Consider the following 55,320-nt stretch of genomic DNA (forward strand, 5'->3'; position numbering starts at 1 on the left):
AGCAGGCCTCGTCGGCGGGCGGACAGGGCGCTCTCAGCCCGCCGGGACGAAGGTCGCGACGCACTCGACGTGGTGCGTCATCGGGAAGGCGTCGAGCGAGCGCAGCGCGTCGAGCTCGTACCCGCCTGCCCGCAGGGTGGCGGTGTCGCGCCCCAGCGCGGCGGGGTCGCAGGCGACGTAGACGAGGCGCCGAGGGCGCATCGCGAGCAGCGCCTCGACGATCCCGCGACCGGCGCCGGTGCGGGGCGGGTCGAGGACGACGACGTCGGCGCTCGGCGGCAGCAGCTGGGAGCGGGCAGGAGCGCGTCCCCCGCGCTGTCCGCGGCGACGCCCCTGCCGGGGCACCCCCAGCAGGTCGTCGACCCGACCGGGCACGACAACGGAGTGCCGCTGCTCGGCAAGGTTCTCGGCGAGGTGGTCCAGGGCGAGCGGGTCCGACTCGACGGCGAGCAGCTGGCCATCCGGCCCGCTCGCCTCGGCCAGCGGCAGCGAGAGCAGGCCGACCCCGCTGTAGAGGTCGAGCACCCGCTCCCCCGGCTGCACCTGCGCCGCCTCGAGGACGGCCTCGACGAAGGCGCGCGGCGCGTCGGCGTGGACCTGCCAGAAGCCGCGCGCGTCGACGCTCATCTCGCGCTCCCCCGTGGGCGTGGCCACCCGCTCGGTGAGGGTGATGCGCTGCGCCCGGCCCTGCGGGCCGACCTCGACGAGCGCGACGTCCTCCTCGCCGGAGGCGGCGGCGATGTCGACGGCCACCGCGTCCTCGAGGCCGCCCTCGGCGGCCTCCTGCGCGGCCGCGGCGATGCCCTCGTCGACCCTCGGGTGCGCGATGGGGCACCCGGTGATCGGCACGAGGTCGTGCGAGCGGTGCTTGCGCAGCCCGACGAAGGGGGTCCCCCCGCCCTCTCGACCGACCGCCACCTCGACCCGGGTGCGGTAGCCCAGCCCGTCGGCGTCGGCCAGCGCCTCGACGACCACCTCGCGCTCGACACCGCCGAGGCGCTGGAGCTGCTCGACGACGACCTGCGCCTTGAGGGTGCGCTGGTGCTCGGTGCTCACGTGCTGGAGGTCGCAGCCGCCGCAGCCCCCGGGCCCGGAGACGGGGCAGCGCCGCGGCACGCGGTGCTCGGAGGCCTCGAGCACCTCGACGGCGTCACCGCGCACGAAGCGGTCGCCGGGTCCCCCTTCGGTGATCCTCACGACCACCCGCTCCCCCGGGATGGTGTGGCGCACGAAGACCACGCGCCCGTCGTGGCGGGCCACGCAGTGCCCGCCGTGCGCGACCGGGCCGACGACGACCTCGATCTCGTCGCCGACGGCCAGCTCGTCTCCTGCAGGTGTCGTCATGCTCACTTCTCTCCTCGTCGCACGTCGCCCGCGACGGGTCCGTCGAAGCGCTCCTCGGCCCCCTGCGAGCTCGCGAGCTGCCACGGCACCGAGCTCACCATGACCCCTGGTGTGAAGAGCAGGCGCGACCTCAGCCGCAGCGCGCTCTGGTTGTGCAGCAGCTGCTCCCACCAGTGCCCGAGGACGTACTGGGGGATGTAGACGACGACGAGGTCACGCGGGTTGCCCGAGCGGATCGACTTCACGTAGTCGACGACCGGCCGCGTGATCTCGCGGTAGGGCGAGTCGAGCGACTTCAGCGGCACGGGGATCCCCCGGCGCAGCCACTCGGCCTGGATCTGGGCCGTCTCGTCCGGGTCGACGTCGACGGTGACCGCCTCGAGGCGCGAGGGCCTGGTCGCGGCGGCGTAGGCGACGGCTCGCAGCGTCGGCTTGTGGATCTTGCTGACGAGGACGATGGCGTGGACCCGCGAGGGCAGCAGCTGCTGCTGCGTGTCGTCCTCGCGGACCGCGAGCTCCTCGCGCACGTGGTCGTAGTGCCGCCGGATCGCGATCATCAGGGCGAAGAGCACGCCCATCGCCGCGAGCGCGTAGCCCGCCCCGTGGGTGAACTTCGTCAGCAAGACGACGACGAGCACCGTGCCCGACATCGCCGCGCCGACGGCGTTGATCGCCCGTGAGCGGCGCATCCGGCGGCGGGCCCGCTCGTCCTTCTCGACCGCGAGGTGGCGGTTCCAGTGGCGCACCATGCCGGTCTGGCTCAGCGTGAAGGAGATGAAGACCCCGACGATGTAGAGCTGGATGAGGGCCGTGACCTCGGCGTCGTAGGCGACGATGAGCGCCGCTGCGGCGGCCGCGAGGATGACGATGCCGTTGCTGAAGGCGAGGCGGTCGCCGCGGGTGTGCAGCTGGCGCGGCAGGTAGCCGTCCTTGGCGAGGATCGAGCCCAGGACGGGGAAGCCGTTGAAGGCGGTGTTCGCCGCGAGCACGAGGATGAGCCCGGTGACGACCGAGACGAGGACGACGCCGGGGTGGAATCCGGAGAAGACCGACTTCGCGACCTGGCCCATGACGGTGTCCTGGACGTAGGAGTCGCCGACGGGCACCCCGTCGCGCAGCAGCTGGCGCTGCGGGTCGTCGGCGAAGTGGACCCCGGTCCACGTCGCGAGGCTCATCATCGACAGGAGCATCGTCGTCGAGACCGCCCCCATGAGGAGCAGCGTCGTCGCGGCGTTGGTCGACTTGGGCTTCTTGAAGGCCGGCACGCCGTTGCTGATCGCCTCGACACCCGTGAGCGCCGCGCACCCGGACGAGAAGGCGCGCAGGAGCAGGAAGGCCATCGCCAGCGTGCCGAGCTGCTCGTACCCGGCCTCGGGGGCGAGCGTGAGGTCGGCCGACTCGGCCTGCGGCAGCTCGCCGAAGGTGCGCCGGGCGAAGCCGACGAGCGCCATGCCGAGCACGGCGGCCATGAAGAGGTAGGTGGGGATCGCGAAGGCGGAGCCCGACTCGCGCACCCCGCGCAGGTTCATCGCGGTGAGGGCGACGACGATGCCGACGGCGACGAGGGCCTCGTGCCCGCGCAGGAAGGAGAAGGCGGACGCGGCGTTCTGCACCCCCGAGCTCACCGACACGGCCACCGTGAGGACGTAGTCGACGAGCAGCGCGCTCGCGACGGTCAGCCCGGCGCGCGGCCCGAGGTTGACGCTCGCGACCTCGTAGTCACCGCCGCCGGAGGGGTAGGCGTGGACGTTCTGGCGATAGCTGAGGACGACGACGACCATGACGACGACGACAGCCAGCGCGATCTCCCACGAGTGGGTGAGGGCGAGCGCGCCGCCGGCCAGACCGAGGGTCAGCAGGATCTCGTCCGGGGCGTAGGCCACGGAGGACAGCGCGTCGCTGGCGAAGACCGGCAGCGCGATCTTCTTGGGCAGCAGCGTCTCGCCGAGACGGTCGCTGCGCATCGCTCGGCCGACGAGCACCCGCTTGAGCAGACGACCCCTGGACACGAGGCAGAACTGTACGCGGGCACCGGGCCCGCCGCTGCGCGACGACGAGGTGCCGCGTCACCCCTTCGCCCCCCCCGGCCGCCGCACGTGCCGGCGTGTACCGTCGCACCGTGCATTTCGTCATCATGGGGTGCGGTCGCGTGGGGGCCTCGCTCTCCCGGTCGCTGGAGCGCGGCGGCCACGACGTCGCCGTCGTCGACCAGGACCCGGCGGCCTTCCGCCGGCTCGGCCCGGAGTTCGCCGGGCGACGTGTCGAAGGGGTCGGCTTCGACCGGGACACCCTGCTGCAGGCCGGCATCGAGCAGGCCTACGCCTTCGCCGCCGTCTCCAGCGGTGACAACTCCAACATCCTCGCGGCCCGGGTGGCGCGCGAGACCTTCGGCGTCGAGCACGTCGTCGCCCGCATCTACGACCCGGACCGCGCCGAGATCTACCAGCGCCTGGGCATCCCCACGGTCGCGACGGTGCGGTGGACCGCCGACCAGGTGATCCGCCGGCTCCTGCCGCAGGGCCACGCCCCCGAGCACACCGACGCCTCCGGCGCCGTCATCATCGCCGAGGTGCAGGTCGACCCGTCGTGGGTCGGTCGTCGTCTCTCGCAGATCGAGTCGGCGACGGGCACCCGCGTCGCCTACCTCACCCGGCTCGGCGAGGGCACGATCCCCGGGCCGGACACGGTCTACCAGGAGGGCGACCTCGTCCACCTGACCATCCCGCGCACGCGCGTCGGAGACGTCGAGCGCGTCCTCGACAAGGCCCCTCCGGCGCAGGACTGAGAGGACACCATGCGAGTCGTCATCGCCGGGGCCGGCAGCGTGGGCCGCTCCATCGCCCGTGAGCTGCTCGACAACGAGCACGAGATCCTCCTCGTCGACAAGCACGCCGACGAGGCCCGGGTGGCCAAGCTGCCCGAGGCCAGCTGGCTGGCCGGCGACGCGTGCGAGATCTCCACCCTGCTCGAGGCGGGCCTGGCCGACTGCGACGTCGTCGTCGCCGCCACCGGCGACGACAAGGTCAACCTCGTCGTCTCGCTGCTCGCCAAGACCGAGTTCGGCGTGCCGCGCACCGTCGGTCGGGTCAACAACCCCAAGAACGAGTGGATGTTCGACGAGTCGTGGGGCGTCGACGTCGCCGTGTCGACCCCACGCATCATGACCGCGCTCGTCGAGGAGGCGGTGAGCGTCGGCGACCTCGTGCGGATCTTCGAGTTCCAGCAGGGCAGCGCGACGATGGTCGAGATCACCCTGCCCGCGGACAACCCCTACGTCGGGCGTCGGGTCGGCGACATCACCTTCCCCGTGGACACCGTCCTCACCGGGATCATCCGCGACGCCCGCCCGATCCACCCCTCGGTCGACGACGCCCTCGAGGCGCTCGACGAGCTGCTCTTCCTCACCACGGCCGAGGCCGAGCCCCAGCTGGCGCACATGATGAGCCCGCGGCGCGGCGCGACCGCCTGACCGACCGGGGCGTCCGCGAGCCCCGAGCTCAGCGCGGCGGGTACGGGCCGGCCGGCTCCTGGAGGAGCTCGTCGCCGGGGTCGATCGGGGTCTGGCCACGCAGGAGCATCGCGCCCATGAGGGCGACGGCGGCCGCCCACAGCGGCCAGCCGAGGACGACCTTGCTCACGGTCAGGCCCGCGACGTTCTCGGCGAGGTAGAGCGGACCCATGATCGCCACCCGGATCGCGTAGACCGCGACGAGCACGAGGGTGAGCCGGCTGCACACCCGCACGGCGGCGGGGTTACGGCGCCAGCGGGTGAAGTCGCCCTCGCGAGCCGCCGGGTCGGTGGCGCCGATCATCAGGCCGACGAGGGGCCAGCGCAGCACGACCGACAGGGCCGCCGCGACGCCGTAGGCCAGGCTCGTGAGGATCCCGGGCAGGAAGGCGTCCTCGGCGTTGCCGGAGCGCAGCGCGAAGAAGGCGGCGATCGCCGCGGCGAAGACGCCGGAGACGACGAACTGCACGCTCGAGCGCGAGGCCAGACGGGCGAGGAGCAGGACGACGACGAGCACCCCGGCGGCGCCGAGGGAGATCGTGCGGTCCTGCGTGATCGACCACGAGATGACGAAGGCGAGCATCGGCAGCGTCGTCTCGAGCGAGCCCCGTATCCCGCCGAGGGCGTCCGACAGCCGCTGCCGGATGAGCCCCTCGACCGTCGTCGGCACCGGGCGCAGGGCCTCGGGCGTACCGGCCGGCGCGTCCGCGTCGCGGCTCATGAGGGCGGGGGGACGATGTCGTAGGACGGGTTGTAGATCGTGCGGTTGCGCGTCCCCTGGCACAGCCGGCCGTGGGCACGCACGTAGGTGCCGGGGCGGATGCCGCCGATCTCTCGCCGGCCCAGCCAGACGAGGTCGACGGGGCACGTGCCGTCGTAGAGCTCGGCGACGAGCGCGGGCACCGTGACCCGCGGGCGCAGGGTGACGCTGCGGATCGTGCCGGCGACGGTGACGACCTCGCGGTCGGGTGCCTCGTCGAGCGCGGTGCAGCCGAGGTCCTTCGCACCCGTGCGCAGCTCGTCGTCGACGAGGTCGTCGTCGGAGCGCACGATGTCGCGCAGGCGGCGCAGGACGGTGCTCATGACTGCTCGGTCGCCGGCATCTTCAGCTCGAGCATCTCGCGCGGCGCCATCGGGTCGGCGCCACGGACGACGACGAGGTCGCGCACGACGTCGTCGAGGCGGGCGCGGGCCGCGTCGTCGACCGCGGCGCGGCCGGAGTACACGGCACGCAGGAACCACCGGGGGCCGTCGACCCCGGCGAAGATCGCAGGGGCGAAGACCGTGCGGCCGTCGCCGCCGGGCTGGGGCAGCCGGGTGCGCAGCTCGGTGCCGAAGGGACCGGTGCCCTCCTCGACGGTGCCGCGGTTCTTCTCGATCATCTCGGCGATCTCGCCGCGGATCTCGTCCCAGATGCCGCTGGAGCGGGGCGCGGCGAAGGCCTGGAGCTGGACGGTGGCGTCGTCGACGCCGACCTGCACGGCGGAGACAGCGTCGGACGTCGGGTCGACCTCGAGGCGCAGCTCCATGCCGGGGCCGGGGCGCAGCCACAGCCCGCCGAAGTCGACGCGGCCGTCGGCCTCGCCGACCTGGGACTGGTCGAAGGGACCGCTCTCGCCCGCCGCGACGGCGGTGCCGTCCGACGTCTCGTCGGCCGTCGTCGAGCCGTCGGCGTCCTGGGTCTGCGGGGCGTCGCCCTGCTCCGACGCCTTCTTCTTACGACCGAACATCGTGTCCTGGACCTTCCTCGATGGTGAAGCCCCCGCTGGAGCCGTGACCAGTCTCGCCCCGGAGCGACCCGGGGAGCGAATCGACCTCGACGAAGTCGCCGGTGCCGACCTCCTGGAGCACGAGCTGCGCGATGCGGTCGCCGGCGGCGAGGGTCACCGCGCGCTCACGGTCGAGGTTGACGAGGTTGACGAGGATCTCTCCCCGGTACCCCGAGTCGACCGTGCCGGGGGCGTTGACGACCGAGACCCCGTGCCGGGCGGCGAGCCCGGAGCGGGGGTGCACCAGACCCACCCAGCCCGGCGGCAGCGCGATCGCGACCCCGGTGGGGACGAGCGCACGCTCGCCGGGCGCGAGGGTGACCTCGGCGACGCTGGTGAGGTCCGCGCCGGCGTCGCCGTCCTTGGCGTACGTCGGCAGCACCGCGTCGGCGTGGAGCCGAAGGACGAGGACCTCGGGTCGGGCAGCCATGCTCAGGCGGCGCACTCCCGGCAGATCGGGCCGGACGTGCCCTCGCTGGCGAGCTGGCTGCGGTGGTGGACGAGGAAGCAGCTGGTGCAGGTGAACTCGTCGGCCTGACGAGGCAGGACCCGCACCGACATCTCCTCACCGGAGAGGTCGGCCCCGGGCAGCTCGAAGCCCTCGGCCGCCTCGGTCTCGTCGACGTCGACGTTGCTCGACTGCTGGTCGGCTCGTCGAGACTTCAGCTCCTCGATGGAGTCCTCGGAGATGTCGTCGTCGGTCTTGCGTGGAGCGTCGTAGTCGGTTGCCATTGTGGTGGTCATTCCCCTCAGCGCGCGTGGTAGATCGTGGTCGGGTCGTGCAACGCACGACCCCGCAGTTTTGTGCCCGGCGGGGCGGATTGTGCCTGAGCGGGGGGCACGAGCGCCACCTGGGTTCGCAGGGGGAGACCGTGAGCCCTCACAGGAGGGAGAAACCTGGAGCAAGGACAGTACGCCCGGTGAGGGCGAGCAGCACCTGCGGGGCCTGCCCCGGCGCGATCCGCGCGCAGAGCGCGACAGCGGGCACGCACGCCTCGACGAGCTCGGCGGGCGGCTCCTGCCCGGTCGCCCGGGCGAGGTCGAGCCCGTGGACCGTGAGCTCGAGGGCCCGCGTCGGCAGGTAGTCGGCGAGCACGAGGGTGCCGAAGGGGGTGACCGCCGGGGTGTCGTCCGCGCTCTCGTGCACGACGCGCAGGGCGCGGTCCGCGGCTGCGTGCACGGCCGACCAGGGGTCGTCCCCGAGGGCCCGGCCGGCCGCACGGCCGCGCTCGGCGACGGCCGCGTCACCGGAGGGCAGCGCGCGCGCCGCGGCGTAGTAGCCCGCGGTGCCGAGGAGCTCGAGGTCCCGCCCGGGCTCGCGGCCCACGTAGTCGACGAGCGTGACGAAGGCCCGCGACGTGTGGCCGAGCAGGGAGCGCACGTCCCACTCCCCCAGCCCCGGCCGGTCGAGCTGCTCGGACGAGATCGCGTCGACGACCGCGAGCACGCCCGTGCTCGCGAGCTCGAACCAGGCGCGGGGGCCGACCTCGTTCATGACCGGTCGTGCTCCTCGCCCACGGCGTCGACCGCCTCGAGGACGGCCTCTCGCAGGGCCGCCTGGGTCCGCGGGGCGCCCGCGAGCGTCATCGCGCTGCTCGGGTCGCCGCCGTCGAGATCGGTGACCGCCGCCCCGGCCTCGGTGGCGACGAGCCAGCCTGCGGCGAGGTCCCACGGGTTGAGCCCGCGCTCGTAGTACACGTCGACGGTGCCGTCGGCGACCCGGCACAGGTCGAGCGCGGCGCTGCCCAGGCGGCGGATGTCGCGCACCTGCGGGAGCAGACGGGCGAGCACCTGCCCCTGCCAGGCGCGTCGGTCGGCCTCGTACCCGAAGCCCGTGGCGCACAGGGCCAGACCCAGCCCCTCCGCCTCGGCGACGCGAAGGGGGCGCGGCGCGCCTCCCCCTTCGCTCACGGTCGCGCCCTCGCCGAGGGCGGCGACGTAGGTGCGGCCGGCGACCGGGTCGACGACGGCGCCCGCGACGGGTCGCCACGCACCCGGCCGGGAGGGGTCGCCGACGACGACCGCGACGGAGACCGCGTAGGCGGCGAGGCCGTAGAGGTAGTTGACGGTGCCGTCGATGGGGTCGACGACCCAGGTGAGCCCGGAGGTGCCGGCGCTCCCGCCCTCCTCCTCACCGGCGAAGGCGTCCTGCGGCCGACGCTCGCCGAGGAGCGAGCGCAGGAGGTCCTGGCTGGCCTGGTCCATCACCGTGACGACGTCGGTGAGCGAGGACTTGGTCGTCGCGACACCGAGATCGGCCGGCCGGCGCTGGACGATCATCGTCGCGGCCTCCTCGGCGACCTCGCGGGCCACCTCGGCGAGGGCGCGGACATCGGTGCCCTCGGGCAGCGCGGGCGCGGTGCTCATGCGTGCTCGCCCACGGCGGGCAGCGCCTCGCGCAGGTTCGGGCAGCAGCCCGGCCGGCACGGCGTGGCCGCCGCCACGAGGCCCGCCCACGCCCGCGGCTCGACGTCCTCGCCGCGGCGCATCGCCGCCCGCTCCTGCGCGAGGTCGGCCAGACCCTCGACGAAGGCGGGGTGGGTGCCCACGGTCGGCACCCGCACGAGGCGCACGCCGTGCTCCTTCGCCGTCGCGGCGGCCTCGGTGTCGAGGTCGTAGATGACCTCCATGTGGTCGCTGACGAAGCCGATCGGCACGACGACGACGGTCCGCACGCCCTCAGCAGCGAGCTCCTCGATGCGGTCTCCGACGTCGGGCTCGAGCCAGGGCATGCTCGGCGGGCCCGAGCGGGAGCAGAAGGTCAGCTCGCCGGTGATCTCTCGGCCGAGCTGCTCGCTCGCGTGATCGCAGATCGCGGCGCCGAGGTCGGCGTGACCGCGCGAGTAGGCCCGCTCCTCGGCGTCGCCGGGGCCGGAGGTGATGTCCATCGTCTCGGGGATCGAGTGGGTGACGAAGAGCAGGGCGGGCGCCTCGTCGTCCTCGAGCACCTCGCGCAGGGCGGCCGTGACGAGCTCGGCGTTGGTCTGAGCGAAGCCGGGGTGCTGGCCGTAGGGGCGGACGAACTCGAGGTCGACGTCGAGCCCGTCGACGCGCACGTCGGCGAGGGCCGCGGCGAGGTCCTCGCGGTAGGAGCGGCACGAGGAGTAGGACTGCCAGGCGCTCGTGCGGATCGCGAGCACGTGTCGGGCGCCCTCGTCGGCGAGCTCGGCGAGGACGTCGGCGGTGAAGGGCGGGCTGTGCCGGTTGCCGAGGCGGACCGGCACGTCGATCTCGCGGCGGCGCAGCTCCTCGGTGAGCTCGGCGACGAGACGGCGACCGTGGTCGTTGATCGGCGATCGGCCGCCGAAGAGGTCGTAGTGCGCGCCGACCTCCCGGAGGCGCTCGTCGGGGATGCCCTTGCCCCCGGTGACACGGCGCAGGAAGGGCAGGACCTCGTCGGGCCCCTCGGGCCCGCCGAAGGAGTGGAGGATGATCGCGTCGTACGGGGCGATGGCGTCGTGCGGCATGGAGCCAACCGTAGTCGCGCGGCGTGGTGGCCCCGCCGCACGGGACGGGGGTGGCAGAGTCGCACCCGACCCCCGAAGAGCTGAGAGGACAGTCATGCGAGACCTTCGACTGATCGGCGTGCACGGCGACGGTGAGCACCTCGTCGTCGCCGACGGCGACGGCCAGGAGTACCGCGTCCGCATCGACGACCAGCTGCGCGCCGCCGTGCGCCGCGATCGTCCGCGCCTCGGGCAGCTGCAGATCGAGATGGACAGCACCGTGCGCCCGCGCGAGGTGCAGGCGATGATCCGCGCCGGGGCCTCCAGCGAGGAGGTCGCGGCCCGCACGGGCTGGAGCATGGAGAAGATCGCCCGCTTCGAGGGCCCGGTGCTCGACGAGCGCCAGCACGTCGCGAGCGCCGCCCAGCGGGTGCGCGTGCGCGGCCAGGGCTCGGGGTCCGACGAGACCCTCGGCGGCCGGGCTGCCTCGCGGCTGGCGTCGCGCGGCGTGCCGGAGGAGGCCGTCCTGTGGGACTCCTCGCGTGACGCCGAGGGGCAGTGGAGCGTCACCGTGACCTTCGCGGCAGGGGGCAAGGAGCGCACCGCGCGCTGGTGGTTCGACCGGGCCGGCATGAGCGTCGTCGCCGCCAACGACGAGGCGCGCTGGCTCTCCGAGGCCGACGCCGCCGAGAGCGCCGTGCCGACCCCCCACCGGCCGACCGCCGTCTTCGACGTCGAGGCCCAGGAGCGACGCGAGCCCGACGAGCTCATGGCCTCGATGCGCGAGGCGGCCCGTGGCCGCCGTCGTGGCCGTCGCCGCCCGAACCACGTCGAGCCCCCGCTCCCCCTCGAGGGCGACGAGGCCGGCACCCCGCTGCCGACCGAGCTCCCGCCCGGGGCGAAGGGGGTCCACCCCCGTGACGAGGATCGCGCGGCTGCGGCCGCCGAGCCGGTCGAGGCCGTGGAGCCGCAGGACGCCACCGGCCCCCAGCAGAGCGAGCAGCTGCTCGAGGTCGAGCCGGTCGTCGAGCCGGCCGAGCCGGTCGAGCCGGTCGTCGAGGACGGCGGGGCACCTCACGCCGACGCGACGGCGCAGGCCGGCGTTCTCGAGGACACGACGCCCGAGCCGGTCGGCGAGGACGCCGACGAGGAGCCCGAGACCCCGGAGGCCGAGACATCTCGACCCGAGACCCCGGAGGCCGAGACATCTCGACCCGAGACCCCGGAGGCCGAGACCCCTCGGCCCGAGGCGCCGGAGGCCGAGGCACCGCAGCCCGAGGCCCCGGCGGCCGCCGGTCCGGACGAGGCCGACGCCGCGGTGGGCGCCTCGGAGGATGCCGAGACGACCCCCCAGCCCGACCCCGAGCCCGAGCCCGAGCCGGCCCCCGAGGCCCCTGCTCCCGGGCCCAAGAGCTCCGGCGGTCGCCGCAAGGGTCGCGCCAGCGTCCCGAGCTGGGACGACGTGATGTTCGGCGCCAAGCGCGGCGAGTGACCCGGTGACCGCCGCAGCCACGACGGCTGCGCTCGTCCTCGAGACCGATCTCACCGCGCTCGTCTGGGGCGTGCGCATCATGCTCGTCGTCGTCAGCCTGGGCCTCGCGCTCGTGCTCGTCGGCATGCCCGTCGTCTTCTCCCGCCCGGTCCTCACCGAGCTGCTGCGCGCACGCGCCCTCGGCGACCCGTGGGCCCCCTTCGCCCCCGACGGGGCGGGCCGCTACGGGCCGCTCGCGCAGAACCGCCACTGGGCGGTCAGGCGCGCCCCGGCCCGCCGCACGACCGCCGGGCTCGCCTGGCGGTGGGGCTGGTGGGTCGTCTCCGCCGTCGTCCTCGTCGGCGGGGGCCTCGTCGGCTTCGTCAGCTTCATGAGGCTCGTCGTCACCTTCTGGATCTGATCGACCCCGCCCCGGGCCGGCACCGCCTCTGCGGCGACCTCGGGGGCCCTCAGGCGCGCGGCGGCACCGGGCAGGCGTCGAGGTCGAAGGGGAGGACGTCGGCCGAGAGCGCGGCGGCGTGGGCCGCGTGCGAGCTCATCCGGCGCATGTGGTGACGACGGCAGAGCACCTCGTACTCGACCTCCTGGGTCCCGTCGGTCGTGTCACCGACGACGACCTGCTCGCCCTCGACGACCATCGAGCCGTCGACGACGCGGGCGTTGTGGGTGGCCCGGGCACCGCACCAGCACAGCGCGGCGACCTGGAGGACCTGGGTGCGGTCGGCGAGCTCGACGAGCCGTTGCGACCCCGGGAAGAGCTGGGTGCGGAAGTCGGCCATGATGCCGAAGGCGTAGACCTCGATGTCGAGCTCGTCGACGACGCGCGCGAGCTGCTCGACCTGGGCCGGTGAGTAGAACTGCGCCTCGTCGCAGATGAGGTAGTCGACCTTGCCCCCGCTCGTCAGCTGGGCGACGACGACCTCCCAGAAGTCGAGCTCCTCGTGGACCTCGACGGCGCCCGTCGACAGGCCGAGGCGCGAGGACAGCACCGAGTCGCCGGCCCGGTCGAGCCGGGTGAAGATCAGACCCTCGCGGCCGCGGGCGCGGTGGTTGTGGTCCATCTGGAGGGCGAGGGTGGACTTGCCGCAGTCCATGGTGCCGGAGAAGAAGACGAGCTCAGCCACGGTCGGACAGCCTAGGCCCGTCGCGCCGGCGCGCAGAGCCACGGCACGGCGACCTCGTCGAGGGTGACCGACCCGTGCAGGCCGACGAGCGCCAGCAGCTCGGGACGGTGACGGCGCGAGTCCCCCACGGCGAGCTCGCCGGTCATCGTCGCGACCACCTCGCCGATCCGGGGCCGCACGCGGTCCTCGACGGGACCGAACCACCCGGCCGAGACGGCCTCGTCGCGGGTGACGACGACGGCGTCCTCGCCCAGCCGCTCCCGCCACGCGGCGAGCACGTCGTCGACGGCGCCGGGCAGGCAGTGCAGCTGCACCGAGCGCGGCTCGCCGGACACCTCGGCCACCCCGGCCGCGAGATCGGGCTCGTGGGCGACGTCGAGACGGCGGTCCATCGCGACGTCGACCATGCCGTGGTCGGCGGTGACGTGCAGCGCGCAGTCGGGCGGCAGCGAGGCGGCGAGCCGCCGCAGCTCGGCGTCGACCGCCTCGAGCTCCTCGCCCCACTGCCACGAGCCGCAGCCGTGCACGTGCCCGACCTTGTCGAGGTCGCCCCAGTAGAGGTAGACGAGGGCTCGCGAGCTGGTGCGCAGCGCGGCGAGGGTCGCGTCGACCCGCTGCGCGAGGCTGGAGGCGGCGACGAAGCGGCCGCCGCGCAGGGCGGCCTCGGTGAGGCCGGAGCCGTCGAAGAAGCCCGGGCCGACGCGGACCGTCTCGACCCCGGCCGCCGACGCGGCCTCGAAGACGGTCGGGTGCGGCTGCCAGTCACGAGGGGCCGGGCCGTCCTCCCAGGACAGCTCGTTGAAGGCGCGCCCCGTCGCCGGGTCGTACGCCTCGTAGCCGACGAGGCCGTGCTCGCCGGAGAGCCGGCCGGTGCCGAAGGTCGCCATCGACGTCGCGGTCGTCGAGGGGAAGCCGCAGGCCACCGAGCGCGACCCGGGCGCCGCGGCGAGCCCGCGCAGGTAGGGGGCATGACCGCCCCGCCGGGCGAGGAGCTCGGCGCCGAGCCCGTCGACGAGCACCACGACGGCGCGCCGGGCGGGCTCGAGCACCCGGTCACCAGGGCGGGCGAGACCGGCGACCCCGAGGCTCGTCGCGACGCTGGGCAGCAGACGGTCGAGCAGACCGTCGCCGACGACCGGCAGGGCCGGGGCGGGGGGCACGCTCAGACGCCGACGCGGGCCGAGAGGTCCCGGGCGAAGGTCACCGCAGCGTCGAGCGCGCCACTGCCCTCGGCCTCGGCGCTGATGCGCAGCGAGATGTCGTCGGCGGCGATCGTGCCCTCGTAGCCGTGGTCGGCGTCGCACGAGGGGTCTGCGCACACGGCGGGGAGCAGGTCGACCCGGCTCACGGTGCCCCAGCCGACGGTAAGGGTGAGCTCGCGCCCGAGGGACCCGGGCACGTACTCGCTCGGCTTGGGCACGACGTGGGTGAGCATGACCCCGCGCACGGCGCGAAGGGGGATGCACTCGGTCGTCGCGGTCGCGACGTCCTCGCGGGTGGTCTCGTCGTCGGGGAAGTCGTCGGCGTGGGCGATGACGAGGCGGGTGCTCGTCGTCACCAGCGCGGTGATGTGCCGGCGCACCGACTCCTGGTCGAAGGTCGTCTCCTGGTGCACGAGGTGGGAGATGACCTCCTCCTCGCCGACGGCGGCGCGGATGATGTCGGCGACGAGGTCGGGGTAGTACCCGGCCCGCGCGATCGCGTCGAGGAGGGGGGACGGCAGGACGATCCTGGTGAGATCGGTGGGCACCTGGGACATGACCCCCATTCTGCCGCAGGGCGAGGACACCCCGGACCACCCGCAGGGCTCAGGTCATCGCCCGGCGACCGGGGTCCTTGCGGCGCAGCGGCGGGGCGAGGTGGATCTGGGCCCCGAGGACGCTCGCCCCCTTGCCGTGGGCCATCACCGGGTCGAGGACGACGGAGGCGATCTCGACGAAGTCCTCGGACATGAGCGACAGCCGCCCGAGGACGTCCTCGAGCGCGCCCCGGTCGACCGGGGTCGCGCCCTTGTGACCGTGCAGGAGGGGCGCGAGCTTGATGTCGTCGACGATCTCGCGCACGTCGACGTCGGTGAGCGGCGGGATGCGGTAGGCGATGTCGTCGAGCAGCTCGGTCGGCGCACCGGCGAGGCTGAAGGAGATGACCGGGCCGAAGAGCGGGTCCTCTACGGTCCCGAGGACGCACGACGTGCCCTGCGGCGCCATCCGCTGGACGACGAAGTAGTTCGCGTCGAGCGGGGCGAGCCGGGCGTCCATCGCCTCGAAGGCCGCCCGCACGTGCTCCGGCTCGGTGAGGTCGACGCGCACGGCGTCGAGCAGCGAGTGCCCGCGCACCAGGGGCGAGAGCGACTTGAGGACGACCGGGTAGCCGACCTCCTCCGCCGCGGCGACCGCCTCGTCGGCGCTCGCGACCTCGATGCGACGCCACAGGTCGATGCCGTAGGCGGCGAGCAGGTCATGCGACTCGTCGTCGGTGAGGGCGCGCCCCTCCGGGTACTCGGCGAGCACCGAGTCGACGAGCTCTCGGGCGGCGGTGCGGCGCACCCCGTCGCGCACGACGGGCTCGCCCTTGTCCTTCGTGCGCCACCGGCCGTACTGCGTGGCCAGGCCGAGCGCGCGGATGGCGTCCTCGGGCATCGCGTAGAGCGGCACCGCCTCGCGCGGCACGTCCCCCGAGCTCGCGCCGGGGTCCTCGGCGACGAGCGACCCGGTGTCGACGCCCCGCATGCCGAGGAGGTTGCCGACGCAGGGCTTGCTCGAGCGCTTCGCCGCGTAGCGCACGGCCTCGACGACGTCGTGCTCGACGGCGCCGATCGGAGGGATGAAGGACACGACGACGCTGTCGACCTGCTCGTCGGCGAAGGCGGCGTCGACCGCGGCCCGGAACTCCGAGGGCGTGGCCTCCGTGCGCACCGACACCGGCCCGTGGGTGACCTCGAGCCCCCACGCCGCGGCGCTGCCGGCGCTGATCGTGCCGAGCTGGTGGGAGTTGGAGACGATGGCCACGCGGTTGCCCTCGGGCAGCGGCTGGTGCAGGAGCAGCTGGGCCGCGTCGAACATCTGGTGGACGTTCTCGACGTGGATGACACCGGCCTGCGCCATGATCGCGCGGAAGGCGTGGGGGCGCACGGTCGTCGAGCGCACCCGGTGGCCCGGCACCTCCTCCATCGGGGACTTCACGACGATGACCGGCTTGGTCATCGCGAGCGCCCGGGCGATCCGGGAGAACTTGCGCGGGTTGCCCATCGACTCGAGGTAGAGACCGACGGCGTGCGTGCTGTCGTCGTCGACCCAGTACTGCATGACGTCGTTGCCGGAGACGTCGACGCGGTTGCCCGCGGAGAGGAAGACCGAGACCCCGAGGTTGCGTCGGGCAGCGGAGTCGAGGTTCGCGACCGCGAGGGCCCCGCTCTGGGAGTACAGCCCGAGGTGGCCGGCGGGCGGGGTCGTCGGGCTGAGACTGGCGTTGAGCCGGACGCCCTCGTCGTTGTTGAGGATCCCGAAGGAGTTCGGCCCGATGACCCGCATGCCGTTGTCGCGCGCGACGCGCAGCACCCGCTGCTGCAGCGCCGTGCCCTCCTCGCCCTCCTCCGCGAAGCCCGAGGAGATGACGAGGAGGCCGCGGACCCCCTTCGCCGCGCACTCCTCGACGACCCCGGGCACGGCGCTCGCCGGCACGGCGACGACGGCGAGGTCGACGGCCTCGGGCAGGTCGGTGATGCTCGGGTAGGCGGGCACCCCGAGCAGACGGTCAGCCTCGGGGTTGACGGGGTAGACCTCGCCGGTGAAGCCGCCGTCGAGGACATGACGCATCACCTGGTGGCCGATCGCGCGCTCGCGCCGGCTCACGCCGACGACGGCGATGCTGCGCGGGTGGAGCAGGGCCGACACGCTCTCGGCCTCGGCGCGGTGCTCGCGGGCGAAGCGCACCGACAAGGACTGCGCGGTCGGCTCGATGTCGAAGTGGAGCATGACGACGCCGTCCTCGAAGCGTCGGCTCACCTCGTAGCCGGCGTCGGAGAAGACGGAGAGCATCTTGCGGTTCTGCGGGAGCACCTCCGCCTCGAAGCGGGTGATGTCGTGCTCCTGGGCGATCGCCGCGAGGTGCTCGAGGAGCACCGAGCCGATGCCCTTGCCCTGGTAGTGGTCGCTGATGTTGAAGGCGACCTCGGCGCTCGTCGGCGCGATCCGGTCGTAGCGGCCGATCCCGATGATCTCGTCGCGGATGAGCGCGACGAGCGCCATCCGGTCGACGTAGTCGACATTCGTGAAGCGCTCGACGTCGCGCTCGCTCAGCCGCCGGATCGGCGCGAAGAAGCGCAGGTAGATCGACTCCTCGGACTGCCCCGCGTGGAAGCGGTGGATGCCCTCGGCGTCGCTCGGACGGATGGGTCGCAGCCGGGCGACGGTGCCGTCGCGCAGCACGACGTCAGCCTCGGCCAGATGGGGGTACCCCGGTGGGAGCGCCTCGCTCATGCGTCCGATCCTGCCATGCCCCTCGCCCGTCGAGCGCGACGCTCAGGGCGCGAGGACCTCGACCCGCCAGGACTGGCCGCCGTCGGTGCTCTCGAGGAAGCCCTCGGAGTCGTCGGCCAGGCCGTAGACGCGGTCGTCCCCGCCCGCGGCCACCCACGACCACTGGACGGAGTCGGCCTTCGCCACCCGCCAGCTCGCACCGCCGTCGGTCGTGCGCAGGGCACGGCCTCCGGCCTCGCCCCGGGTGACGGCGACCGCCGTCCCGGGCTGGGTCTGCGCGTACCCGGCGACCGTGCCGCCGACGGCGACCGAGGGGCTCGCCGGCGACCAGTTGACCCCGTCGTCGGTGGAGGTGCGCACCCGGATCGAGGTGCCGCCGTCGTCCCCGGGCGTGCCGCACAGCGCGCTCAGCGGGCCCTCGCCGTCGGCCGGGGTGCCGAAGAAGACGGTGTCGCCCTCGTCGCACGGCTCGAGGTGCTCGGCCTGCTCACCGATCCGGTAGGTGCGGCTGCCGTCAGCGGTGCCGACGGAGAGGTAGGCGCGAGGTCCGCGCACGACGAGCTGCGCCCCGGTGATGCCCGAGACGTCCTCGTCGAGGACGACGACGTCGGCGCTGCTGTCACCGGTGCCGGCCCGGTAGACGCGAAGGGGGCCGGCGCACCCCTGCTCGGTGCACTCCCCCGCGCTCACGAGGTGCACGACGCCGTCGTCGACCTCGGTGGCGACGATCGTGCCGCCCGGGTAGGGCATGTCGGCCCACGTCGTGCCGCCGTCGGTCGTGCGTCGCAGCACCGACCCGGCGAGGTAGCCGGTGTCGGCGCTCGCCCAGCGCAGGATGCCCACCTGGTCGGGCTCGACGGCGATCCCGCCGGGCGGGGCGACGGAGAGGTCGGGCAGGGCGGCGGTGTTGATCCAGCTCTGGCCGTCGTCGGTCGTGCGCAGCAGCAGCGGGCAGGTGGTCTCGGCGCTGCACCGCGCCTCGCCCAGCACCGCGCGGGTGCGGTCGTCGCCGGCGCTCACCGAGCGGGCGAGGAGCTGGCCGTCGGCCGGCTCGGCGCGTGAGGCGGTCGGGGCCGGGGTCGTCGCCTCGCTCGGCTCGGGCAGGCTCACCGTCGTCGGGTCACCGGCCGGTCGCAGCTCCCCCTGACCGGTCCCGAGCACCCCCACGCCGACGGCCGTCGCCACGGCGGCGACGGCGGCGGCCCCGGCGACGAGCCAGCCGGTGGAGCGACGCCGACCGGTCCGACCGGCGCGCAGCACCCCCTGGAGGTGCACGTCGTGCCCGGGGAGCTCCTCGACGAGCTCGCGCTCACGGGCGAAGAAGGCGTCGACGGGGTCGTCGCGCCGGGTGGGGTCGTCCATCAGCCTGCCGAACGTCTCGAGGTCGTCGTGCTCGTCACGGGGGATCATCGGGCGCCCTCCAGCATGGCAGCCAGGGACGTGCGGGCCTCGAAGAGGTCGCGCTTGACCGCGCCCTCGGACTTGCCGAGCTGGGTGGCGACGGAGCCGACGGAGAGGTCGGCGAAGTAGTAGAGCAGCACCGCCACGCGCAGCCGGTCGGGCAGCGACTGGACGGCGGTGCGCACGGAGACCTGGGTCGCGACGTCGGGGTCGTCCCGCCCCTCGGCCGGGGCTCCCCCTTCGTGACGCAGGTAGGCGGAGTGCTCCCGCCCGCGCTTGCGCCAGTGGTCGCGCACGAGGTTGGCGGTCACCGCGTAGAGCCACGCCTTGGGCTCGTCGACCCGGCCCCACTCGCGCACGAGCTTGACGAAGGCCTCCGTCGCGAGGTCGTGGGCGAGATCGGGGTCGCCGACGAGACGGTTGGTCCAGCCCGCCAGACGCCCGTAGTGCGCGTCGTAGACCTCCCGCAGCTCCGCATCGACGTCCGTGCGGGCTCGCGCCATCGTCACCCCTTCGCTCCTCGGGAGGACGATGCTCATGGCGGTCATGCCTGTGAGACGCCGCAGCCCCCTGCGTGGTTCGGGGTGATCTTGGCAGAGTCCCCCCGGCGGCGCAGGCGGGCACCCCGCGACCCGCCGTCGGGGTGTCATCACGGGGCTGACGGTGCGATCGGCGAAGATGGGGTCCTCCCCTGCCCGACGAAGGAGCACCCGCACGCATGGCCCGCCGCACCACCACCCCCGCGCCGCCCCCCGTCCCGGAGCGGATCGTCGACATCGACGTCGCGGACGAGATGCGCGGCGCGTTCCTCGAGTACGCGGTCTCGGTCATCCACGCACGCGCGCTGCCGGACGCCCGCGACGGGCTCAAGCCGGTGCACCGCCGGATCCTGTACTCGATGAGCGAGATGGGGCTGCGTCCCGAGCGCGGCCACGTGAAGTCCAGCCGCGTCGTCGGCGAGGTCATGGGCAAGTACCACCCGCACGGCGACACCGCGATCTACGACGCCCTCGTGCGCCTCGCCCAGCCCTTCGCCATGCGGCTGCCGCTCGTCGACGGGCACGGCAACTTCGGCTCGCTCGACGACGGCCCCGCGGCCTCGCGCTACACCGAGGCGCGGATGGCGCCCGCGGCGCTGCTCATGGTCGCCAGCCTCGACGAGTCCACCGTCCCCTTCGTCCCCAACTACGACGACCAGCTCACCCAGCCCGAGGTGCTGCCGGCGGCCTACCCGAACCTCCTCGTCAACGGCACGACCGGCATCGCCGTCGGCATGGCCACCCAGATGCCGCCGCACAACCTCGTCGAGGTCATCGGCGCGGCCCGGCACCTGCTCACCCACCCGCAGTGCTCGCTCGACGACCTCATGCGCTTCGTGCCCGGCCCCGACCTGCCCGGCGGCGGGCGCATCGTCGGTCTCGACGGCATCCGCGACGCCTACCTGCGCGGTCGCGGCAGCTTCCGCACCCGGGCCACCGTGCGGGTCGAGAAGGTCTCGCCGCGCCGGCAGGGCATCGTCGTCACCGAGCTGCCCTACCTCGTCGGCCCCGAGAAGGTCATCGAGAAGATCAAGGACGGCGTCCAGGGCAAGAAGCTCGAGGGCATCGCCGACGTCAAGGACCTCTCGGACCGCACGAAGGGCCTCGGCCTCGTCATCGAGATCAAGAACGGCTTCAACCCCGAGGCCGTCCTCGAGAAGCTGTACAAGCTGACGCCGATGGAGGAGAGCTTCTCCATCAACAACGTCGCCCTCGTCGACGGCACGCCCCGCACGATGGGCCTCAAGGAGCTGCTCACCGTCTACGTCGACTTCCGGGTCGACGTCGTGCGCCGCCGCACCGAGCACCGGCTGGGCAAGAAGCGCGACCGCCTGCACCTCGTCGACGGCCTGCTCGTCGCGATCCTCGACATCGACGAGGTCATCCAGCTCATCCGCAGCAGCGACGACGCGGGCACGGCCCGCCAGCGCCTCCAGGAGGTCTTCGACCTCAGCGAGGTCCAGGCGAGCTACATCCTCGACCTCCAGCTGCGCCGCCTGACGAAGTTCTCCCGGATCGAGCTCGAGCAGGAGCAGGAGGACCTGCGCCGCCAGATCGCCGAGCTCGAGGAGATCCTCGGCGACGAGCGCGTGCTCACCCGCCTCGTGTCCTCCGAGCTCGCCGAGGTCGCCAAGCAGCACGGCACCCCGCGCCGCACGGTGCTCCTTGAGTCCGCGGGTGCGCCCGCGGCGACGAGCACCCCGCTCGAGGTGAGCGACGACCCGTGCTGGGTGCTCCTGTCGAGCACCGGTCTGCTCGCCCGCACGACGAGCGAGCAGGAGCCGTCGCGCGAGGGCTCGCGCTCGCGCCACGACGCCGTCGTCTCCGCGGTGCGCAGCACCGCCCGCGGTGAGATCGGGGTCGTGACGAGCGCGGGTCGCGTCGCCCGGGTGAGCGCCCTGGAGCTGCCGACGCTGCCCCCGACGAACGACGCCCCCTCCCTCTCCGGCGGCGCGCCGGTCGGCGCCTATGTCGACCTCGGCGCCGACGAGCGGGTGCTCGCGCTGCTCTCCCTCGCCGAGGACTCGCCCGGCCTGGCGCTGGGCACCGCGAGCGGTGTCGTCAAGCGGGTCTCCCCGGAGGTGCCGAAGGGGGCGCTGTGGGAGGTCGTCTCGCTCAAGGACGGCGACGAGGTCGTCGGGGCCGTCGAGCTGCGCACCGGCGAGGAGGAGCTCGTCTTCGTGACGAGCGACGCCCAGCTGCTCCACTTCTCCGCCTCGACCGTCCGCCCGCAGGGCCGCGGCGCCGGAGGCATGGCCGGCATCCGCCTCTCGTCCGGCGCTCGGGTGATCTACTTCGGGGCGGTCGACCCCGCGCGTGATAACGTCGTCGTCACCGTGAGCGGGTCCTCCGACGCGCTGCCCGGGACCGACCCGGGCGCGATCAAGGTCACCCCCTTCGCCGAGTACCCGGGCAAGGGCCGCGCGACCGCCGGCGTGCGGGCGCACCGCTTCCGCGGCGGCGAGGACACGCTGCTCCTCGCGTGGGCCGGGCGGGCGGACGCCCGCGCGAGCGCGTCGAACGGCGTGGCCGTCGACCTGCCGGTGGCCGACGGCCGCCGCGACGGGTCGGGCACGCCTGCCCAGCGCGCCATCGGGGGCATCGGGGGTTGGTGAGCGCCGGGGGCTGGTGACGGCCGCGTCCGACGGGCGGACATGACGACGGGCCGGGGCAGATGCCCCGGCCCGTCGTCGTGCGATCGGTGGATCACTCGTGGTCGATGTGCTCCGGGTCGCGCATGAAGGTGCGCTTGCCGTAGACCGCCCGGTTGACCACCCAGGTGATCGCCCAGAGGACGACACCGACGGCGAGCAGGCCGCCGGCGATCTCGTACTGCTGCTGCTGCTCCTCGCTACGGGCCCACGGACCGGCGAGGAAGGCGCAGAGCACGGCGCCGATGACGGGCAGGACCGTCGGCGCGTTGAAGTGCGCGCGGCCGACGTGGTCGCGCCGCAGCACGAGGACGGCGATGTTGACGACGGTGAAGACGCACAGCAGGAGCAGCGCGGTGGTGCCGCCGAGCAGCGAGACCGTGCTGGCGCCCTCCTCGCTGCCGTTGGCCCGCACGACGTAGGTGATGAGGCCGAAGGCGAGGACGGTCGTGAAGACGATCGCGAGCCACGGGGTCTGGCGGCCGCGGTGGACCATGCCGAGCGGACGCGGCAGCACCTCCTGGCGCGCCATGCCGTAGACGAGCCGGCTGGCCATGAGCATGTTGATGAGCGCCGAGTTCGCCACGGCGAACATGCCGATCCACGGGAAGATCTTGTCGAAGGGGATGCCCGGGGCTCCCGCGGCGACGACCTGGGTGAGCGCCGAGGGCTTCTCCGGGTCGATGAGCGAGCCGACCGGCACGAGCGCGACCGCGGTGATCGCGACGAGCACGTAGATCAGACCGGTGATGCCCAGGCCGGTGAGCATGACCTTCGGGAAGATCCGCACGGGGTCCTGGGTCTCCTCGGCCATGTTGACAGAGTCCTCGAAGCCGACCATCGCGAAGAAGGCCAGCGAGGTGGCCGCCGTGACGGCGAAGAAGGTGGACTTGTCGCTCGGGCTCTCGAAGACGACGACCCGGCTGAAGTCGGCCTTGCCCTGGGTGACGGCGTAGAGACCGATGAAGATGATGAGGAGCAGACCGGAGAGCTCGACGAGCGTGAGCACGACGTTGGCCTTGACGCTCTCGCCGACGCCGCGGAAGTTGATCGCCGCGACGAGGGCCATGAAGCCGAGCGCGATGAGCAGCAGCGGCGTCGAGCCGGCCGCCCAGTCGGCACCGATCCCGTCGCGCAGGAAGCTGGCGAAGGCGTTCGACGCGGTGGAGGCCGAGGTGATGCCCGAGCACATGACGGCGAAGGCGACGATGAAGGTGACGAAGTGGATGCCGAAGGCCTTGTGGATGAAGGTGGCGGCTCCACCGGCCTGCGGGTACTTCGTCACGAGCTCGAGGTAGGAGAAGGCGGTGATCGTCGCGACGACGAAGGCCGCGAGGAAGGGCGCCCAGGCGGCGCCGCCGACCTCGGCCGCGACCTGTCCGGTCAGCGCGTAGACGCCGGTGCCGAGGATGTCGCCGACGATGAAGAGCAGGAGGAGCTTGGGCCCCATCACCCGGCGCAGCTCGGTGCGCTCCTCCCCGGTACCGGGGTCCGATGTGGCGGTCTCGGACATGTGGCCTCCCAGGTGTGCGTGCTCGCAGACGGACGTCCGGAGTGTGGCTAACCGTGGCCCAGATCACCGGTCGGGGCAACAACGTCGCGCCCGGCGTGTCGCACTCGTGACCCCCACGGTGGCCGAGCCCTTCGCTGGTCGAGGTGCGAAGGGCGCGCAGCGCCCGAGCCCTTGATGGTCGAGGTGCGAAGGGCGCGCAGCGCCCGAGCCTCGAGACCACTGGCCCCGACGAAGGGGTGGTCTCGAGGCTCCTTCGTCGCACCTCGACCACCAGGGTCCCGTCGCGGGGGGCTCAGCGGGACACGACGCGCAGGGTGGCGAGGGTGGGGTCGGCGGCGTAGGCGATGCGGACCCCTGCCCGCCGCGCCTGGTCGAGCGCGTCGAGGCTGTCCTGGGTCACGAGCTCGCCGGGGGCGAGCACCGGGATGCCGGGCGGGTAGGGCGCGACGAGCTCGGCGCACACTCGGCCCACGGCCGCGGCTAGCGGCACCGCCTCGTGCGGGGCGAACCACGCCGCCCGAGGAGACATCGCGACGACCGGCTCGACGCGGTACATCGCCGGCCCGGTGACGGCGCGTGGCGCGCCCCGGTGCCGGTCCACCGACGCGACGAGCGCGTCGCCCAGCGGCTCGAGGGTCGAGCCGTCGTCGGCGAGAGAGACGACCGCGACGAGCACGTCGCGGTCGGCGGACTCGACCGGCATGCCCTGGGCGATGAGGTCGGCCTCGACGGCGTTGCCGTCGACCCCGGCGCCCGACAGGACGAGGGTGAGCTTGAGCGGGTCGACGCCGGGCCCGTCGAGCACGACGAGCCCCTCGACCCCCCGGAGCCGGTCGCGCACCCGCGCGGTGGCCTCGATCGCGCGACCGAGCAGCTCCTCGCCGTCGCGCTCCAGCAGCGCCCGGGCGGCATCGGTGCTCGCGAGCACCGCGCCCGCGGGGCTCGTCGTCGCCCCGGCCTCGACGGCGGCGTCGAGCCGGGCCGGGTCGACGCGCTCGGTGCGGGCGAGGACGAGGGCGGCCTGGCTCCACGCGGGCAAGGTCTTGTGCGCGCTCGTCACGACGAGGTCGGCCCCCAGCCGCAGGGCGTGCCGCGGCAGGTCGGGGTGGAAGCCGAAGTGCGCGGCCCAGGCCGCGTCGACGACGAGGGGCACGCCGTGCTCGTGGGCGACCGCGGCCAGCCCGGCCACGTCGCCGGTCGTGCCCACGTACGACGGGTCGCCGACGAGGACCGCGCGAGCCCGGGGGTGCTCGGCGAGCGCCCGGCGCACGGTGGACGGCGAGACCCCGGCCGGCAGCCCCGTGGTCGCGTCGACGTCGGGCCGCACCCACACGGGCGTGAGCCCGGCGAGGACGAGCCCGACGAGCACGGAGCGGTGCAGGGTCCGGCTGACGACCACCTCGTCGCCGTCCCCGGCCACGGCGAGCACCGCCGCCTGGTTGGCGTGCGTCGCGCCACCGGTGGAGAAGCGGCACACGTCGGCTCCCCACAGCCGAGCGGCCCGCCGCTCGGCCTCGACGAGCACGCCCGTCGTGAGCTTCATCGTGTCGAGGCCGGCGTAGAGCGGCACGTCACCGGCGACGACGTCACCGACGAGATCGGTGCGCTGCTTGTGGCCGGGGATGGTGAAGGGCGTGGGCGGGTGCTCGCGCTGGCGCAGCCACGCGTCGAGCAGGGGCGCGTCAGCGCGCAGGCCGCGGGGGTCAGCCGGCATCGCGCGCCCACCCGACGAGGACGTCGCCGAGGGTCCTGGCGAGCGCGCGCACCTGACGCAGGTCGACCCACTCGTCGACGGCGTGGAGCCCGCCGCCCGACGGCCCGCACACGAGGGTCGGGCACAGCTGCTGCCACATCGGCGCCTCCGTCCAGTACGGCGCGTCGAAGGTCGCGTCCGTGCCGAGCGCCCCGCCCAGCCGTCGCGCGAGGTCGGCGGCCGGCCCGTCGGCGTCGAGCCGCCAGCCGTCGCGGTGCGCGACGAGCTCGACGGTCGCGCCCCACGCGGGGTCGAGGAGCGCCCGGACCTCGTCGAGCGCCTCCTCGCTCCCCCGGTCCGGGGGCAGCCGCATCTCGACGACGCACGACGCACGGTCCGGGACGGCGAAGGGGGACAACCCCCCGCTGACGACGGTCGCCATGAGGTCGCCGCCGGCCGCGCGCACGGCGTCGGCGCGTGCGTCCACGGCGTGCAGGAGACGACCGAGGTGGGTCACGGCGTTGACGCCCAGCTCGGCCTGCGAGCTGTGCGCGGCGCGCCCGGGCAGCTCGACCCGGACGACGGCGAAGCCCCGCAGCGAGCGGCACAGGGCGAGGTCAGTGGGCTCGGCGACGAGGCACACGTCCGGGCGAACGCCTCGGCGCCGCAGCGCGCGGAGGACGGCCTCGCTGCCGAGGTTGGCGTCCTCCTCGTCCGCGACGAGCGCGAGGACGGGCCGCACCGGCGCCCCGGTGGCGACGAGGTGCTCGGCCACCGCCACGACCGCGGCGATGCCGCCCTTCATGTCCGCGGCGCCGCGCCCGAGCAGCCGGTCGCCCTCGACGCGCGCCTCGAAGGGCGCGTCCATCCCGCTCACCCCCACGGTGTCGAGATGCCCGTTGAGCACGACGGTGGGCAGGTCCTCGCCCCCGCGGGGCATGGCGACGAGGCTCGGCCGGTCGTCCAGGCCCGGTGCCGGGACGACGGTCGTCACCAGACCGGCGGCCTCGAGCCGGTCGCGCAGGTGCTCGACCACGCGCCCCTCGCCCGCAGCCCCGGGCACGAGCCCCGGGTTGACGCTGTCGACGGCGACGAGCTGCTCGAGCAGCGCGACCGCCGCGGTCCCGGGGTCCGTCATGGGCCTAGGCGTCGATGCGCTCGCGGTCGAGCTCGCTGGCCGAGGAGACGATGAACTCACGACGCGGGTCGACGTCCTTGCCCATGAGCAGCTCGAAGACCTCGGCGACCGCGTCGACGTCGGCGAGCGTGACCCGGCGCAGCGTGCGATGGGCGGGGTCCATCGTCGTCTCGGCGAGCTGGTCGGCGTCCATCTCGCCCAGGCCCTTGTAGCGCTGGATGGGCTGCTTGATCGAGCGGCCCTTCTTCTGCAGGCCGGCGAGCGTCGAGCGCATCTCGGCCTCGGAGTAGGTGTAGATGAGCTCGTTCTTCTTCGACCCGGGGTGCACGACCTCGATGCGGTGCAGCGGGGGCACCGCCGCGTACACCCGCCCGGCCGCGACGAGCGGCCGCATGTGGTTGAAGAAGAGGGTGAGCAGCAGCGTGCGGATGTGGGCGCCGTCGACGTCGGCGTCGGTCATGATGACGACCTTGCCGTAGCGGGCCGCGTCGAGGTCGAAGGATCGCCCCGAGCCCGCGCCGATGACCTGGATGATCGAGGCGCACTCCGCGTTCTTGAGCATGTCGCCGATCGCGGCCTTCTGGACGTTGAGGATCTTGCCCCGAATCGGCAGCAGCGCCTGGAACTCGCTGTTGCGGGCCTCCTTGGCCGTGCCCATCGCCGAGTCGCCCTCGACGATGAAGAGCTCGGTCGCCTCGACGTCGTTGCTGCGGCAGTCGCGCAGCTTCGGCGGCAGGGTCGAGCTCTCGAGCGCGTTCTTGCGGCGCTGCGTCTCCTTGTGCACCCGCGCGCTGATGCGCGACTTCATCTCGGCGACGACCTTCTCGAGCAGCTGGGCGGACTGCTGCTTCTCGCCCCGCTTCGTGCTCGTCAGCTGCGCCGTGAGCTCGGTCTCGACGACCTTGGCGACGATGGTGCGCACCGCCGACGTGCCGAGCACCTCCTTGGTCTGGCCCTCGAACTGCGGCTCGGCGAGGCGGACGGTGACGACCGCCGTCATGCCGGCGAGCACGTCGTCCTTCTCGACCTTGTCCGAGCCGACCTTGAGCTTGCGCGCGTTGACCTCGAGCTGCTTGCGGAAGACCTTGAGCAGCGCCTGGTCGAAGCCGGTGAGGTGGGTACCCCCCTTCGGCGTCGCGATGATGTTGACGAAGCTCGACACCCGGGTGTCGTAGCCGGTGCCCCACCGCAGCGCGATGTCGACACCGCACTCGCGCTCGACCTCGGTCGGGGACATGTGCCCCGAGGCGTCGAGCACGGGGACGGTCTCGGTGAAGGTGCCGCTGCCCTGGAGCCGCCACACGTCCGTGACCGCGGGGTCGGGGGCGAGGAAGTCGACGAACTCGGCGATGCCGCCGTCGTGGACGAAGACCTCCTCGACCGGGCCGTCCTCCCCCTTCGTCCCGGGCAGGCGGCGCTCGTCACGGATGACGAGGGTGAGCCCGGGCACGAGGAAGGAGGTCTGCCGGGCCCGGGCGACGAGCGCGTCGTAGTCGAAGCCGGACTCGGTGGGGAAGATGTGCGGGTCGGCCCAGTAGCGGATCCGGGTGCCGGTGGCGCCCCGCTTCGCCCTGCCGACGACGGCGAGCTCGCTGCCCTTCTCGTACGGCGTGAAGTCGTGCTCGGGGTCCTTCGCGCCCTCCGAGCCCGCGACGTCGGAGAAGACACCGGGCTCTCCGCGGCGGAAGGACATCGCGTAGGTCTTGCCCGCCCGGTCGACCTCGACGTCGAGCCGCGCCGAGAGCGCGTTGACGACGGAGGCGCCGACGCCGTGCAGCCCGCCGGACGCGGTGTAGCTGCCCCCGCCGAACTTGCCGCCCGCGTGCAGCTTGGTGAAGACGACCTCGACACCGGTGAGCCCCGTGCGCGGCTCGATGTCGACGGGGATGCCGCGCGCCTGGTCGCGGACCTCGACGGAGCCGTCACGGTGCAGGACGACGTCGATCCGGTCGCCGTGGCCGCCCAGGGCCTCGTCGACGGCGTTGTCGATGATCTCCCACAAGCAGTGCATGAGACCGCGGCTGTCGGTGCTGCCGATGTACATTCCGGGCCGTTTGCGGACCGCCTCGAGCCCCTCGAGCACCTGGAGGTGGTGCGCGGTGTAGTCCTGGGCGGTCTTGCTGCTCGCCCTCTTGGCGGCGGTCCTGGTCGCGGCTGGCACGGGGTCGGTACGTCCTTCGGCTCGGTCGGCGGGGTGGATGCGTCCGCCACGTGCAGGGTAGTCCGGGCCCTCTGACAACCCGAGCAGGCGCGCGAAGGGGGACCCTCGGCCACCCGTCTGCGGTCACCTCGGACGGGTCGAGGCCGTGCGGGAGCCGTCCCGCAGCCTGGACAAGGGGCGCGCCTCACGCGCCCGATGCCCCTCGGGAAGGGATCGGCGTGCTTGACTGTTGGACACCTCGAGACCCTCCCGGTCTCGAGCAAGTGTCATTGAAAGAAGGAACGACGTGAACGCGACCCTGGTCTCTCCCCTGACCGCGGCCGACCGCTGCGACCGCTGCGGGGCTCAGGCCTACGTCCGCGCCCGGCTCCACGCCGGCGGTGAGCTCCTCTTCTGCGCCCACCACGGACGTGAGCACCTGCCCAAGCTGCGCGACCTGGCCGACATCGACGACCAGAGCGAGCGACTCGAGGAGACGCCGGCACTCGCCGCTGACGACGAGCGCTGAGCGTGACCGGTCTGCTCGACCTGGCCGGCGTGGCACCTGATGCCACGCCGGCCGCTCTGTGGCTGCTCGTCCCGCTCTTCGCCGTGGGGGTCTTCGGGATCGTCTTCCCGATCCTGCCCGGTCTCATCGTCTGCCTCGGCACGGTGCTCGTCTGGGCCCTCGAGGTCGGCGGCACCCGCGCCTGGGTGACCTTCGGCGTGGCCGCCGCGATCTACCTGCTCGCCGTCGTGCTCCAGATCACCATCCCCGGCCGCAAGATGAAGGCCGAAGGGGTGGGCGGGGCCACCATCCTCCTCGGTCTCGCCGCCGCGGTCGTCGGCTTCTTCGTCGTCCCGGTCGTCGGGGCGCCGCTCTTCTTCGTCGCCGGGATCTACCTCGTCGAGCTCTCGCGCTACCGCGACGGCCAGCGGGCGTGGGCCGCGACCCGCTCCGCCCTCAAGGGCGTGCTGCGCAGCATGGGTGTCGAGCTGAGCGCCGCGATGCTCATCGCGATCACCTGGGGCGTCGGCATCGTGAGCCACTCGATCTGAGCCGCACGGCAGACCGGTCGCACGACGTGCACGAGCCGGGCCCGACAGGGCCCGGCTCGTCGTGCGTGCGCGGCAGTCGCCGATGGGTCCACCCACGGCTGCTCCGATGATCAGCACCTGTTGGTGATCAGCACCTTCTGGTGATCAGCACTTTCCGGTGATCAGTACCCGCCGCCGCCGTGTCGGCGCTGCTCCCAGCGCTGCTCGAGACGCTGCATGAAGGTCCCGGCCTTCTGCGGGCGGGCGGCCCGACCGGGTCGTGCGGCCCCCTTCGCCGGTCGTCCGGCACGCGCGGCCCGGGGGACGCGACCGCCGGGCTTGTGCGGGGCGCCGAGCGAGCCGTCGGCCTGCACGGCCTGGAGCCCGCCCTCGCGGCGCGGCGCGAGGGCCACGGCGAGAGAGGCGACGATGACGACGAAGCCGACGACGCCGACCCACACCGAGGTCGAGACCCCGAGGAGGACGAGACCGAGACCGGCGACGACGCCGACGGCGCCGATGATGCGACGGCGGCGCAGGTCACCCCCGAGGGGCCCGCCCTTCATGCTCGTCGCGAAGCGTGGGTCCTCCGCGTAGAGGGCCTGTTCCATCTCCTCGAGCATCTGCTGCTCGCGCTCTGACAGAGCCACTGATCCTCCTGCACGTCTGCGACCCACGACCTTGGTCGGTACCGATCAGTCTAGGTCGCGCTCGCCGCTCGTGGTAGACCGGCCACCCCTGATCAGGCTGGCGGGCTGCACGCTGCCCGTGCCGAAGCGCGCGGAGGCCCTGTCCACCGCCCGGTCCGCGTCGCGCCAGCCGTGCTCGGGCTCATCGAGCAGACCCTGGACAGGGGTGCTCGCAGAGTCGCTCAGCCCCTCGACCCGGACCCCGACGAGACGGATCCGCGCCTTCTGCACCCCCTGGCCGTCGTAGAGCTCGCGGGCGACGGCGTAGATGTCGCGGCTGACGTCGGTGGGGGTCGACAGCGAGCGCGACCGGGTGATCGTCGTGAAGTCCGAGAAGCGCACCTTGATGCTCACCGTGCGCCCGACGAGGGCCTGGGCGCGCAGGCGTGCGGCAGCCTTCTCGGCCAGGCCGAGGAGCACCCGGCGCACGACCTCCGGGTCCCCGACGTCGCTGGAGAAGGTGCGCTCGTGCCCGATGCTGCGCTCGCGGTGCACGGGCTGGACGTGGCGCGGGTCCCGACCCCACGCGAGGTCGTGCAGGTGGGCGCCGGTCGCGGCGCCGAGGTCGCGCACGAGCTGCTCGCGCGGGGTGCGGGCGATGTCGGCGACGGTGCGCAGCCCGAGCCGGGCCAGCGTCTCCTCCGTGCGGTCGCCGACGCCCCACAGCGCGCCGACGGGGAGCTGCTGGACGAAGTCGACGACCTCGTCCGCCGGCACGAGCAGGACCCCGTCGGGCTTGGCCAGGCCGGACGCGAGCTTGGCGACGAACTTCGTGCTCGCGATGCCGACGGAGCAGGTGATCCCCTGCTCGGCCCGCACCTGGGCGCGGATCCGCTCCGCGATCGCCGTCGGCGCCCCGAGCAGGCGCGTGGCCCCCGAGACGTCGAGGAAGGCCTCGTCGAGGCTGATCGGCTCGACGAAGGGGGTGATCCCCTCGAAGATCCGCATGACCCCCTTCGAGACCGCGGAGTACTCGTGGTGGTCGGGGGCGAGGACGGTCGCCCGGGGGCACAGCCGGCGGGCCCGGACCATGGGCATCGCCGAGGTCACGCCGAAGGCGCGGGCCTCGTAGGTCGCCGACAGCACGACGCCGCGCTCTCCCCCGCCGATGATCACCGGGGTCCCGACGAGCTCGGGGTGGTGGCGCAGGGTGACGGAGGCGTAGAAGGCGTCCATGTCGACGTGCATGACGCCGCAGCCGGTCTCGTCGAGCGGGCGGTCGTGCGGGCCCTCGGGGACCCGGAACTGCCGCCGGCTCATCGCCGCGCACCCCGGATCACGCCGTCAGTCCTTGCGGGCGAGGGCGTGCAGCTGCGAGCCGAGGTGGCTGAGCACCGAGCGCTCCTCGTCGGCGACGCTCGCCTGCTCGAGCGCGAGCACGTCGGCGCGGTCGGCCTCGGAGTCGAGCAGCGCCCCGGGCACGAGGTCGCTGAAGATCCGCACGCCGTGGATCGCCTCGACGGTGAATCCGGCCCGACCGAGCCGGGCCACGACGTCGCCCTGGTCGAAGCGACGCGGCATCGGGTCGCCGCTCCCCCACCGCCCGTCCGGGCTCGCGAGCGCGGCCCGGGCCTGGTCGAAGCGACCGGCGAGCGCCCGGGCGACGACGGCGGCCAGGCGCTGCGCGGTGACGAGGCTGAGGTAGCCGCCGGGCGCGAGGACGTCGGCGATCCGGCACAGCGTGGTGTCGGGGTCGTCGACGACCTCGAGGGTCCCGTGGCAGCACACGAGGTCGACGCTGCCGGCGGCGAGCACCTCCGAGAGGGTGTCCGCGTCGCCCTGGACGGCGCTGATGCGGGCCGAGGCGCTCGACTCGGCGCTGCGCCGTCGTAGCGAGGCGAGGGCGTCGGCGCTCGGGTCGACGACGGTCACGGTGTGCCCCTGCTCGGCGAGCGGCACGGCGAGCCCACCGGTGCCACCTCCGAGGTCGAGGACCCGCAGGGCACGGCCGAGCTCGCGCTGCCGCTCGGCGGTCAGCGTGGAGACCTCGGACCACACGGCGGCGGTCCGCAGGTTGCTCTCGACCCCCCGGCGGCGGGCGGGTCGGCGTTCGTCGCTCACGGTGCTCCCTTCGTGCGCCACGGGTGCGGCACGTGGATGCCCCAACCCTAGTTCGGCCCGGGCCACGGGTGCGACCACCCCGCGGGCGGGGTCACGACGCCTCGGCGTCCTCGACCCGCCCGGCGCCGCCCGGGCCCGTCGCGGGCAGACCGGTGCTGCTCAGGCTGACGGGCACGAGGGTGGCGGGCAGGCTCGGCGCCGGCAGCCCGAGCGTCGCCGCGGCGACGAGGAGGAAGTCCTCGCCCGCGCGCAGCAGGTCGTCGACCCCGCGGACGTCGTGGGGAGGTCGACGCTCGGCCCGCTCGAGGTGCGCCGCCCACTCCGAGAGCTCGGGGGCGACCCGTGCGAGCACCTGCCACGTGCTGCTCGGGCTGCCCGCCGCCTGGCCCGGGCGCCCGCGCGCCGCGAGGACGGCCGCCGCCACCCGCAGCGTGCCGAGCCGGGTGGCGGCGAGCCGCTCGGGGGCCTCGCGCACCCAGTGCGCCTCGGTGAGGGCGTCGGCGGCGTCGGCGAGGAGCCGGCCGACCTGCTCGATGTCTGCCATGCCGTGCACGACCACCCTCAGCCCAGCGCCGCCACGAGCGACCAGGCGACGGCCGCCCCGCCGTCCCCGCGGTCCGCCCGCAGGTCGAAGACCTCGTCGGCTCCTCGGCCCGAGCTCGCGCAGACCTGCCAGACCTCGCCGGCCCGGTCCTCCTGCCAGCGGTCGACGACCCGGCTCACCCGGTAGAGGCGCCCCCTCCACAGGAAGGCCCGGGGCGCTCCCCCGTCATCCGAGCAGTCACCACCCGGAGCCCCTCGCACCTCGATGCTCTCGCCCGCCACCCGCGTCGTCACCGCGTCCTCCGCTCGTCGCCGTCACCCACGATCGAACACATGTTCGAACTGACGGCCACACTAGCGCGCGGGACGACGAGGTGGTCAAGCCCGCCGGGGGGCGGGGGCGGGACGTGCGCCGAGCGGTCGCTCAGGCGCGCAGGTGCGAGAGGTTCTGCAGCACCTCGAGGCTGGCCGTCGAGCGGTTCATCGTGATGAGGTGCAGGCCCGGGGCGCCCTCCCCGAGCATGCGGTCGGCGAGCTCGGTGGCGATCTCGACGCCCACGGCCCGCACCGCCGCGGGATCGCCGTCGACGGCCTGGAGACGGTCGACGACGGCCGCGGGCAGGGGCGTGCCCATGAGCTGGGCCATCCGACGGATCTGCTTGACGCTCGTCACCGGCATGAGGCCGGGGGTGATCGGCAGGTCGCGGCGGGCGGCGACCTCGTCGCGCAGCCGCAGGTAGGACTCGGCGTCGAAGACCATCTGGGTCACGGCGAAGCTCGCGCCGGCGTCGGCCTTGCGCACGAGGGTCTCGACGTCGTCGCGCAACGAGGCCGAGCTCGGGTGCACGTCGGGGAAGGCCGCGACTCCGACCTCGAAGCCGCCGACCTCGCGCACGAGGGCGACGAGGTCCTCGGCGTGGTCGAGCCCCTGCGGGTGCGCGGTCCACTCGCCACGGGGGTCACCGGGCGGGTCTCCGCGCAGGGCGAGGACGTGGTCGATGCCGGCGGCGGCGTACCCGGCGAGCACCTCGCGCAGGTCGTCGACGCTCTGGCTGACGCACGTGAGGTGCGCCATCGCGGTGAGCGAGGTGCGCTGGCCGATCTGCTCGGTGACGCGCAGCGTGCGGTCCTGGCTCGAGCCGCCCGCGCCGTACGTCACCGACACGAAGTCGGGGGCGAAGGGCTCGAGGCGCGCGATCGCCTCCCACAGCACCGCCTCGCCCGCGTCGTCCTTGGGCGGCATGAACTCGAAGCTGATCGAGGGACGCGTCGAGGAGAGCCGCTGCGGGATGGTCCCGCCGGGTGCGCTGGGCGACGTCATGGCGGCGACCATAGCCCGCGGGCCTGCCCGTAGGCTGGCGCGTACCTGCTGCTGAGACCGCCGCCGACGTCGCCGCTCGCAGCACAGACCGCACCGCCCGACCCCACCCTCGAGGAGCCGACGTGCCCGACCCCTTCGCCGCCGACCTGCGGGGCCGGGTCCAGGCCCAGCTCGACGCCGAGATCGCCCGTCAGCAGCGTCATCTCGACGAGATGGGTCCGGACGTCGCCGACCTCACCGACGCGATCAGCTCGCTCGTGCGCGGCGGCAAGCGGCTGCGCGCCGCCTTCGCCTACTGGGGCTGGCGCGCGGGGGGCGGCGAGGACGGGCACGTGCCGGTGGCCCTCGCCTCGGCGATGGAGCTCTTCCAGGCCGCGGCCCTGCTCCACGACGACGTCATGGACGACTCCGACACCCGCCGCGGCGCCCCCGCGGCGCACCGGGCGCTCGCCGCCGCGCACGCGCAGCGCGGGTGGCGCGGCGACGCCGACCGCTTCGGCCTGTCCGGGGCGATCCTCGCCGGCAACCTCTGCCTCGACTGGTGCGACGACCTCGTCGTACGCTCGGGCCTGCCGGCCGACCGTCTCGCCGCGGCGTGGGAGGTCCTCGAGCGGATGCGCACGCAGCTCATGGCCGGCCAGTTCATCGACGTCGTCGAGTCGATGCAGCCGTGGTCGGCCGCCGACGGCCCGGAGCGCGTCGAGCGCGCCCGGCGGGTGCTGCGCTACAAGAGCGCGAAGTACTCCGTCGAGCACCCCCTGCTCATCGGCGCGACCGCCGCGGGAGCCTCGCCCGCGACGCGCGAGGCGCTCTCGCGCCACGGGCTCGCCCTCGGCGAGGCCTTCCAGCTGCGCGACGACCTCCTCGGCGTCTTCGGCGACCCCGACGAGACGGGCAAGCCGGCGGGCGACGACCTGCGCGAGGGCAAGCGCACGGTCCTCGTCGCCCGGGCCTGGCTGGGCGCCGACGTCGCGCAGCGGGCCTGGCTCGAGGAGCACCTCGGCGACCCCCAGCTCGACGACACGCAGGTGGCGCGCTTCCGCGAGCTGCTGACGAGCACCGGCGCGGTGGCCGAGGTCGAGGCCGAGATCACCCGGCTCGTCGACGCCTCGCGAGCTGCTCTGGACGAGGTCGCGGGCCTGCCGGGGTCGCGGCCCGAGGCGGTCGAGGCCCTCGCCGAGCTCGTCGAGCTCGCCACCGCGCGCACCGCCTGACCCCTACCCTGAGGGGGTGGCGCTGCTCTTCCTCCACGGGGCCGGCGGGCACGACGAGGACCAGGACCTCGTGCGCGCCCTGCGGGAGGGGCTCGCCGAGCCCGTCCTCGCCCCGCGGCTGCCCGACGAGGACATGAGCCACGACGCCTGGGCGGCGTGCGTGCGCACCGCGCTCACCCCGCAGGTGCGCACGGTCGTCGGTCACTCCTTCGGCGGGTCGACCGTGCTGCGCATGGCGACCGAGGCCGACCTGGGTGTCGACCACCTCGTGCTGCTCGCCGCGCCGGACTGGGGGCCGAAGGGGTGGGACGTCGCCGACTACGCGCTGCCGGACGACGCGGCGGAGCGGCTCGACCCCGCGCTGCAGGTCACCCTGCACCACTGCGCCGACGACGAGGTGGTGCCCGCCGGGCACCTCGACCTGCTGAGCGCACGGCTCCCGGCCGCGCGGCGGGTCCTGCACGACCGCGGCGGTCACCAGCTGACGGGCGACGCGACCACGGTCGTCGTGGCATCGCTCCCGCCCGCGCCGTGACGGCGCGGCGCGGACCGACCGGCTAGAGCGCCTCTTCCATCGCCCGGCGGCGCACCTCGGTCTTGAAGCCCGCGCGGATGGCCTCGATCGCGGTGGTCGCACCCCCGGGCAGCGTCTCGTCGCGGGCGAAGAGCCAGGCGACGACCTCGTCGTCGCTCATCCGGGCGTCGCGCAGCACGGTGAAGGTGCCGCGCAGCGCCGGGAGCGGGCCGTCGTCGTCGACGAAGGCCGCCGGCACCTGCAGCACGCGGCGCTCGCCGACCCGGACGGCGACGAGGTCGCCCTCCTCGATCATCCGGCGCACGTCGGTGAGACGGACACCGAGCCGCTGGGCGACGTCGGGGATCGCGAGCCACTCGCCGACGAGGTCCTCGAGGGCGTCGTGACCGGGGACGGGGGCGCCCGGCTGGGAGAGGTCCTGGGGCTGCTCGGTGCTCATCACACCAGTCTCCCAGAGCCCGGGCCCCCGGCCGCACGCCGCACCGGGCCTCGCGTCGCCGCGCGAGGTCGGCCGAGCTGGGGTAGCGTCTCGCGCGAACGATTCACACGAGTCAGCACACGCCACACCCGCCACACACAGTCCCGACGGTCGCCACCGGCTCGCGGACGCGACGCGCCACCCCCTTCGACCGACGTCGCGACCACCGCCCTCGGCGAGTGACCTCGGGTACCGAGGAGAGCACCATGGTCCTGCCGATCGTCGTCCCCCCTGCCACGGTCCCGCCCGTGCTCGACCTGCCCGCGCTGCCGGCCTCCGTCCACAGCGAGGAGCGGGCCGGGCGCACCCATACCGTGCGCAGCGGCGAGACCCTCTACGACATCGCCGAGCGCTACGGCACGAGCGTCGGCGCGCTGCGCCGGCACAACCAGCTCGACGCGGGCTTCATCTACCCCGGTCAGCACCTGCGCATCCCCTCCGGCGGCGCCTCGAGCCCCGCGGCGAAGCCCGCCCGCAGCGCCGCGACCCGCGGGTACACCGTGCGCAGCGGCGACACCCTCTACGGCATCGCGGCGCGCCACGGCATGTCCGTCGGGCGCCTCGCCTCCCTCAACGGCGTCTCCAGCGAGTCCTTCATCCACCCGGGTCAGACGCTGCGCGTGCACGGCACCGCCGCACGCCCCGCGAAGCGTCCGGCCGCCCGCACCAGCGGGTCGCGCCACACCGTGGCCGCCGGCCAGACGCTGTCGGGCATCGCCTCCCAGCACGGCATGTCGGTGACGCGCCTGGCCAAGATCAACGGGCTGTCCGCCCGCTCCTTCATCTACCCCGGTCAGCGCCTGCGCGTCGCCGGCACGAGCCGCCCCGCCGCGACGACGACCGGCGGTGCCGGCTTCGACCACAACACCTTCGCCGGGCGCACCTACCCCAGCGAGATCGTCTCCGCCGCCAGCCGCAACCGTCAGACCCTCGCCGGACGCCCGGTGCCGAGCCGCTCGCAGGTCCGCGCGAAGATCGTCGCGACCGCCCAGCGCTACGGCGTCGACCCCTCGCTCGCCCTCGCGATCTCCTACCAGGAGTCCGGGTGGGACCAGCGCCAGGTCTCCGTCGCCAACGCCGTCGGCGTCATGCAGGTCATCCCGTCCTCGGGCGACTGGACCTCGGGCCTCGTCGGGCGCCGCCTCGACCTGCTCGACACCGACGACAACATCACCGCCGGCGTCGTGCTCCTGCAGCAGCTGACCCGGATGGCGTCGAGCGACTCGCAGGCGATCGCCGGGTACTACCAGGGGCTGGGCTCGGTGCAGAAGCACGGGATGTACGCCGACACGCGGGGGTACGTGAAGAACGTGCAGGCACTGCGCGCCACAATGTGAGGTCATGGGGGCACGCAGCGGCGTCGAGGACCTCGTCGGCATCACGCTCGACGGGCGCTACCGCGTGCTCGAGCACCTCGCCGACGGCGGCATGGCCTCGGTCTACCGCGGGCTCGACACCCGTCTCGAGCGCGATGTCGCGATCAAGGTCATGCGCCCCGACCTCGCGGCCGACGACACCTTCGTCTCCCGCTTCCGGCGTGAGGCCCGCAGCGCGGCCCGCCTGGCGCACCCGCACGTCGTCGGCGTCCACGACCAGGGCGAGAGCGACGGCCTCGTCTTCCTCGTCATGGAGCACGTGCCCGGGCAGACCCTGCGCGAGGTGCTGCGCACCGAGGGGGCGCTGAGCCCGCGCGCGGCGCTCGACCTCCTCGAGCCGGTCCTCGCCGGACTGGCCGCCGCGCACGACGCCGGCCTCGTCCACCGCGACGTCAAGCCCGAGAACGTCCTCATCCGCGACGCCGGCACGGTCAAGGTCGCCGACTTCGGGCTCGCCCGGGCCGTCTCCTCGCAGACCGCGACCGGCACGACCGGGGTGCTCCTCGGCACGGTGAGCTATCTGTCGCCCGAGCAGGTCGAGCGCGGCATCGCCGACCCGCGCAGCGACGTCTACGCCGCCGGGCTGCTCCTCTTCGAGATGCTCACCGGCCGCAAGGCCGTCGACGGCGAGACCCCGATCCACGTCGCCTTCCAGCACGTGCACGGCGACCTCCCGAGCCTGCGCACCACCCGCCCCGACGTGCCCGTCGCCCTCGACGAGCTCGTCGCCGCGGCGGTCGCGCGGGACCCCGACGAGCGTCCTCGGGACGCCTCGACCTACCTCGGGCTCGTGACCCGCGTGCGTCGGCAGCTCGGCGACGCCGAGCTCGACGCCCGGCCGGCACCGGGCAGCGCGCACGAGCGCAGCACCCGCAGCGACGAGACGGCGCTGCTCGACGCGACCGCCGGCAGCTCGCGCCGACCCGACGTCGTGGGTCCCCGGGCCGAGCGGTCGGGGGCGACCGAGGCGACGCGCACGAGCCCCACCACCGCGACCGACCTCGCGACCGGGCCGCAGGACCCGCCGGCGCGACGCCGCTCCCCCTTCGCCCTCGTCGGTCTCGCCCTGCTCGTCGCCGCGCTCGCCGGAGGTCTGTGGTGGGGCACGCTCGGCCAGCGCACCACGGTGCCCGAGGTCGCCGGCGCCGACGCGAGCACCGTCGAGGCGCGCCTCACGGGCGCCGACCTGCGGCTGAGCACGAAGCAGGCCTTCGACGAGGACGTCGCCCCCGGCGTCGCCATCGGCTCGACCCCGGCCGCCGGCCAGGAGGGGCGGCGCGGCGACGAGGTCGTCGTGACCTTCTCGAAGGGGCCGGAGCGCTACGAGGTGCCCTACCTCACCCGCCTGACGAAGGACGCGGCGAGCGCCCGCCTGGCCCGCGACCACCTCGTCGTCGGCTCGACGACGAGCGAGCACCACGAGTCCGTGCCGCAGGGCCAGGTCATCCGCACGGACCCGACGACCGGCACGAAGATGCGCCGCGACGCGAAGGTCGCCCTCGTGCTCTCGAAGGGCCCGCAGCCCGTCGCCATCCCCTCCGTCACCGGTCAGCCCTACGAGAGCGCGAAGACCACGCTGGAGGAGGCCGGCTTCGTCGTCGAGCGGGCGGCGGACGTCAACGACCAGTCCGTGCCGAAGGGGTCGGTCGTCTCGCAGGACCCCGCCAGCGGCGGCACCGGCGTGCGTGGCGACGCCGTGACGCTCGCGGTGTCCAAGGGGCCGGTCATGGTGACGATCCCCGACGTCGAGGGCAAGAGCGAGAGCGATGCGAAGAGCGCCCTCGAGGGCGCCGGGCTCGCGGTGAAGGTCCAGCGCTTCTTCGGCAGCCCGCTGGACCAGGTCCGCGCGACGAGCCCGCGGGCCGGCACGAGCGTGCCGAAGGGGAGCACCGTCACCATCCTCGTCGTGTGATCCGGCCCCACACTGGGCTCATGACGCCCGACCCGCGCCCTCCCGTGAGCCGGCCCCGCCGCTGGCTCGTCCCCCTCGCGGCCACCGCGGTGGTCCTCGGCGTCCTCGACGCGCTGTGGATCTCGCTCGTGGCGCGGGGCCTGTACGAGGACGGGCTCGGTGACCTGCTCGCCGACCCGCTCGTCGGCTGGGCGGCCGGGGTCTTCTACGTCGTCTACGCCGTCGCGGTCACCGTGCTCGTCGTGCGTCCCGAGCTCGACACCGGCACGACCGGCACCGCCGCGGCGAAGGGGGCGGTGCTCGGCGTCGCCGCGTACGCGACCTTCGGCTTCACCGACCTCGCGATCGTGCAGGGGTGGCCGGTGCGGCTCGCCGTCGTCGACACGGTCTGGGGCGGGGTGCTCACGGCCGCGACCGGCGCCGCGGCCCACGCGGCCTCGCGACGGGTGGGTGCGTGATGGTGAGCCGGATCAGCGCCACCGGGCCGGCCCCGGCGAGCACGGCGTGGTCGCGCTACGTGACCCGTGAGGCGTGGCCGACGTGGGCGCCGCACATCCGTCGGGTGCGTCCTGAGGGCGAGATCCGCCCCGGTGACCGCGGGGTCGTCCTCGGGCCGCTCGTCAGCCTCGTGCCGTACACGATCCTCGAGCGGGACGACGCCCTGCGCCGGTGGTCCTGGTGGGTCGGGGTGGGCCCGGTCGGGGTGCGCCTCGACCACGGCGTCGACGAGGGGCCGGAGGGCACGACCGCGTGGGCCGACGTGCACCTCCCGGCGCCCGTCGTCGCGATCTACCGGCCGCTGGCCGGCAGCGCGCTGCGCCGCCTCGTCGGGGGCTGAGCGGGCTCAGCCCCCGGGGGTGCTCAGCGGGCGCTGAGCATCTCCGCGACGAGGAAGGACAGCTCGAGGCTCTGCTGGTGGTTCAGACGCGGGTCGCACACGCTCTCGTAGCGCTTGTTGAGGTCCTCGTCGAGGATCCGCTCGGCGCCGCCGAGGCACTCGGTGACGTCGTTGCCGGTGAGCTCGACGTGGATGCCGCCGGGCACGGTGCCGACCTCGCGGTGGGCGTGGAAGAAGCCGCGGACCTCGTCGACGACGTCGTCGAAGTCGCGGGTCTTGTAGCCCGACGCCGACTCGAAGGTGTTGCCGTGCATCGGGTCGCAGATCCACGTGACCATCGAGCCGCTCGTCTTGACCGCCTCGAGCAGCGGCGGGAGCGCCTCGCGGATCCGGCCGGCGCCCATGCGGGTGATGAGCGTGAGGCGGCCGGGCTCGCGACGCGGGTCGAGCCGGTCGATGATGCCGAGCAGGTCCTCGGGGGCGAGCTTGTCGCTGACCTTGAGACCGATGGGGTTGCGGATGCGCGAGACGAAGTCGAGGTGCGCGTGGTCGGTCTGGCGCGTGCGCTCGCCGACCCACACGAAGTGGCCGGAGGTGTTGTAGAGGTCGCCGGTGCGCGAGTCGACCCGGGTCATCGGGCGCTCGTAGTCGAGGAGGAGCGCCTCGTGGGCGGACCAGAACTCGGTCCCCTTGAGCGCGTCGAAGTCGACGCCGCACGCGGCCATGAACTTCATCGCCTTGTCGATGTCGCGCGCCAGGCCCTCGTACCGGGCGTTGGCGGCGTTGGCGACGAAGCCGCGGTTCCAGTCGTGGACGTGGCGCAGGTCGGCGAAGCCCCCGCGGGTGAAGGCGCGCACGAGGTTCATCGTCGCGGCGCTGCTGTGGTAGCCGCGCAGGAGACGCTGGGGGTCGGGGCGACGGGCCTCGGGGGTGAACTCGAAGTCGTTGACCATGTCGCCGCGGTAGGCCGGCAGCTCGACGCCCTCGCGGGTCTCGGTGTCCTTGCTGCGGGGCTTGGCGTACTGCCCGGCCATGCGCCCGATCTTCACGACGGGCATGCCGGCGCCGTAGGTGAGGACGGCGGCCATCTGCAGGATCGTCTTGACGCGGTCACGGATGTTGTCGGCGGTCGCGTTGACGAAGGTCTCCGCGCAGTCGCCGCCCTGGAGCACGAAGGCCTCGCCGATGGCCGCGGACGCGAGCCGGTCGCGCAGGTCGTCGCACTCCCCCGCGAAGACGAGCGGGGGGTAGCTCTCGAGGGTCGCCACGACATCGGCGAGCGCGGCCTGGTCGGGCCAGGTCGGCTGCTGCGCGGCGGGCAGGTCTGCGGACAGGGCCGCGCGGATCTGAGCGGAAGGTGCTGCGGTGGTCACCGGCACAGTCTAGGTACCGCCGCAGAGCTCAGCCCGGGGTGTCCAAGCCGCGGCTGATCGCGAAGCGCGTGAGCTCGACCCGGTTGTGCAGGTGGAGCTTGCCGAGGATGTTCTGCACGTGGTTCTGCACCGTGCGGTGCGAGAGGACGAGGTCGGCGGCGATCTCCTTGGCGGTCATGCCCATCGCGACGTAGCGCAGGATCTCGGTCTCGCGCTCGGTGAGCTCGGGGACCGCGCTGACCTGCCCCTTCGGCTCCGGCTCGGGCTGCCCCGAGCGGGCCTTCATGTCGCGGAACTCGCCGAGCACCATCCCGGCCAGACCGGGGGTGAAGACGGCCTGGCCCTGCGCCGTCTCGTGCACGGCACGGCGGATCTCCTCGCCGGAGGCGGACTTCACGAGGTAGCCCGACGCCCCCGCCTTGATCGTCGCGAGGACGTCGCGCTCCTCGCCGGACGCGGAGAGGATGAGGATGCGGGTCGGCAGGTCGGCGATGGCGGCGCACACCTCGTCGCCGCGCAGGCCCGGCAGGTTGAGGTCGAGGACGAGGACGTCCGGTGTCGTCGCCCGGGTGCGCGCGACCGTCGAGGGCCCGTCACCGGCGGTGCCGACGACGCGCAGCCCGTGGTCCTCGAGATCGGCGACGAGGGCGTCCCGCCACAGCGGGTGGTCGTCGGCGACGAGGACGGTGGTCGGCTGCTCGCTCATGGCCGTGAGCCTGCCACGTCGGGGCGCGGCACGCGCAGGGTCACGGTGCACCCGGAGCCGGGTCGTGATCTCCAGCCCGCGCTGCCCCCGAGGTCGCGCACGCGCCCGGCGATCGAGGACGAGCAGCCCAGGCGGCCCTGGTCGGCGGCCTCGTCGAGCCGCTCGTCGGTCATGCCCGCACCGTTGTCGCGCACGGTGACGACGACCTCCTCGCCCGTGTCGTCGAGCAGGACCCAGGCCCGCGCGCCCTCCCCCGCGTGCCGCTCGACGTTGTCGAGCGCGGCGGCGACGGCGGCGTCGATCTCGTCGACGTGGTGAGCCGGCAGCACGACCGTGCGGGCCGGCAGGACGACCTCGACCGACGCGGTGCGTCGCTCCGCCAGCCGGCTGGCGAGATCGGCCCGGTCGTCGTGCGCGTCACGGGACGGGGTCGCGGGTGACGTGGCGAAGGGGACGTGCCCCCGCCCGCCGCGCACGTCCGGGTGGGCCGCGTCGAGGAGCGCGGGCTCGACCCGGGTGATGAGGGTGCGCAGCGCCCGCTCCTGGTCGGCGGCGAGCTCGGCGAGGGCGAGCGACTCTCCCCCGATCTCGCGGCCCCGCCGGTTGATGAGGGCGAGCGCCTGCAGGACGCCGTCGTGCACCTGGCGCCCGATCCGCTCGCGCTCGGCGAGCCGCTCCGAGGCGGTGATCGCGGCCTCGAGGCGCACCTGCGACTCCCGGGCGAGGTTGACGGCCAGGCCGACGAGGGCGCCGAGCAGGAGGAGCAGGACGATGTTGTGGTAGGTCAGCGCGCTGTCGGGATCGGCCTGCACGAGGTTCGAGACGGCGACGACGACGGCGACGAGCAGACCGCCGCGGATCCCGGAGTACAGGGCACCGGCCATGACCGCGCCCGCCGACCAGTTCGTGGGGATCGTCGGCACCCCGCCGGCGACGGCGTCGGGGCTGTAGGCGAGGTTCGTCGCGAGGATCGCGCCGACGGCGATCGCCGTCTCGACGACGATCGCCAGACGGGTCGGCCGGGGCAGCAGGGGCGCGACGAGCGACCACGCGAGGAGCACGAGGAGCACGGCGACGGCCACCCACGGGGCGTCGAGGTCGGCGCGGTGGGTCCACACGACGACGCTCGCGTAGAGCAGGGACAGCAGCCGGTAGATCGCCAGGCCACGGCCCGCGGCGGAGTCGATGAGGGGCGAGGGGGCGTACCGGGTGGTCGGCACGGCGGGGGGCACCTCTGCCTGCCTCAGGAGCCCTCGGCCCAGGGCGACGGGGTGCCCTGGGGCTGGTCGGCCGCGTCCAGGGCCTCCTCGAGCTCCTTGGCGGCCCGGCCGGGCTTGGCCGCCTCCTGCAGCTGGCGCGCCCGGTTGCGGGCGCGGGTGAGCAGGCGCTCCTTCATCGCCGTCGCGTACATGTCGACGTACTCCTGCTCGGAGAGCTGCATGAGCTCGTACATGATCTCGTCGGTCACCGAGCGCAGGACGAAGCGGTCGCCCTCCATGCCCTCGTAGCGCGAGAAGTCGAGCGGGGCCCCGATGCGCACGCCGATCCTCATGATGTTCGGGACGAGCTGGCCCGAGGGCTGGGCCTTGTCGGTGTCGATCATCGCGACCGGGATGACGGGCACCCCGGCAGTGAGGGCCATGCGGGCGACCCCCGTGCGCCCGCGGTAGAGGCGCGAGTCCGGCGAGCGGGTCCCCTCCGGGTACAGGCCGAGCAGCTCACCGCGCTCGAGCACCCGCAGGCCGGAGCGCAGCGCCGCCTCGCTCGCCTTGCCGCCGGAGCGGTCGATGGGCAGCTGGCCGACGGCCCGGAAGAAGAAGGCGGTGAGCCGGCCCTTGACCCCGGTGCCGGTGAAGTAGTCGGCCTTGGCGAGGAAGGTCACTCGTCGGTCGACGACGAGCGGCAGGAAGATCGAGTCCGAGAAGGACAGGTGGTTGCTCGCGAGGATGGCCGCGCCGTCGGCGGGGACGTGCTCGAGCCCCTCGACCTGGGGCCGGAAGAGCACCCGGAGCAACGGGCCGAGGACGACTCGCTTGAGTATCCAGTAGAGCAACGGTGCTTCCCTCCTCGTCGGCGGCTCGCACTCTACCGGCCGCTGACGCGGCGCGACGGACGTGCGACGATGACAGGCGTGAGCCCGTCCTCGATGGAACCCGACGAGGTCGACGCCGCCTTCGCCGACATCGTCGCCCGGCTGGAGGCCGAGCGTGGTCCTCGTGATGCCCCTCGTGCCGACGAGGACGGCGACGCCGCTCGCCCCGACGGGCCGGACGACGCCGCACGACCTGCCCCCAGCACCCCGCAGCGACCTCTCGACTACCCCCGTGCCGTCGACCCGCGCAGCTTCCGCAGCCCGCCCCCGGCCCGCGAGCCGCGCGAGGACGACGACGTCGAGCCGCCCCGGCCGGCAGCGCCCGCCGTGCCCCCGACCCCGTGGCGTGCCGACGCCACCTCGGTCGTCGACGCGGTGCTCGGCGACGACGACGCCGAGCCCTTCGTGCCCGGTCCGACGGCAGCCCTCCCGCCGGCGACTGACCGCACCTTCTGGCTCGCGGTCGTCGGTCTCGTCCTCGGCCCGGTGATGCTCGTCGTCGCCGTCCTCGGACGCGACGGCGTCTCGCCGTGGTGGGCCTGGCTCGGCATCGGCCTCATGGTCGTCGGCTTTGGCGCGCTCGTCACCCGTCTGCCGCGCGAGCGCGACGACGGCGACGACGGCGCCCGGCTCTGACCTCGCGCCGGGTCAGCCGGCGCCGGACGCGGTCGGGGCGCCCGTCACCTCGAGGTCGACCCACACGGGTCGGTGGTCGCTCGCGGCGACGAGGTCCTCGTAGAGCCACGGCACCTCCTGGTGCGGCAGCACCGTGAGGTCGGGGGTCGCGAAGACGACGTCGAGGACGCGGTCGGGCAGGTTCGCCGGGTAGGTGGGGGTGAGCGGGCTGACCACCCGCATCCGCTGGCCGAAGAGCTGCCAGGCCTGCCCGTCCTCCTGCTCGTTGAGGTCGCCCGCGAGGACCGCCGGGCCGGGGAGCGCGTCGAGCGAGGCGAGGATCTGGCGCGCGTGACGCACCCGCTCCGGGGCGTCGAGCGAGAGGTGGACGCTGACGACGCTCACCGCCGGACCGCCGAAGGGGGCGACCCGCGTCACCGCGTAGCCGCGCCGGTCCCCGCGGCGGGCGGGCAGGGGGTGGTGGGTGACCGAGAGGACCTGCGTGCGCAGGCTCGTCAGCACCGAGGTCTGCCCGCTGCGGTGGTCGCGGCCCGACCACACGAGGCCGCAGCGCCGCGCGAGGTCGGTGACCCGCGTGGCGACCGGCGGGATCCACGGCACCTCCTGCAGGCACAGGACGTCCGGGTCGACCGCCCGCACGGTGCGGGCCAGCGCCGCGACGTCGTCCTGCAGCGCACGCAGGTTGTACGACGCGACGCGCAGGCTCATGCCGGCCGGCCCGCCGGGCCGGGGTGGTCGAGGGAGTCCGAGGCGAGCGCGGCCGCGCCGATGAGACCGGCGTCGGGGCCGAGCGTCGCGACCTCGATCCGGGCCTGGGGGCGGTAGCCGCGCCCGGTGAGCTGACGACCGAAGGCCTCGCGGGCCGGGCCGAGCAGCAGGTCCTGGGCCGCGCTCACCCCTCCGCCGACGACGAAGACCTCCGGGTCGATGGCCGCGGCGAGGTTGGCCATGCCGACACCGAGCCACGTGCCGATCTCGGCGAGCAGCTCGACCGACGTGCGGTCGCCGGCCCGGGCGGCCTCGGTGATCATCGGGCCGGTGAGGTTGGCGGGGTCGCCGTCGGCGCGGGCGAGCAGGTCGCTCGCGACCGGCGAGCGGGCGCCGACGAGGCCACGCGCCTCGCGCACGAGCGCGTTGCCCGACGAGTACTGCTCCCAGCAGCCGCGGTTGCCGCACTCGCAGCGCAGACCGCTCGGCACGACCTGCATGTGCCCGAACTCCCCGGCGATGCCGTAGCGGCCGCGCATGAGCACGCCGTCGACGAGCAGCGCCCCGCCGATGCCGGTGCCGAGCGTGATCATCACGGCGTGGCTGGTGTCCTGGGCCACGCCGAAGCGGTGCTCGGCCCACAGGGCGGCGTTGGCGTCGTTGTCGACGGTGATCGGCAGGTGGACCCGGCGCGAGAGCGACTCGCGCAGCGGCTCGTCGCGCCACGACAGGTGCGGGGCGAAGACGACCCGGCTGCGGTCGGCCGAGACGAAGCCCGCGGCGCCGATGCCGACGGCACGCACGGCGTCGCGCTCGGTCTGGGCGAGCAGCTCCTCGACGACGGAGACGATCGCGTCCTCGACGACCGACGGGGCGGTCGAGCGGTGCGGGGTGTCGCGCCGGGTGCGACCGACGATCGTGCCGGTCTCGTCGACGAGCCCGCCGGAGACCTTCGTGCCGCCGATGTCGACGCCGACGGTGAGCCCGCCGCTCATGCCGCTCCCCCGGTGCGCTCGGCGAGGACGGTGCGCGCTCGGTGGGCCGCGCCGACGACCCCGGCGTCGTCACCGAGCTCGGCGAGGACGATCGAGGGCGACGGGCGGTGACCCCGCCCGATCTGGTGGCGGGCGAAGGCGGTGCGCACCGGGGCCAGGACGAGGTCGCCCGCGGCGGACAGACCGCCGCCGATGACGACGAGGCGGGGGTCGAGGACCGCGCACACGGTCGCGATGCCGTGGCCGAGCCGGGTGCCGACCTCCTCGAGGAGCTCGACGCTGGCGAGGTCTCCCCCTTCGGCCAGCTCGGTGACGTCGGTGCCCTTGAGCCGTGACGCGTCTCCCCCGCAGCGTCGGCGCAGCGCCTCGCCGATCGGCGAGGCCGACTCGACGAGCTCGCGGGCCGAGCGGGTGAGCGCGCTGCCGGAGGCGTAGACCTCGAGGCAGCCACGGTTGCCGCAGCCGCAGCGCGGGCCGTCCGGGTCGAGGACGACGTGGCCGAGCTCGCCGCCGATGCCGAAGGCCCCGGTGAGCAGGCGCCCGTGCGAGACGCAGCCGCCGCCGACCCCCGTGCCGAGGGTGAGCAGGACCATGTCGTCGACGTCGCGCCCGGCGCCGAAGACGTGCTCGCCCCAGGCCGCGGCGTTCGCGTCGTTCTCGACGACGACCGGCAGGCCGACGAGGCGCTCGACCCGCTCGCCGAGGTCGACGTCGCGCCAGGCGATGTTGGGGGCGAACCACACGTGGCCGCGGGCGCCGTCGACGAAGGCTGCGCACGCGAGACCCACCGCGGAGACCGGCCCGTCGGCGGCCGCGACGAGCTCGGCGATGACGCCGCTCGTGGCCGTGATGATGTCCTCGGTGCTGTCGGCCGGGGTCGCGACCCTCGCCCGGGCGAGGACGGCGCCATCCGGCGCGACGAGCGCTCCGGCGATCTTCGTGCCGCCGATGTCGATGCCGATGGTCGGTGCGTGCTCCCTCACGAGGTCATCCTGCCGTGGTCGGGGAGGTCCTCGTCACGCACGGGCACGACCACGCGCGCGCGAGGGGTGCGGGGCGGGGGCTCGGCGCCCTCGCCGAGGAGGCGGGCGACACCCTCGCCGGCGAGGACGAGGCCCGCGAGGACGCGGTCGGCGCTCGCCGGGTCGGCACGGCGCAGGCGGTCGAGCAGGTCGTCCGCGTCGGCCGCGCGCACCTGCTCGAGCAGCGCCTCGAGGATCCCGGCGAGCGGGTCGGGCCCGCTCATCGGGGCCACACGCTCTCGTCGGGCTCGAGCTCGACGGTGAGGACCCCGGCGCGCATGCTCGCGTCGACGACCCGGCACCGGCGGTGCAACGGGCTCAGACGGGTGCACCGGCTGCGCCGGCCGGCCGTGACGACGAGGTCGTCGTCCTCGCGCTCGAGGGTGATGTCGCGCGCGGTGAGCCCGGGCAGGGGCAGCCGCAGGACGAAGGGGGACGCCTCCCCCGCCGCACCGGCGGCACCGGCGGCATCCGGCGCGGCGGCCGCCGCACCGTCAGGGTCCGGCGCGCCCGCCGCCGAGGCGTCGGGTGACGACCCGTCGTGTCTCGAGCCGTCCCGGGCCGGGTCCATGGCCTGGTCCACGGCCGCGGTGGGGTCGGCGACCCGGCGGCCCATGAGGGCGAGCGCCAGCGCGAGCTCGGCGGTGCGGCCGGCCTCGACGAGCCCGTTGGCGGGCAGGTGGTGGACGGTCGCGTCGCCGCACAGCCGGGCGTCGAGGAGGTCCATGAGGTGGGTGACGGCGCGCAGCGCGTCGATCGTCGCGGCCGGTGGGCGGGGCAGCCCGATGCCGGCCGGGGCGACGACGGCGTCCCAGCGGGCGACGAGGGGCACGAGGGAGCGCGCGAGGCGGGCTGCGCGGTCGGGCAGGGCGACGAGACGGGCCGGGTCGCTGCCGGGGGGCACGAGGAGCACGACGTCCTCGAGGTCCTCGCCCGGGGCGCCGGCGAGCACCGCCGCGGCCCCGAGCAGGGCGAGCAGGTCGCCGTCGCGCAGCACGGCGGTGAGGTCGCGGACGACCTCGCCGGGCAGCTCGGCGGCGAGCAGCAGATCCTCGGCGCTCGTCGTGAGCACGGCGAGGGCTGCCGGCGCGTGGTCGCGGGCGTCCTCGTGGGTGCTGTCGTCGCCCCAGGTGAGGACCCGGGCGCCCGGACGGCGCGCCACGAGGTCGGCGACGAGCACCCGTCGTCGGGGCTCGTCGCCACCGGTGACGAGGTGCAGCGCGCTCACCCCCGGTCGGCCCCGGTCAGGCCTCGCACCGCTTCTTGAGGTCCTTGAGCGCGGTGTCGGTGATGACCTTCGCGGCCTTGCGCTTGATCATCCCGAGCATCGGGATGGTGACGTCGACGAGCAGGTCGTAGGTCACCCGGGTCGTGCCCTCGCCCTCGTCCTCGAGCGTGTAGGAGCCGTCCATCGCCTTGAGGATCGTCGCCTCGACGAGGGTCCACGACGCGACGCCCAGGCCTGCCTCGTCGACGTCCCACGAGTAGTCGAGCGTGTAGGTGTCCTTGATCGGGCTGGCGTCGAGGCGGAAGCGAGCCCGGTCGGGCCACCCGTCGCCGTCCTCGGAGAGGATCTCGACCTCCCTGATCTCCTTGGCCCACTGCGGGTAGGCCTCGAGGTCGGCGATGACGTCGAGGACCTCGCCCGCGGGGGCCTGGATGACGATCGTCGAGCGGGTGCTGTCTGTCATGGCGGCGAGACTACCCGGCGCTCTGCGCCCGTCCCTCGATCTCGTCCTTGACCTCGTGGACGAGCCGTTTCCACCCCACCGTGTGGTCCCGGGCGAGGGTCGCCGGCGAGCGCCACGGGTGCCTGCCCGTGCCGCGGACGTAGTGGTGCACGAGGGTCCCGCCGGGCACCGGCTCGAGCCAGATCTCCATGCTCCCGACGAGCCTGCCCGTCGAGACCCAGCGCACCCCCTTCGCCCCGCGGTCCTCGACCTCCTCGACCCCGCACCCCCGCGGCCAGCCCGCGGGGCCCGGGTCCGGCAGGCCCCGCGCGTCGAGGGCGGTGCGGACGTCCTCGGCGGCCCCCCGCACGAAGGTGTCGTCGACGACGTCGACCCGGCCGACCCGCATCGCGCCCTCCCACCTCGTGCGTCACGTGCCCGGCCAGGGGTGGACCTCGTCACCATCTGCCGAGTCTGCTGTCGAGGACGCTACCCACTGGTCTAGGTTGAGGCCCACACCCTGACGCCGTCGTCGACGAAGGAGATCCCGTGCAAGACAGCGTGATGCCCCGGCTGGTCGAGGGAGATCCGCGTGACTCCCTGGGCCGGCTGCCCCAGCGCAACGCCGACAACGCGCCGCAGCGCGTGGCCTTCGCGATCAAGGAGCACGGGTCGTGGCGCGACGTCACGACGTCGCAGTTCCTCGACGACGTCCGGGGTCTGGCCAAGGGCTTCGTCGCCGCCGGGATCGAGCCGGGCGACCGCGTCGCGATCATGGCGCGCACCCGCTACGAGTGGACCCTCGTCGACTTCGCCGCGTGGATGGCCGCCGCGGTGCCGGTGCCGATCTACGAGACGAGCTCGGCCGAGCAGGTCGAGTGGATCATCGCCGACTCCGGGGCGAGCGCCCTCGTCGTCGAGACCGCCGCCCACGCGGCGACGGTGCGCCAGGTCGCCGACGGCGTGCCGACGCTGCAGCACACGTGGGTCATCGACAACGGCGACCTCACCTCGGTGAGCGAGCGCGGTGCCGAGATCGAGGACTCCGAGCTCGAGGCGCGTCTCGACGCGACCGGGCGCGACAGCCTCGCGACGATCATCTACACCTCGGGCACGACCGGTCGGCCGAAGGGGTGCGAGCTCACCCACGACAACTTCCTCGGGCTGGCCGAGAACGCCATCGCCAAGCTCGGCGACGTCGTCGCCCGTGACGGCGCCTCGACGTTGCTCTTCCTCCCGCTCGCGCACGTCTTCGCCCGCTTCATCGAGGTCCTGTGCGTCACCGCGGAGGCGAAGATGGGCCACAGCGCCGACATCGCGAACATCCTCGACGACTTCCAGGCCTTCCAGCCCAGCTTCATCCTCGCTGTCCCCCGGGTCTTCGAGAAGATCTACAACAAGGCCAACGAGACGGCGACCGCCGACGGCAAGGGCGCGATCTTCGAGCGCGCCGCCGACACGGCCGTCGCGTACTCCGAGGCGCTCGACAAGGGCTCGGTGCCGCTGGGTCTGAAGATCAAGCACGCCGTCTTCGACAAGCTCGTCTACGCGAAGCTGCGCACGAAGATGGGTGGTCGGGTCCAGTACGCCGTGTCCGGCGGCGCCCCTTTGGGCACCCGTCTGGGTCACTTCTTCCGCGGCGTCGGCGTGACGATCCTCGAGGGCTACGGGCTCACCGAGACGACCGCACCGCTGAGCGTCAACATCCCGGAGAAGGTCAAGATCGGCACGGTCGGCCCGCCCCTGCCCGGTGTCTCGGTACGCATCGAGGAGGACGGCGAGATCCTCGTGCAGGGCCTCAACGTCCTGCGCGGCTACCGCGGCAACGAGCAGGCGAGCGCCGAGGCGGTCGTCGACGGCTGGTTCCGCACCGGCGACCTCGGCGAGCTCGACGAGGACGGCTACCTGCGCATCACCGGCCGCAAGAAGGAGATCCTCGTGACCGCGGGCGGCAAGAACGTCGCCCCGGCGGTGCTCGAGGACCGCCTGCGCGCCCACCCGCTCGTCAGCCAGTGCATGGTCGTCGGCGACGGCAAGCCCTTCATCGCCGCGCTCGTGACGATCGACGAGGAGATGCTCCCCGGCTGGGCCGCGAACAACGGTCTCGGCGCGATCACCGTCGCCCAGGCTCGCACCGACGAGACGGTGCTCGCCGAGATCCAGCGTGCGGTCGACGACGCGAACAAGGCGGTCTCGAAGGCCGAGTCGATCCGCAAGTTCGCGGTCCTCGAGGAGGACTTCACCGAGGAGAACGGCACCCTCACCCCCTCGTTGAAGCTCAAGCGCAACGTCGTCATGCGCGACTACGAGGACCAGGTCGAGGCGCTCTACGGCTGACCCGTCACGACGCACCTCGCCCGTCGAGGTGCGTCGGGCGGCCGTCCCGGCTCAGCCCACCCCGCGGTGCATCAGCTCCCACTGCGACCACGGCTCGCGCTGGGCGACGGCGCGGTCGGCGGTGCCCGCCGACACGAGCCCTGCGGCGACGAGGCGCCCCACCGCCTCCCGCTCGGCCGCGTCGAGCGGCACCTGCCCGGCCAGCTCGGGCTCGACGCCCGCGGAGCGGGGGTCGAGCAGGGCCGTGACCATGCAGTCGTCGCACCCGATCCCCTGGACGGGGCAGGTGCGGCAGTCCACACGCATGACGTCTGGCTTCATCGTGTCCTCCTGTGCGTCGCTTCGACCCGGTGTGCTCGTGCTCGCCCGGTCGTGCGACCAGGCACGACGCACGCTACGAGCGAGCACCGACAGCGTTGGTGGACGTCCGCCCGAGGGGGGCGGCACCCCCTTCGCCCGCTGCCCGAGGGGGCGAGACCGGACCGGACCCGGTGGACCCGGCACACCGGTCCGACCCGGCGCACCTCGTCAGACCGGTCAGACCCAGGTGAGGCTGCGCCCGTGGCCGTGGGTCCACGCCCGCGCCCGCCCGTCGACGCCCAGGCAGAAGTGCCGGGCGCTGGGCGGCGGCGCGGCCGCCGACGCGGCCACCCCGGGGAGCACCGTCGGCCCCTCGTTGCTCACCCACACCGCGTCGTGCTCGGCGCACAGCCGCGCCACCTGCTCCGGCCAGGCCGCCCGCAGGGCCTGGTCGAAGTACGCCGCGACCGCCGTGTGGAAGACGACGAGCCGGGCCTCCGGCGCCTCCTCGCGGGCGCGGGCCATGAGCGGACCGAGGTCGCGGGCCGCGTCCCCCCGCACCGTCGTCCGGGGCTCACGGCCGACGACGGCGACCGCCTCGTCGAGACGCGCGCGCCGGGCGACGTCCTCGGGCCAGACGAGCACGCGCAGCCAGTCGAGGGTCTGCGGGTCGGTGACGTCGAGCGGAGAGAGGTCGAGACCACCGCGCCACCTCACGAGCGGCGACGCGTCCGGCAGGTGAGCGGCGGCGACGGGGTCGACGACGCACTCGAAGGTCGGGCTGCCCTCGCCGACCTCGGCGACCTCGTGCCCGTCCTCGTCGAGGTAGCGGTAGGCGTACCGGTCCGGGTAGAGGCACAGCCCGCCGCTCACGCCGACCTCGAGCAGGGCGAGCGGCGCGCCGTCGGCGATCTCGGCGAGCACCGGCAGGAGCGTCGCGCACCGGCCCGGCTCGTTGGTCTGGGTCGAGCGCCGGCGCATCGTCGCGCTCACCTGCGGCCACTGCCGTAGCACGAGGTCGCGCATCGGGCGGTACCCGCCGGGCGCGGGCGCGCCGTGCCAGCGGGCCGCGGCGAAGAGCAGGTTGGGCTGGCGCCGCGGCGGCTCGAGCTCGGCGAGACGGCCGAGGAGCTCCTCGTCGGCCGCGACCCCCTCGCCCCACTCGACGTAGGTGGCCGACTCCCCCTCCGCCTGGTCGCGGGCGAAGGAGCGGTAGAAGTCCGCGGTCCGGGTGAGGTCGCTCGTGGGCAGCACACGATCAGGCTAGGTCCCGTGTGTCGTCCGTGGCGTTGTCACCGGCTCTGCCTACGGTTCCACCCATGACCACCGAGGCGACACGTGCACCGGCCCTGGCCGTGCAGGAGACGCTCGGCCTGGGCACCGACCTGCGCGACGTCACCTTCGTCGTCGTCGACCTCGAGACCACCGGCGGGTCGCCGCGCGACTGCGGCATCACCGAGATCGGCGCGGTGAAGGTGCGCGGCGGCGAGGTGATCGGCGAGCTGCAGACCTTCGTCAACCCCGGCGAGCCGATCCCGCCCTTCATCCAGAGCCTCACCGGCATCACCGACGCGATGGTGCGCGACGCCCCCCGGTCGGCGGCCGCCGTCACCTCCTTCCTCGAGTTCGCGAAGGGGGCGGTCCTCGTCGCGCACAACGCGCGCTTCGACATCTCCTTCCTCAAGGCGGCGTGCGCCGCCGCCGAGATGCCGTGGCCGCGCCACGACGTCCTCGACACCGTCCACCTCGCCCGTCAGGTGATGCGCCGCGACGAGGTGCGCAACCACAAGCTCTCGACGCTGGCGGTCGCCTTCGGGGCGACGACGACCCCCGACCACCGCGCGCTGCACGACGCGCGGGCGACCGTCGACGTGCTCCACGGGCTCATCGGCCGGCTCGGGTCGCTCGGCGTGACGACCTTCGAGGAGCTCGCGTCGTACACGAGCCGGGTCACGCCCGAGCAGCGCCGCAAGCGCCATCTCGCCCGCGACCTGCCCAACGTGCCCGGCGTCTACGTCTTCAAGGACGGTCAGGGCCGCCCGCTCTACGTCGGCGTCTCCGTCGACATCCGCACCCGGGTGGGCTCGTACTTCACCGCCTCCGAGCAGCGCTCGCGGATGTCGGAGATGGTGCGCATCGCCGAGTCCGTGACCCCGATCCCGTGCGCGACGACCCTCGAGGCGCGGGTGCGCGAGCTGCGTCTCATCGCCTCGGCCAAGCCCCGCTACAACCGCCGCTCCCGGCACCCCGAGCGGGCGTGGTGGGTCCGTCTCACCGACGAGCCCTTCCCCCGCCTCTCCGTCGTCAAGCGGGTGCACGCCGGCGACGAGGAGTGGATGGGCCCCTTCCGCTCGAAGAGCTCGGCCGACGAGGCGGTCCAGGCCCTGCACGAGGTCGTCCCGCTGCGGCAGTGCCTCGGGCGGATCAGCCCGACCCGGCGCAGCTCGCCGTGCGTGCTCGCCGACATGGGCCGCTGCGCCGCCCCGTGCATCGGCGGGGTCGACGTCGAGGGCTACGGCCGCACGGTCGCCCAGGCCCGCACCGCGCTGCGCGGCGACGCCCGTCCCGTCCTCGCCGGGCTCCAGGCCCGGATGAGCGAGCTGTCCGGGCAGGAGCGCTACGAGGACGCCGGCACCGTGCGCGACCGGCTCGCGGCTCTCGTGCGCGGCGTCGCCCGCAGCCAGCGCGCCAGCCCGCTGCTCGCGACCGCCGAGCTCGTCGCCGCGCGGCGCTCGCCGGTGGGTGGCTGGGACCTCGTGTGCATCCGGCACGGGCGCCTGGCCGGCAGCACGAGCGCCCCGCGCGGCGCCGACCCGATGCCCTACATCGAGGCCCTGCGCGCGAGCGCCGAGGTCGTGCCACCTCCGGCCGTCCCGGGCGACTCCGCCCTGCCCGACGAGACCGAGCTGCTGCTGCGCTGGCTCGAGGAGCCGGGCACCCGGGTCGTCGACATCGAGGGCACGTGGACCTGTCCCGTGGGGGGCGCCGCGGCAGCGCAGGACGAGCTGGCCCCTGCCCTAGGCTGGGCGTCGTGATCACCGCCATCGTCCTCATCAACGCCGACGTCGACCGCATCCCCGAGGTCGCGCAGAGCATCGCCGAGATCGACGGCGTGAGCGAGGTCTACTCCGTCGCCGGGGACGCCGACCTCATCGCGATGGTGCGGGTCAGCCAGCACGAGGAGCTCAACGACGTCATCGCCGACCGGCTCAACAAGGTCACGGGCATCATCGGCACGTC

The 55,320-nt window shown here is 74.0% G+C and carries 57 protein-coding genes (1 of these 57 only partly in view); 17 read left to right on the forward strand and 40 right to left on the reverse strand.

What is annotated here, in order from left to right; genetic code table 11:
* Positions 1-33: 33 nt before the first annotated feature.
* Together L6241_RS01910 and L6241_RS01915 are read right to left on the reverse strand one after the other, a co-directional pair.
* The gene (locus tag L6241_RS01910; RefSeq protein WP_368244532.1) at positions 34-1,344 is read right to left on the reverse strand and encodes a class I SAM-dependent RNA methyltransferase; all 1,311 of its coding nucleotides are present in this window, start codon (positions 1,342-1,344) and stop codon (positions 34-36) included.
* 2 nt (positions 1,345-1,346) lie between these two features.
* Positions 1,347-3,308, reverse strand: coding sequence for an APC family permease (locus L6241_RS01915; protein ID WP_368245134.1), 1,962 nt, complete (start codon positions 3,306-3,308; stop codon positions 1,347-1,349).
* 155 nt (positions 3,309-3,463) lie between these two features.
* Between L6241_RS01915 and L6241_RS01920 the strand changes: the two genes are divergently transcribed.
* Both L6241_RS01920 and L6241_RS01925 read left to right on the forward strand, forming a co-directional pair.
* On the forward strand, positions 3,464-4,129 hold the full coding sequence (locus L6241_RS01920; protein WP_368244533.1) for a TrkA family potassium uptake protein: 666 nt from the start codon (positions 3,464-3,466) through the stop codon (positions 4,127-4,129).
* A gap of 9 nt (positions 4,130-4,138) precedes the next feature.
* Positions 4,139-4,813 (forward strand): TrkA family potassium uptake protein, encoded by a 675-nt coding sequence (locus L6241_RS01925; protein ID WP_068275405.1) that lies wholly within the window; start codon positions 4,139-4,141, stop codon positions 4,811-4,813.
* A gap of 28 nt (positions 4,814-4,841) precedes the next feature.
* On the opposite strand, the gene L6241_RS01930 is transcribed toward L6241_RS01925, so the two are convergent.
* The 8 genes from L6241_RS01930 to hemH all read right to left on the reverse strand — a co-directional run bounded on the left by L6241_RS01930 (position 4,842) and on the right by hemH (position 10,088).
* The gene (locus L6241_RS01930) at positions 4,842-5,573 is read right to left on the reverse strand and encodes a DUF3159 domain-containing protein (RefSeq protein ID WP_368244534.1); all 732 of its coding nucleotides are present in this window, start codon (positions 5,571-5,573) and stop codon (positions 4,842-4,844) included.
* The gene (locus tag L6241_RS01935) at positions 5,570-5,935 is read right to left on the reverse strand and encodes an OB-fold nucleic acid binding domain-containing protein (protein ID WP_068275402.1); all 366 of its coding nucleotides are present in this window, start codon (positions 5,933-5,935) and stop codon (positions 5,570-5,572) included. The genes L6241_RS01930 and L6241_RS01935 overlap by 4 nt, the downstream gene beginning before the upstream one ends.
* Positions 5,932-6,582, reverse strand: coding sequence for a DUF3710 domain-containing protein (locus L6241_RS01940; RefSeq protein WP_123091906.1), 651 nt, complete (start codon positions 6,580-6,582; stop codon positions 5,932-5,934). Before L6241_RS01940 ends, L6241_RS01935 begins: the two co-directional genes overlap by 4 nt.
* Positions 6,569-7,051 (reverse strand): dUTP diphosphatase, encoded by a 483-nt coding sequence (gene dut, locus L6241_RS01945; RefSeq protein WP_368244535.1) that lies wholly within the window; start codon positions 7,049-7,051, stop codon positions 6,569-6,571. The genes L6241_RS01940 and dut overlap by 14 nt, the downstream gene beginning before the upstream one ends.
* A gap of 2 nt (positions 7,052-7,053) precedes the next feature.
* Positions 7,054-7,353: a DUF4193 domain-containing protein gene (locus L6241_RS01950; protein WP_068275393.1), complete on the reverse strand. Its 300-nt coding sequence runs from the start codon at positions 7,351-7,353 to the stop codon at positions 7,054-7,056.
* Between the two features lie 148 nt (positions 7,354-7,501).
* On the reverse strand, positions 7,502-8,116 hold the full coding sequence (locus L6241_RS01955; RefSeq protein ID WP_368244536.1) for a maleylpyruvate isomerase N-terminal domain-containing protein: 615 nt from the start codon (positions 8,114-8,116) through the stop codon (positions 7,502-7,504).
* A complete protein-coding gene (locus L6241_RS01960) occupies positions 8,113-8,988 on the reverse strand; it encodes an inositol monophosphatase family protein (RefSeq protein ID WP_229299030.1) in 876 nt (291 codons plus the stop codon). Before L6241_RS01960 ends, L6241_RS01955 begins: the two co-directional genes overlap by 4 nt.
* Positions 8,985-10,088 (reverse strand): ferrochelatase, encoded by a 1,104-nt coding sequence (gene hemH / locus L6241_RS01965; protein ID WP_368244537.1) that lies wholly within the window; start codon positions 10,086-10,088, stop codon positions 8,985-8,987. The genes L6241_RS01960 and hemH overlap by 4 nt, the downstream gene beginning before the upstream one ends.
* 94 nt (positions 10,089-10,182) lie before the next feature.
* Between hemH and sepH the strand changes: the two genes are divergently transcribed.
* Positions 10,183-11,559, forward strand: coding sequence for a septation protein SepH (gene sepH, locus L6241_RS01970; RefSeq protein ID WP_368244538.1), 1,377 nt, complete (start codon positions 10,183-10,185; stop codon positions 11,557-11,559).
* 4 nt (positions 11,560-11,563) lie between these two features.
* Complete coding sequence (locus L6241_RS01975; protein ID WP_368244539.1) at positions 11,564-11,959, forward strand: hypothetical protein; 396 nt, start codon at positions 11,564-11,566, stop codon at positions 11,957-11,959.
* A gap of 49 nt (positions 11,960-12,008) precedes the next feature.
* Here the strand turns inward: L6241_RS01975 and L6241_RS01980 are convergent, their stop codons facing one another.
* Genes L6241_RS01980 through L6241_RS02005 form a run of 6 tightly spaced genes read right to left on the reverse strand, consistent with a single transcriptional unit; the run spans position 12,009 to position 19,101 of the window.
* A complete protein-coding gene (locus L6241_RS01980) occupies positions 12,009-12,683 on the reverse strand; it encodes a thymidine kinase (protein WP_191681544.1) in 675 nt (224 codons plus the stop codon).
* An 11-nt stretch (positions 12,684-12,694) separates the two neighbouring features.
* The gene (locus tag L6241_RS01985; protein ID WP_368244540.1) at positions 12,695-13,843 is read right to left on the reverse strand and encodes an alkaline phosphatase family protein; all 1,149 of its coding nucleotides are present in this window, start codon (positions 13,841-13,843) and stop codon (positions 12,695-12,697) included.
* 2 nt (positions 13,844-13,845) lie between these two features.
* Positions 13,846-14,442: a DUF5998 family protein gene (locus tag L6241_RS01990; protein WP_368244541.1), complete on the reverse strand. Its 597-nt coding sequence runs from the start codon at positions 14,440-14,442 to the stop codon at positions 13,846-13,848.
* Between the two features lie 49 nt (positions 14,443-14,491).
* A complete protein-coding gene (locus L6241_RS01995; protein ID WP_368244542.1) occupies positions 14,492-17,161 on the reverse strand; it encodes a GNAT family N-acetyltransferase in 2,670 nt (889 codons plus the stop codon).
* 42 nt (positions 17,162-17,203) lie between these two features.
* Entirely contained in the window at positions 17,204-18,571 is a 1,368-nt protein-coding gene (locus L6241_RS02000; protein WP_368244543.1) for a hypothetical protein, read from the reverse strand.
* Entirely contained in the window at positions 18,568-19,101 is a 534-nt protein-coding gene (locus L6241_RS02005; RefSeq protein ID WP_368244544.1) for an RNA polymerase sigma factor, read from the reverse strand. Before L6241_RS02005 ends, L6241_RS02000 begins: the two co-directional genes overlap by 4 nt.
* Before the next feature lie 179 nt (positions 19,102-19,280).
* On the opposite strand from L6241_RS02005, the gene L6241_RS02010 reads away from it, so the two are divergent.
* Positions 19,281-21,716, forward strand: coding sequence for a DNA topoisomerase (ATP-hydrolyzing) subunit A (locus L6241_RS02010; protein ID WP_368244545.1), 2,436 nt, complete (start codon positions 19,281-19,283; stop codon positions 21,714-21,716).
* A 91-nt stretch (positions 21,717-21,807) separates the two neighbouring features.
* On the opposite strand, the gene L6241_RS02015 is transcribed toward L6241_RS02010, so the two are convergent.
* The 4 genes from L6241_RS02015 to L6241_RS02030 form a co-directional block, all read right to left on the reverse strand.
* The gene (locus L6241_RS02015) at positions 21,808-23,265 is read right to left on the reverse strand and encodes an APC family permease (protein ID WP_368244546.1); all 1,458 of its coding nucleotides are present in this window, start codon (positions 23,263-23,265) and stop codon (positions 21,808-21,810) included.
* Between the two features lie 292 nt (positions 23,266-23,557).
* Positions 23,558-24,979: an aminotransferase class I/II-fold pyridoxal phosphate-dependent enzyme gene (locus tag L6241_RS02020; protein WP_368244547.1), complete on the reverse strand. Its 1,422-nt coding sequence runs from the start codon at positions 24,977-24,979 to the stop codon at positions 23,558-23,560.
* Positions 24,969-26,096 (reverse strand): M20 family metallopeptidase, encoded by a 1,128-nt coding sequence (locus L6241_RS02025; protein ID WP_368244548.1) that lies wholly within the window; start codon positions 26,094-26,096, stop codon positions 24,969-24,971. The genes L6241_RS02020 and L6241_RS02025 overlap by 11 nt, the downstream gene beginning before the upstream one ends.
* Before the next feature lie 4 nt (positions 26,097-26,100).
* Positions 26,101-28,257 carry a type IIA DNA topoisomerase subunit B gene (locus L6241_RS02030; protein WP_368244549.1) on the reverse strand — a complete coding sequence of 719 codons (2,157 nt, stop codon included), beginning with the start codon at positions 28,255-28,257 and terminating at the stop codon, positions 26,101-26,103.
* A 286-nt stretch (positions 28,258-28,543) separates the two neighbouring features.
* Here L6241_RS02030 and L6241_RS02035 point away from each other — a divergent pair, with 286 nt between their 5' ends.
* Together L6241_RS02035 and L6241_RS02040 are read left to right on the forward strand one after the other, a co-directional pair.
* Positions 28,544-28,765, forward strand: a complete 222-nt coding sequence (locus L6241_RS02035) for a hypothetical protein (RefSeq protein WP_368244550.1) — start codon at positions 28,544-28,546, stop codon at positions 28,763-28,765.
* Between the two features lie 2 nt (positions 28,766-28,767).
* Positions 28,768-29,295, forward strand: coding sequence for a DUF456 domain-containing protein (locus L6241_RS02040; protein ID WP_368244551.1), 528 nt, complete (start codon positions 28,768-28,770; stop codon positions 29,293-29,295).
* Between the two features lie 161 nt (positions 29,296-29,456).
* Here the strand turns inward: L6241_RS02040 and L6241_RS02045 are convergent, their stop codons facing one another.
* The 6 genes from L6241_RS02045 to metF form a co-directional block, all read right to left on the reverse strand.
* A complete protein-coding gene (locus L6241_RS02045) occupies positions 29,457-29,924 on the reverse strand; it encodes a DUF3040 domain-containing protein (protein ID WP_368244552.1) in 468 nt (155 codons plus the stop codon).
* Between the two features lie 45 nt (positions 29,925-29,969).
* The gene (locus tag L6241_RS02050; RefSeq protein WP_368244553.1) at positions 29,970-31,223 is read right to left on the reverse strand and encodes a DNA polymerase IV; all 1,254 of its coding nucleotides are present in this window, start codon (positions 31,221-31,223) and stop codon (positions 29,970-29,972) included.
* A 24-nt stretch (positions 31,224-31,247) separates the two neighbouring features.
* Positions 31,248-32,024 carry a methyltransferase domain-containing protein gene (locus L6241_RS02055; RefSeq protein ID WP_123092002.1) on the reverse strand — a complete coding sequence of 259 codons (777 nt, stop codon included), beginning with the start codon at positions 32,022-32,024 and terminating at the stop codon, positions 31,248-31,250.
* Between the two features lie 91 nt (positions 32,025-32,115).
* The gene (locus tag L6241_RS02060) at positions 32,116-32,568 is read right to left on the reverse strand and encodes an SAV_6107 family HEPN domain-containing protein (RefSeq protein WP_368244555.1); all 453 of its coding nucleotides are present in this window, start codon (positions 32,566-32,568) and stop codon (positions 32,116-32,118) included.
* A gap of 17 nt (positions 32,569-32,585) precedes the next feature.
* A complete protein-coding gene (locus L6241_RS02065; RefSeq protein WP_368244556.1) occupies positions 32,586-32,861 on the reverse strand; it encodes a DUF6504 family protein in 276 nt (91 codons plus the stop codon).
* A 130-nt stretch (positions 32,862-32,991) separates the two neighbouring features.
* A complete protein-coding gene (gene metF, locus L6241_RS02070) occupies positions 32,992-33,888 on the reverse strand; it encodes a methylenetetrahydrofolate reductase [NAD(P)H] (RefSeq protein WP_368244557.1) in 897 nt (298 codons plus the stop codon).
* Positions 33,889-34,010: 122 nt separating this feature from the next.
* Here metF and L6241_RS02075 point away from each other — a divergent pair, with 122 nt between their 5' ends.
* Both L6241_RS02075 and L6241_RS02080 read left to right on the forward strand, forming a co-directional pair.
* Positions 34,011-35,102 carry a polyprenyl synthetase family protein gene (locus tag L6241_RS02075; RefSeq protein ID WP_368244558.1) on the forward strand — a complete coding sequence of 364 codons (1,092 nt, stop codon included), beginning with the start codon at positions 34,011-34,013 and terminating at the stop codon, positions 35,100-35,102.
* Positions 35,103-35,118: 16 nt separating this feature from the next.
* Positions 35,119-35,637, forward strand: a complete 519-nt coding sequence (locus L6241_RS02080) for an alpha/beta fold hydrolase (protein WP_368244560.1) — start codon at positions 35,119-35,121, stop codon at positions 35,635-35,637.
* A gap of 22 nt (positions 35,638-35,659) precedes the next feature.
* Here the strand turns inward: L6241_RS02080 and L6241_RS02085 are convergent, their stop codons facing one another.
* Positions 35,660-36,076 (reverse strand): Rv2175c family DNA-binding protein, encoded by a 417-nt coding sequence (locus tag L6241_RS02085; protein WP_368244561.1) that lies wholly within the window; start codon positions 36,074-36,076, stop codon positions 35,660-35,662.
* 245 nt (positions 36,077-36,321) lie between these two features.
* On the opposite strand from L6241_RS02085, the gene L6241_RS02090 reads away from it, so the two are divergent.
* The 4 genes from L6241_RS02090 to L6241_RS02105 are packed head-to-tail and all read left to right on the forward strand — an operon-like array spanning position 36,322 to position 40,241.
* Complete coding sequence (locus tag L6241_RS02090; protein ID WP_368244562.1) at positions 36,322-37,452, forward strand: LysM peptidoglycan-binding domain-containing protein; 1,131 nt, start codon at positions 36,322-36,324, stop codon at positions 37,450-37,452.
* Positions 37,453-37,456: 4 nt separating this feature from the next.
* The gene (pknB, locus tag L6241_RS02095; RefSeq protein ID WP_368244563.1) at positions 37,457-39,403 is read left to right on the forward strand and encodes a Stk1 family PASTA domain-containing Ser/Thr kinase; all 1,947 of its coding nucleotides are present in this window, start codon (positions 37,457-37,459) and stop codon (positions 39,401-39,403) included.
* Between the two features lie 20 nt (positions 39,404-39,423).
* Entirely contained in the window at positions 39,424-39,861 is a 438-nt protein-coding gene (locus L6241_RS02100) for a DUF2177 family protein (RefSeq protein WP_368244564.1), read from the forward strand.
* A complete protein-coding gene (locus L6241_RS02105; protein ID WP_368244565.1) occupies positions 39,858-40,241 on the forward strand; it encodes an SRPBCC family protein in 384 nt (127 codons plus the stop codon). Before L6241_RS02100 ends, L6241_RS02105 begins: the two co-directional genes overlap by 4 nt.
* Positions 40,242-40,264: 23 nt before the next feature.
* Here the strand turns inward: L6241_RS02105 and L6241_RS02110 are convergent, their stop codons facing one another.
* Genes L6241_RS02110 through L6241_RS02125 form a run of 4 tightly spaced genes read right to left on the reverse strand, consistent with a single transcriptional unit; the run spans position 40,265 to position 44,373 of the window.
* On the reverse strand, positions 40,265-41,620 hold the full coding sequence (locus tag L6241_RS02110) for a class II 3-deoxy-7-phosphoheptulonate synthase (protein WP_068275311.1): 1,356 nt from the start codon (positions 41,618-41,620) through the stop codon (positions 40,265-40,267).
* A gap of 22 nt (positions 41,621-41,642) precedes the next feature.
* A complete protein-coding gene (locus L6241_RS02115) occupies positions 41,643-42,320 on the reverse strand; it encodes a response regulator transcription factor (RefSeq protein WP_123091928.1) in 678 nt (225 codons plus the stop codon).
* Complete coding sequence (gene macS, locus L6241_RS02120; protein ID WP_368244566.1) at positions 42,317-43,540, reverse strand: MacS family sensor histidine kinase; 1,224 nt, start codon at positions 43,538-43,540, stop codon at positions 42,317-42,319. The genes L6241_RS02115 and macS overlap by 4 nt, the downstream gene beginning before the upstream one ends.
* 23 nt (positions 43,541-43,563) lie before the next feature.
* Positions 43,564-44,373, reverse strand: coding sequence for a lysophospholipid acyltransferase family protein (locus L6241_RS02125; RefSeq protein ID WP_368244567.1), 810 nt, complete (start codon positions 44,371-44,373; stop codon positions 43,564-43,566).
* A gap of 69 nt (positions 44,374-44,442) precedes the next feature.
* Here L6241_RS02125 and L6241_RS02130 point away from each other — a divergent pair, with 69 nt between their 5' ends.
* Complete coding sequence (locus L6241_RS02130; protein WP_368244568.1) at positions 44,443-45,048, forward strand: hypothetical protein; 606 nt, start codon at positions 44,443-44,445, stop codon at positions 45,046-45,048.
* 12 nt (positions 45,049-45,060) lie between these two features.
* On the opposite strand, the gene L6241_RS02135 is transcribed toward L6241_RS02130, so the two are convergent.
* The 7 genes from L6241_RS02135 to L6241_RS02165 are packed head-to-tail and all read right to left on the reverse strand — an operon-like array spanning position 45,061 to position 49,852.
* Positions 45,061-45,756 carry an endonuclease/exonuclease/phosphatase family protein gene (locus L6241_RS02135; protein WP_368244570.1) on the reverse strand — a complete coding sequence of 232 codons (696 nt, stop codon included), beginning with the start codon at positions 45,754-45,756 and terminating at the stop codon, positions 45,061-45,063.
* Complete coding sequence (locus tag L6241_RS02140) at positions 45,753-46,751, reverse strand: ROK family glucokinase (RefSeq protein WP_123091932.1); 999 nt, start codon at positions 46,749-46,751, stop codon at positions 45,753-45,755. Before L6241_RS02140 ends, L6241_RS02135 begins: the two co-directional genes overlap by 4 nt.
* Complete coding sequence (locus L6241_RS02145; protein WP_368244571.1) at positions 46,748-47,734, reverse strand: ROK family glucokinase; 987 nt, start codon at positions 47,732-47,734, stop codon at positions 46,748-46,750. The genes L6241_RS02140 and L6241_RS02145 overlap by 4 nt, the downstream gene beginning before the upstream one ends.
* Positions 47,731-47,997 (reverse strand): hypothetical protein, encoded by a 267-nt coding sequence (locus L6241_RS02150; protein ID WP_368244572.1) that lies wholly within the window; start codon positions 47,995-47,997, stop codon positions 47,731-47,733. The genes L6241_RS02145 and L6241_RS02150 overlap by 4 nt, the downstream gene beginning before the upstream one ends.
* Positions 47,994-49,001 carry a hypothetical protein gene (locus L6241_RS02155; protein ID WP_368244574.1) on the reverse strand — a complete coding sequence of 336 codons (1,008 nt, stop codon included), beginning with the start codon at positions 48,999-49,001 and terminating at the stop codon, positions 47,994-47,996. Before L6241_RS02155 ends, L6241_RS02150 begins: the two co-directional genes overlap by 4 nt.
* Before the next feature lie 16 nt (positions 49,002-49,017).
* Positions 49,018-49,464 carry an SRPBCC family protein gene (locus L6241_RS02160; RefSeq protein WP_368244575.1) on the reverse strand — a complete coding sequence of 149 codons (447 nt, stop codon included), beginning with the start codon at positions 49,462-49,464 and terminating at the stop codon, positions 49,018-49,020.
* Positions 49,465-49,474: 10 nt separating this feature from the next.
* On the reverse strand, positions 49,475-49,852 hold the full coding sequence (locus tag L6241_RS02165) for a hypothetical protein (RefSeq protein ID WP_368244576.1): 378 nt from the start codon (positions 49,850-49,852) through the stop codon (positions 49,475-49,477).
* Between the two features lie 155 nt (positions 49,853-50,007).
* Here L6241_RS02165 and L6241_RS02170 point away from each other — a divergent pair, with 155 nt between their 5' ends.
* Positions 50,008-51,780 (forward strand): long-chain fatty acid--CoA ligase, encoded by a 1,773-nt coding sequence (locus tag L6241_RS02170; RefSeq protein ID WP_368245135.1) that lies wholly within the window; start codon positions 50,008-50,010, stop codon positions 51,778-51,780.
* A 51-nt stretch (positions 51,781-51,831) separates the two neighbouring features.
* On the opposite strand, the gene L6241_RS02175 is transcribed toward L6241_RS02170, so the two are convergent.
* Both L6241_RS02175 and L6241_RS02180 read right to left on the reverse strand, forming a co-directional pair.
* The gene (locus L6241_RS02175; RefSeq protein WP_368244578.1) at positions 51,832-52,101 is read right to left on the reverse strand and encodes a hypothetical protein; all 270 of its coding nucleotides are present in this window, start codon (positions 52,099-52,101) and stop codon (positions 51,832-51,834) included.
* Between the two features lie 216 nt (positions 52,102-52,317).
* Positions 52,318-53,334, reverse strand: coding sequence for a DUF2332 domain-containing protein (locus L6241_RS02180; RefSeq protein WP_368244580.1), 1,017 nt, complete (start codon positions 53,332-53,334; stop codon positions 52,318-52,320).
* A 65-nt stretch (positions 53,335-53,399) separates the two neighbouring features.
* On the opposite strand from L6241_RS02180, the gene L6241_RS02185 reads away from it, so the two are divergent.
* Positions 53,400-55,115, forward strand: a complete 1,716-nt coding sequence (locus tag L6241_RS02185) for a DEDD exonuclease domain-containing protein (protein ID WP_368244581.1) — start codon at positions 53,400-53,402, stop codon at positions 55,113-55,115.
* On the forward strand, positions 55,112-55,320 hold the 5' portion of the coding sequence (locus L6241_RS02190; protein WP_068275261.1) for an Lrp/AsnC family transcriptional regulator. It continues 73 nt past the right edge of the window; 209 of the gene's 282 nt are visible here — the first part of the coding sequence; it begins with the start codon at positions 55,112-55,114; the stop codon falls past the right edge of the window. Before L6241_RS02185 ends, L6241_RS02190 begins: the two co-directional genes overlap by 4 nt.

It is taken from the genome of Janibacter sp. Y6 (assembly GCF_040900765.1).
In the GTDB taxonomy this organism is placed as follows: Bacteria; Actinomycetota; Actinomycetes; order Actinomycetales; family Dermatophilaceae; genus Marihabitans; species Marihabitans melonis.

Excerpts from the sequence above, each read along its gene's own strand:
- L6241_RS02085 (WP_368244561.1), bottom strand. The coding sequence starts at position 36,076 with ATGAGCACCGAGCAGCCCCAGGACCTCTCCCAGCCGGGCGCCCCCGTC.
- L6241_RS02150 (WP_368244572.1), bottom strand. The coding sequence starts at position 47,997 with ATGAGCGGGCCCGACCCGCTCGCCGGGATCCTCGAGGCGCTGCTCGAG.
- L6241_RS01950 (WP_068275393.1), bottom strand. The coding sequence starts at position 7,353 with ATGGCAACCGACTACGACGCTCCACGCAAGACCGACGACGACATCTCC.
- L6241_RS02175 (WP_368244578.1), bottom strand. The coding sequence starts at position 52,101 with ATGAAGCCAGACGTCATGCGTGTGGACTGCCGCACCTGCCCCGTCCAG.
- L6241_RS02000 (WP_368244543.1), bottom strand. The coding sequence starts at position 18,571 with ATGATCCCCCGTGACGAGCACGACGACCTCGAGACGTTCGGCAGGCTG.
- L6241_RS02165 (WP_368244576.1), bottom strand. The coding sequence starts at position 49,852 with ATGCGGGTCGGCCGGGTCGACGTCGTCGACGACACCTTCGTGCGGGGG.
- L6241_RS02100 (WP_368244564.1), top strand. The coding sequence starts at position 39,424 with ATGACGCCCGACCCGCGCCCTCCCGTGAGCCGGCCCCGCCGCTGGCTC.
- L6241_RS01955 (WP_368244536.1), bottom strand. The coding sequence starts at position 8,116 with ATGAACGAGGTCGGCCCCCGCGCCTGGTTCGAGCTCGCGAGCACGGGC.
- L6241_RS01930 (WP_368244534.1), bottom strand. The coding sequence starts at position 5,573 with ATGAGCCGCGACGCGGACGCGCCGGCCGGTACGCCCGAGGCCCTGCGC.
- L6241_RS01910 (WP_368244532.1), bottom strand. The coding sequence starts at position 1,344 with ATGACGACACCTGCAGGAGACGAGCTGGCCGTCGGCGACGAGATCGAG.
- L6241_RS01940 (WP_123091906.1), bottom strand. The coding sequence starts at position 6,582 with ATGTTCGGTCGTAAGAAGAAGGCGTCGGAGCAGGGCGACGCCCCGCAG.
- L6241_RS02005 (WP_368244544.1), bottom strand. The coding sequence starts at position 19,101 with ATGAGCATCGTCCTCCCGAGGAGCGAAGGGGTGACGATGGCGCGAGCC.
- L6241_RS02130 (WP_368244568.1), top strand. The coding sequence starts at position 44,443 with ATGACAGGCGTGAGCCCGTCCTCGATGGAACCCGACGAGGTCGACGCC.
- L6241_RS02185 (WP_368244581.1), top strand. The coding sequence starts at position 53,400 with ATGACCACCGAGGCGACACGTGCACCGGCCCTGGCCGTGCAGGAGACG.
- L6241_RS01925 (WP_068275405.1), top strand. The coding sequence starts at position 4,139 with ATGCGAGTCGTCATCGCCGGGGCCGGCAGCGTGGGCCGCTCCATCGCC.
- sepH (WP_368244538.1), top strand. The coding sequence starts at position 10,183 with ATGCGAGACCTTCGACTGATCGGCGTGCACGGCGACGGTGAGCACCTC.
- L6241_RS02140 (WP_123091932.1), bottom strand. The coding sequence starts at position 46,751 with ATGAGCGGCGGGCTCACCGTCGGCGTCGACATCGGCGGCACGAAGGTC.
- L6241_RS01915 (WP_368245134.1), bottom strand. The coding sequence starts at position 3,308 with ATGCGCAGCGACCGTCTCGGCGAGACGCTGCTGCCCAAGAAGATCGCG.
- L6241_RS01990 (WP_368244541.1), bottom strand. The coding sequence starts at position 14,442 with ATGTCCCAGGTGCCCACCGATCTCACCAGGATCGTCCTGCCGTCCCCC.
- hemH (WP_368244537.1), bottom strand. The coding sequence starts at position 10,088 with ATGCCGCACGACGCCATCGCCCCGTACGACGCGATCATCCTCCACTCC.
- L6241_RS02020 (WP_368244547.1), bottom strand. The coding sequence starts at position 24,979 with ATGCCGGCTGACCCCCGCGGCCTGCGCGCTGACGCGCCCCTGCTCGAC.
- L6241_RS01935 (WP_068275402.1), bottom strand. The coding sequence starts at position 5,935 with ATGAGCACCGTCCTGCGCCGCCTGCGCGACATCGTGCGCTCCGACGAC.
- metF (WP_368244557.1), bottom strand. The coding sequence starts at position 33,888 with ATGACGTCGCCCAGCGCACCCGGCGGGACCATCCCGCAGCGGCTCTCC.
- L6241_RS02015 (WP_368244546.1), bottom strand. The coding sequence starts at position 23,265 with ATGTCCGAGACCGCCACATCGGACCCCGGTACCGGGGAGGAGCGCACC.
- pknB (WP_368244563.1), top strand. The coding sequence starts at position 37,457 with ATGGGGGCACGCAGCGGCGTCGAGGACCTCGTCGGCATCACGCTCGAC.
- dut (WP_368244535.1), bottom strand. The coding sequence starts at position 7,051 with ATGGCTGCCCGACCCGAGGTCCTCGTCCTTCGGCTCCACGCCGACGCG.
- L6241_RS02160 (WP_368244575.1), bottom strand. The coding sequence starts at position 49,464 with ATGACAGACAGCACCCGCTCGACGATCGTCATCCAGGCCCCCGCGGGC.
- L6241_RS02010 (WP_368244545.1), top strand. The coding sequence starts at position 19,281 with ATGGCCCGCCGCACCACCACCCCCGCGCCGCCCCCCGTCCCGGAGCGG.
- L6241_RS02115 (WP_123091928.1), bottom strand. The coding sequence starts at position 42,320 with ATGAGCGAGCAGCCGACCACCGTCCTCGTCGCCGACGACCACCCGCTG.
- L6241_RS02025 (WP_368244548.1), bottom strand. The coding sequence starts at position 26,096 with ATGACGGACCCCGGGACCGCGGCGGTCGCGCTGCTCGAGCAGCTCGTC.
- L6241_RS01960 (WP_229299030.1), bottom strand. The coding sequence starts at position 8,988 with ATGAGCACCGCGCCCGCGCTGCCCGAGGGCACCGATGTCCGCGCCCTC.
- L6241_RS02135 (WP_368244570.1), bottom strand. The coding sequence starts at position 45,756 with ATGAGCCTGCGCGTCGCGTCGTACAACCTGCGTGCGCTGCAGGACGAC.
- L6241_RS02170 (WP_368245135.1), top strand. The coding sequence starts at position 50,008 with ATGCCCCGGCTGGTCGAGGGAGATCCGCGTGACTCCCTGGGCCGGCTG.
- L6241_RS02090 (WP_368244562.1), top strand. The coding sequence starts at position 36,322 with ATGGTCCTGCCGATCGTCGTCCCCCCTGCCACGGTCCCGCCCGTGCTC.
- L6241_RS02050 (WP_368244553.1), bottom strand. The coding sequence starts at position 31,223 with ATGAGCCGGCGGCAGTTCCGGGTCCCCGAGGGCCCGCACGACCGCCCG.
- L6241_RS02060 (WP_368244555.1), bottom strand. The coding sequence starts at position 32,568 with ATGGCAGACATCGAGCAGGTCGGCCGGCTCCTCGCCGACGCCGCCGAC.
- L6241_RS01995 (WP_368244542.1), bottom strand. The coding sequence starts at position 17,161 with ATGAGCGAGGCGCTCCCACCGGGGTACCCCCATCTGGCCGAGGCTGAC.